Below are 55713 nucleotides of genomic sequence, written 5' to 3' on the forward strand. Positions count from 1 at the left end.
GTCGGTGCCGCGTTGGGTGCGATCGGCGCGGCGGCCGGCCCGCTGCTCCCCATCCTCGGCCAGCTGATCGCGCTGCTGGCGACCAGCCTGGCCGGCGCGCTGCAAGCGGTGCTGCCCGCCCTGGCTGGCCTGGCCGCCGCGTTCGGGCCAGCCATCACCGCGGTCCTGCCCGGCGCGGTCACGCTGCTGCAGGGATTCGCGCAAGGCATCGCCCAACTCGGTTCGGCGCTCGCCCCCGTCGGGGCTGCGCTGGGCGGCCTGATGGCCGCTGTAGCGCCTCTGCTGCCCGTCCTGGGCCAACTGGTGGCGTTGGTGGCAACCAGTCTCGCTGGCGCGGTTCAGGCGCTCACACCGGCGTTGACACCGCTCGTGGCCATGCTCGGCCAGGTCCTTGCCGCGATCTCGCCGCTGATCCCGCAGATCGCCCTGCTCGTCACCCAGGTGGCGTCCGCGCTCCTGCCGGCCATCACGCCGCTCATCGGCGCGCTCGGCCAGCTCGTCCCGATCCTGGGCGGCGCGGTCGTGCAGGCGTTCACCCAGTTGGTGACCGCGATTGCGCCGTTGCTGCCGATGATCGCCGACGTCCTCGTGCCGTACTGGGGCCAATTGGTCAACGCCATCACGCCGCTGCTGCCGATCCTCGCCCAGATGGCCGCGCTCCTGATCGGCACCTTCCTGCAAGCCTGGTCGTCGATAGCGCAGGCGTTCACGCCGCTCGTGCCGGTCATCGGGGAACTCGCCGCCACGCTTGGCAAGGTCCTGCTGCAGGCGATGCAGGCCATCGCTCCGCTGATCACAGCGCTTGCCGCCACTCTCGCCAAGCTGCTGCCCGTCTTCACGCCGCTGATCACGCTGGTCGCGCAGGTGGCCGGCCAGATCGGCGGCATCCTGGTGCAGGGCATCACGATGCTGGTCGGAGCCATCACACCGGTTCTGCCGGTGATCGTCGAGCTGGTGCAGCAGATCGGTGGCGCGCTCATCGCCGCGCTGCAGGCGGCGGCTCCGGCCCTGTTGTCGATCGTGCAGGCGGTCGTCGGGCTGATCCCGGTGCTGACGCCGCTGATCGGCATCGTCGCCCAGTTGGTGCAGCAGATCGTGCCGCTCGTCCTGCAGTTCCTGCCGCTGTGGACGCAGCTGATCCAGACGTTGGCGCCGGTCGTCGTCCAACTGGTCGGCGTGATCGGGCAGCTCCTGGCCGCGGTGATGCCGCTGGTGCCGATCCTTCTCCAGTTGGCGATGTCGATCCTGCAGCCGCTGATCGGGATCGTGCTGCAGGTCGTGCAGGCGTTCATGCCGCTGATCCAGGCGATCCTGCCGCCGCTGGTGCAGCTCATCCAAGCGGTCGCGCCGATCATCGGGCTGGTCGCGACCACGTTCGGCCAACTGCTGCAAGCCCTGTCGCCGCTGATCGACGTGCTGCTCGAACTCGTCATGTCGATCCTGGAGCCGATCCTGCCGCTCATCTCGACGCTGGCCGAGCTGCTCGCCCCGATCATCGGGATCTTCGCGCAGCTCGTGACCGCGGTGATGCCGCTTATCCAGGTGCTGCTCGACCTGATCGTGTCGGTGCTGACACCGCTCATCACCATCATCGCCGAGGTCATCGGCTGGCTCGTCGACAAACTGGCGCCAGTCTTCTCGTGGCTCGCCGACATCATCAAGGTCGCCATCGACGCCATCGGCGGCGTCTTCCAATGGCTCTACGACCTCTTGGTCGGCCACAGCATCATCCCCGACCTCATCCAGGGCATCCGCGACTGGTTCCAGAAGGGCGTCGACTGGGTCAAGGGGATCGTCCAGTGGTTCGGCGAACTCCCCGGCATGATCGCCACGTGGCTGGGCCAGGCGGTGACGTGGGTCCAAGAGAAGTGGAACCTGATCAAGAACTACGTCGCCGCGAAAATCGAAGAGATCAAAGACACGCTGTCCCGGATCTTGGCCGCCATCGGCGACCGCTGGAGCGAGTTCTGGGACGGGATCAGGCGGTTCATCGGCGAGAAGTGGGAGCAGATCAAGACCGCCGTCTCGACCGGCATCGACAACGTCCTGCAGTTCTTCCGCGACCTGCCCGGCCGCATCACCAGCGCCCTCGGCAACCTCGGCTCGACACTCTGGAACGCCGGAAGAGACCTGCTGCTCGGCCTCTGGAACGGGCTACAGAGCCTCGCCGGCTGGCTGAAAGACCAGGTCCTCGGCTTCTTCAGCTCGATCATGCCGCAGTGGGTGAAGGACGCCCTCGGCATCGCCAGCCCGTCGAAGCTGTTCGCCGCGATCGGCGAACAGCTACCGCCGGGCCTCGTCGTCGGCATCGATCACAGGTTGCCGATGGTTGAGGCAGCGTCGCAACGGATGGCGTCGGCGGCCGTCGGCGCGTTCGACGACCTTGCTTCGCCGGCACCGGCCTTCTCGGGGACGTTCGGCACGCCCAGCGGAACGGGCACCGCAGCAGCCGGCAGCGCGGTCAACGTCGAGAACCTGCATGTGCATGTCCAAGGCGTACTCGACCCCTCGCGGCCGGACACCTACAGGCGCCTGGCTGTGGAGATCCGCGACGCCATCAACGGCCTCGAGCGGGAGGTGTATCCGAGATGAACGCCCCTGTCGACGACGTGTCAGACCTGCTGATCGCCCTGGTCACAGCACACCGGACGGGCATGTCCTCGCGAGAGGTCAACGCGCTGCTCGAGGCTTCGCTGTCGGAACTCGCCCGAACGGCCAAGCAGCGGGAATGGGTGCTGACGTACCTGACGGGCTCGCTGGTCGCGCACCTGGCGGCAGCGCTCAACGAGTGGGACCGAACCGCCGGCCGCCCGGTGTCGCAGCAGTGGATAGCGGCCATCGTGGAGCTCGCCGCAGAGCAGCGGGCAAGCCCCTGAACAGCAGAAGCCCCGGCGGCCGTCACGGCAACCGGGGCTTGTAGGGCGATGCTCGGGAGCGGCGGTCAACTCCTCAGCATGCCGAGCACGGTGTCGACGTCGATGACGTCCTGTGCGCTGGCCGGTCCGCGGGCGAAGGTCTCTCGGAACATCGCGTGGCAGCCGGGGGCGGTCTTCTCGATGTGGACGGTCACGGGCCAGCTCGAGGCCATCTCGCGGATGGGCGTCATGTCGTCGGCGCGGACGGCGTCGAGTGCTCGCCAGAAGTCGGCGAAGACGGCCCGCCGCTCGTCGTCGGTGAGGGCGTCCCACAGGGCGAGCGCGTCGTCGAGCGTGACGCGCGGGATGGTGGTGTTGTCGATCATTTGCGGTTGCCTCCTGTGATGGGGGTGTTGTCGGTCGTCCTGGACGACCTGATGGGGTGAGGAGTGTCGCGTCACAGGCCCGACGTCGATGGCCCTCCCATCCACGTACCGTGCGCGACCTGGGTGTCCAGCTTGAGCCGCTGCTGCCGCGCCATCTCCTGAGGCGACAGATGCACGGTACGCCGGGGTTGGCGCAAGATCCTCTCTACGCTCTCCTCCGAGAAGTGGGTCAGCAGGTAGGAGACGATCCCCTCCAGGCCGGTGACGGTCGCGATGTCGGCCTCGGCGGCGAACACGGCATGCCAGTCCCGGTCGGGCTTGTACTCGCGCTGGTCGTAGCGTGCCCAGCGTTCCTCATCCCAGACGCAGCCTTCGGCTACCTCGGCTGCTACCTGGTGCGGCATGTGAGCCACGTCCGCCTCGGCGAGGCCCAGTTCGGCGGCGAGGGCCATCATTCGGGCGACGGAGCCGTTGCTCTGCACGCGCTCCAGATCGTAGATCAGTGGCATAAGGATCTCCCGGGAGTCAGGCGGCCAGCGCGGCGGTGGATGCGTGGTGCTCGGTGTCGATGTCGGCGGCCGGGACGGCTCGCCTGCAATTGCTGCACCGGTAGAGGACGGGGCCTTCGTCGAGCGGGGTGCTGCAGCGTGGGCAGCAAGCTCGGTTCATGATGGAGGTACCTTTCGATCTCTTGTGAAGGTTGGGAGGTGCGGGCGCGTACCGCCGTGGCCGGTCTTGGCGGATAGGTCCACGGCCTGGTGCGCGCCCGTCTTCATGACGTGGTGGCCTCTCCCTGACCGGAGTTGTGGGAGCCGGAGCCGCTGCCAGTCCGGACGATCAGATGCGCGGGCCGGGCGCCGGCCAGGCGGACGAGCCCGACGATGCCGGCGCACGCGAACCCGGTGAGCAGCAGGCCACCCAGGACGAGCAGCACGGCCATCGTGGGGGTGATGGCCAGGGCGTTTCCGCCGGCGGCGGCCAGGGCGATGAACAGGGCGAACGCCTTCACGGGACTCTCCTCGGCTTGGGCAGGCAGATCGGGTAGCTCATGGCCGCTCGACGGGTGCAGGCGGCGGCCTGGGCGGCGGTGACGGCCCGTTCGTAGGCGCGGCCCTGGTTGAGCAGGCCGACCATCAGCACAGGGCTGCCGACGGCGGGCTGCTTGACGCCCATCACGATCCCGGCCGGGTCGTTGGCCGAGGCCGGCGGCGGGACCGGCGTGGAGGTGGCACAAGCGGCGGTGGTCAGCACCGCGGCAGCGATCCAGGTGAGCACGTGCATGGTCCCTTCTTCGATGGGATGTCAGCGGGCGAGGGCGTAGAGGCCGTGCCCCACGCGGGCGACGTCGTCGCCGTCCGCGAGCTCGCTCAGGACGTTGCGGACGGAGGCGGGCTTGACCTCTCGGCCGCCGTCCTGGTTGACGACGTCGAGGACCTCCTCGACCGTCAGCGCGTCGTCCGTGGCCGTCAGGGCGGCCACGACGCGGTCTTGCAGGCGGGTCTTCTTACTGCCGCCGCTGCTGCCGCCCGAGCGGGAGTTGGTCGCCTGCGCAGCCTTGGTGTACTCCTCGCGCAGCATCTGGCACTGCGCGGCCATCGCCGACGGGTCACGGCGGGCGGCGTACGCCGGACCGGCGGCGTCCCACGATGACTTCTCCAGACGGGCGGGCTCACCCGGCCCGTACAGGGCGAGAATCTCCGGGTCGAGGCCGAGCAGCGGGGCGATGGAGCCGATCCGGAAGTGACGCATCAGCGAGCCGGGCCGCGGCCCAGACAGCAGGTAGGCCATCCCCTGGGTGTCGCAGACGTCGTCATCGTCGTCATCGACCAGGTCGAACTGCGAGCGGAGGACGCGCGGGCGCAGCGTCTTGGGGATGGGCGTGAGCCGCTCGTGGGCAGGTAGGAGACCGTCGGAGACCAGCTGCTGCATCATGGACGACGACCACCTGAGTAGCGTGACCTCGCCCTCTTTGAGCATCGCCCTCAAGGTGTCGCTGCCGCCCATCTCGTCGAGGTGGCTGGCCTGGGCGTCCAGCTCCATGCCGACGCCGACGCTGCGGCCCGTCCTGCCGAGCTCCTTGACGAGGTAGGTCATTTCCTCCCGGTAGGGGGCGCCACGCTCGAGGCCGCGGTTCGCCTCGTCGATCCGGACCGAGAGGAGCCGGTCGGGCTGGTTGAGCACGAAGGCGTTGCGGCCCAGCGCCTTGTAGCGGCTCTGGCGCTCCTGGGCGACGGCGACAGCCGCGCGCAGCATGAGCAGGACTTCCTCCTGGGAGGTCGCATCCCAGTCGACGTTGTTCTCGGCCTCTGGCGCGGACTGGCCGCCCTTGAGGCAGCCGTACCAGGAGATGATGCCGTTGCGCTTCTCGCAGGCGAGCGTGTACTGCACCGTGCGGCTCTTGCCGGCGCCGGTGGTACCGAAGACCAGCGCCCGCACCGCCGACCCGGTGACCGGGTCGAACAGCCGCCGGCGGGCTGGACGGCCGTTGTGGTGGCGGCCCACCACGATCCGGCCGTGCCGGTCCATCATCATGTCGGCCAGCGTGGGCGGCGGCATCACCGCGAGCGGGTTGGACGGGTAGACGGTGACGATCGCGCGCCGGCCGTCGGTCTCGACCACGACGCGGGTCGGGTCGTCCTCGGCGCCCAGGGCGGAGCACAGCGAGGCGTGGTCGTAGCGCAGGACCTGGCCTTGCGGCACCTCGACCATCAGCTCGACGATCTCGTTCTTGGTGACCAGAGCGGGGGCACGCATCGGTCAGTCCTCCTCGCTGGACGGGCCGGGCACCTGGCGGCCCGACCGGACGCTGGTCAGCGTGGCGCCGGGCATCGCCAGCGGGGCGATCCGCTTGGCCCACACCGCCGCCGGGTCGGTGGCCTCGTCGGGCTGGCCGACCTTCAGCAGGCGGACGCCGGCGCCGCGGCCGGGCACGGGGGCGATGTCGATGTCGTCCTCGGGGACGTCCATCAGCGCAGACAGGCGCCTCTTGGAGATGTCGGGCACCGGCTGGCCGGGGATCGTCGATCGGATGATGGCCCGGATCGACGCCTCGCCGGTGCGCTCGACGTCTTGCAGGGCGGTACCAGGAGCGGCGCCGTCCTCGACAGCCACGTGCCAGGCCCACCAGCGCGCGGCAGGGTGGCCGTCCACCACTTCCGCCGCCGGCACGAGAGCCGTGGCAGGCGCGGGCAGCGGCGGGGACAGCAGCCGGCGGGCGAGCCGCGCCGGCTGCGTCACCCACGTACCGACCGTCCACACGGTCAGCGCGAGGGCCTCGGCAGGGTTGATGCCGGGAATGACACGCTCGCCGACCAGCAGCGCGGCCAGGCTCACGCCGGGCACCAGGTACAACACGCTGGCGGTCGCCTTCTGGTGGCCATCAGGCTTCCACAGCCGCAGCGTGGCCAGCCCGGTCAGCGTGAGTGCAGCGTCAGCCACCAGCGACATGCCGGTGACGTCCCCGGTGAACATGCCGGCGGTGGCCGCGGCGGCGCCTGCGAGAGTCGCCACCCGCCCGACGGACGTGCGGAAGGCGTCGACACGCAGACGTGCCTTGCGCATCGCGAGCGATTCCGGGACCGTCACGTCCACCTGCGCCAGAGGCTGCGGGGCTGTCGAGCGGGTCACGAGCGTCTCCTTCCAGATCAGCGATTGCTGTAGAACTCGGCCTCGGCCATCGGCACCGGCATGTGAGCGGCGGCGTCGGCGACGGTGCCGTAGTCGGCCTGGTGGGCGTCGGCGGCTTGGCCGAACAGGGTGGCCAGATCCTCGGTGTCGGCGGCCATCGCCTCGGCCTCGGCCAGCACGCTGCGCATGACCGTCGCGGCGTCGCGGTGCTCCCCGACGGTGTCGCGATCCACGGTCAGGCTCGCCATCTGGTCGGCCAGCCGGTCGACCGATGTCGAGCAGCCCTCGACGTAGCGGTAGGTGGAGCGCACCTGCTGGCTCAGCCCGCGTAGCTTGATGCCGGCCATGGTGAGCTGGGTGATGACGATGCCGAAGCGGACCGCGTCGGCCAGCAGACCGCCGCCGCTGGCCGCGACGGCGCTCCCGGTGCTGTGGCTTTTCTCCAGTTCAGACACGGGTCTCTCCTACTCGTTGTGGTAGTCGCGTTCGGCCGGCCTGATGTGCCCGGCGTCGCGCACCGCGTCGGCCAGCGGCCGGTGACGGGCGGCGGCGTTGGCGCCGGCGATGGCGATGGCCTCGGAGGCGAGGGGCAGCCGGTCGGCGATGGCCAGGGCGCGGGCCCGTACGGTGGCCGTCTTGTCCATGAGCCGGACCACCATGCTTTCCAAGATGCCGGGCACCTTCAGCTCCACGATCTTGGCGTGGAGGGCTTCCAGCCGGGCGAGCAGCAGCTCGCAGCCGTCCGCGGTTCGCCTGGCCTCGACGACACCGTCGGTGATCTCCTCGGCCATGTCGGCGTCGGCGTCGATCACGTCGTAGATGGTCAGGTCGGCATCCCGGTACTGGGTGGACGCCGTCGAGGGCAGGTTCATGGATCGAGCTCCCATCGATTGCGGGGCAGATGACGGCGCCGGACCGGCGGGCAGCGCGGGCCGGCCGCCTACGGGTGCTCCGGCCAGCACGGGAACCGGCTTCGGCTCGGAGGAGCCTGGGCGCTGCTCGTCGACCCGCTCCACGGTGACGCGGGCGTCGTTGTGGTCAGTTCCGGGCGGCGGGCGCATGCCCCAGTACGAGCCGGGAGGCGGCGGAGGCGGCGGCGTGTACGGGCCGGAGGAGCCCGGCATGCCGTGGCCGGGCCGCCGGCGCGACCAGCTGGCGCGGCGCTGACCGTGGCGGTGCTTGAAGGACTTCCACGCCCACGACGTGCGCGGCGGGCGTGCCGCTGCTGCCCGGTGGCGCAGCGTCCAGCGCTTCACCCACTTCCTGCCGCGCTTCCAGGTGCGCCTCGACCACGCCTTCCGGGAGCGCTTGAACGCCAGAGTGTCCGTGCCACGCGACCAGCGCTTCCGTCCCGTGATCGCCTTACCGCCGCCCGGCCCGGGACGCCGCTTCGGCGCCTTCCACGTCAGCTTGCCAACGCGCTTCTCACCGGGCCGCTTGCCCTTCTTCGCGGCCTTGCCGACGCCCTTGGGACGCCCGGCCGTCCAGCGCTTCGAGCCTGCCGGCCCCTTGCCAGGGCGGCGCTTGGGCGCCTTCCAACGCAGCTTGCCGCCCTGCTTCTTAGGAGGCTTCGGCGCCTTGGGGCTCGGCGTGGTCGGGGCAGTGCCGCCTTTCGGCTTCTTCGGCGCCTTGCCCTTGTCATCCTTGCGCCGCTTCCGGTCGCGGTCCTTACGGCGTCCCAGCTCGTCACGCCCCCACCGCTTGCCGTCCCGGTCCGCCTTGGGCGCCTTCCCAGCCTTGTCTCTGTCGCGGCCAGGACCCTTGCGAGAGTCGCCGTGCGGCCCCTTGGGCGGCCTGTTCTTGCCACCCGGACGCGCCCCCTTCCCGCCCAGCGAGCGCAGCAGAGACGCCCCCTCGGACTGCTTGGCCCCCTTCGAGCCGTGGCCGGCCGCGGCCTTGTGCGTCGCCTTGTCAGCGCTTGCGCGAGCATGGTCTGCAAGTGCCTGGCGCCGGCGGGCACGGTGCCACAAGCCTTGCGCGGCAGCCACACCCATCGCCGTCACCAGAGCCATCGCCAGCGCGACCATGTCCCGCACGCTCGGGCTGGCCGGATCCTCCGGCTGGGGCGGGACGAACCCGTCGCCTTCCTCATCCTCGACGTCAGCCCCCGGGGCGGAGAGTGCGGGCATCATCAGGGCCAGAGGCGGCCCCATCTCGCTCACGTTCGGCAGGGTCGGCCACACCCCCGGCTGCCGATCGGACGGCTCATCCTCGACGGACGGCTCAGCATCGGGTCCAGGGGCGTCGAGAAGAGCGCTGGGCATGACAACGCGCGGGAACTGCACGAGGTCGCCGCCACGGTCCTTGTCGTCGGTGCCGCTCACGTCCGACCTCCTTCCTGAGGGTTGACAATCAGTGACCGGATCGGGCATCCTCGCGCGCCGCGCGTACGCGCGCCGCGCATTATGCGAGGGCGGCCCAGAAGCGGCACATGAACATGAACTTTGCGTGTCACGATGCGTGACGCCCGCGACGCCGTGCCTCGGCTTCCTCCTGCTGCGCCGCCCACGTCGCCAGCAGCTCCGCGAGCTCGAGCATCGCCCGCGGACTGCCGGAACGCTTCGCCTGAGCGGCAGCAGCCTTGGCCCGGTCGAAACACACCTTGGCCATCTCGGCGTCCGTCTTGGCGGCCTGCATGCGCGGGTTCCACGTCGCGGCGATGTTCTGCAGCCGCCTGCGGCCCTCCGCGGTCAACGCGCTCATGCCGACCGCCCCTCACGGCGAATCATCGCCATGAAGTCGCCGTCGGCAGCCGCGGCGGCCGGGCGGGTCTCACGGCGCTCGGCACGCCGCGGCTGCCCGGCCGGCTCACCTCCCGTGAGCGCGGGCTGCTGCCTGGCCTGCGCCGCGGCGGCCTTCCTCTCGGGGATCTCGTGGCGACCACGCCGGTAGCGGGCCTCCAGTTGGAAGGTCTTCTCCGCGGCCTTCTCCATGTGTTCCTGGATCTCGCCGAACGGGCCGGTCAGCCAACGGTGCCGCCACCACGCCTCGAAGGTGGAGTAGCCGTCAGGCGGGTTCGCCTTCCACATGGCCTCGGCATCCCGGCGGACCCTGGCGACGAACGCCGCTTGGTCCGACAGCATCCGGCGCAGCTGGGCAGCGAACGCGGCCATCATCTCCGGCGTGTCGAGCATGTCGCCGGCCCACTCAGGGCCGGACGCAGCCGATCTGGCCATCAGTTCTCTCCTCCTCGGCCATGTCCGTTCACCGATCCGGCGGCGGCCAGCGCGGGCGACGGCGCGTGCTCGACGGGCTGCCCGTGCGGCACGGCGGACGGGCCCGCGGTGTCCTCGGTGTCGCGCTCGCGCTCGACGTCAGCGATCACGTAGGACACCTGCCGCTCGCTGATCCCGTACTGATCCGCGAGCATCTTGCGGCGGGGCTTGATCCCGTTGTCGAGGAGCATCCGGACGGTGATCGCCGCCCACTGCTTGCGCTCCTCACGCTCGGCCTCGGGGTCGGCCGGGACACCCTCGACGGGGTGTTCCGGGGCGGTCTGGGATCCCATCGCGGCCTTCGCCGGGGTGGAGATGGTGCGCGCCGCGCCGTCGAGCGCCTCGGGGAATAGGTGCCGGAAGACGTGCATCAAAATGTGCGACCCGAATGCGATGGATCCGACAAGCTGGCCAGCGATGAGGCCGACCACCCGCCAGTCGAGCGGCGTGGCCAACACCCTGTCGCCGCCCACGTTGACCATGACGAACGTGCCCATGCCGTGTAGGTGGTTAATCACGTACGAGGTGATCGTGAAGAGGATGACGACCACGAGGCAGTACATTCGCGGCCCGGATTTGTGTCGCAGCACGACCGCGCCGACGAGCGCCAGCACAATCAGACCATCGGGGGCGAACGGGTACAGAACGGCACCGGTAGGGTCGAAGTGGGCGGCCGTCGCCGCGTCGGACTGGGAGGTCCAGGAGCCGCGGAACGCGACCGCGATGACGGCGGCCAGGAGGGCGGCCAGGACGAGCGCGATCCGGCGGGCGATCGAACCTTGGGACACCGCCGCAGGGGTGTCCCCGCCGTCCGTCTCCGGCGGCTCGAGGGGCTCCTCCGCGTCGGGCGTGGGCGGCTCCGGCGGGGCGTCAGCGTGGCGGCGGCCGGCCGTGAGGCGTGCCCACCAACCGGGCGCGGGGACACCCTCGGCCGGGTGGTCGGCGGGCGTGTGCGGCGCCTCCGCCGGGAGCGTCGTGTTCATCGGTATGGTCTCCGTCTCCGTTGTCGTAAGGGGCGGGGTTCTGTCGTTCTGTGAGCCGTCCGGATCGGTGCCGGACGGCCGGACAGAGCGGCAGCGGTCAGGTGAGCAGGGCGTGGCCGATCGCGATGAGGCCGATCACGGCGAGGGTCCAGACGACCGCGAACGCGATCACGTTGAAGGCGGTGGGACGCATTAGAACCCCTCCTCCGGCGCCTCGATGACGTCGGTGCCGGGCAGGAACACCACGGTGTGGAACAGGTAGTCGCCGCCCCGGTCCCGGCCGGCGACGCGGCCGTACACCTGCTCCGGATCTGCGGGCACGCCTGCCTCGTCGCACAGGCTGGGCAGCAGCAGGCGGGCGATGTCGGCGGCGTTCCCGTATGTGGCGTTGAAGGTGGTGCAGGCCAGCGGCTCGCCGTCGGAGATCTCGTCGACCTCTAGCGGGCGCAGCAGCTCCAGCCGGAACTCGTACACGTCGGAGATCTGCGGGAAGGGCAAGCTCTTGGCGAGGTTGCGCAGCTGCCACCGTCGCCGCCATTGCCACCACCGCGGCCGGTCGACTATGTCGAGGAGGTCGTGCAGCGACGTCGAGATGGCCTCTGTGGCGGCTGCGGCGGTGTCGGCGAACCCGACGCCCTGCTCGAGCGTGCGGTTCAGGTCTCGGACGGCGCTGGCCGTGTCGGCGTCATTCGCAGCCGACTGGGCCACGACGGTCGCCAGGTCGCGCACGACAGAGGCGAGCTTGGCCAAGTCCTCCCGGGGAGCGGCTGCGGCCTGGCGCAGCTCGGCACGCAACCCGGCGAGCTCGTCGCGAACAGCCAGCAGGGCGTGACCCTGGCCGACCAGGGCGTCGCGGATCGCCTCGACGCCGTCCTCGTAGTCGTGGGTGTAGCCGCCATTGCGGTTGTAGGTGCTCCTGGCGACGTGCTGGACGCCCGCCGCGCTCGCGAGCAGGTCGTTCGCCTGCTCCACACGGCTCGCCTGCTCGGCCTCGGCCGGGGTGATGAACGGGTCGGCGGTCATGCCTTCACCTCGATCCCCGCAGCCTCGGACGTACGGCGGTAGCAGGTGACGCGGACCGCGACGCCCTGGAAGGTGCCCTTCGCGCACACCAGCGTGCTGCGGCTCGTCTCGGTCTCCTCCACGTGCAGGCCCAGCACGGCGGCGTACGCGTTCAACTGCACCTCGCTGTCCGCCGACGCCGACAGCTCGCCGGCGTCCCCGTTGCTGAGGAACCAGGAGATGCGCGGCATGCCCGGGATCGTCAGCAGGTTGGCCAGGGCGCGGGCCGCGGTGACGTCCGCGATCCGGTCCAGGTCGTCGTCGGTGACGTCGCGCCAGTCGCCGAGGTCGCCGTCGTCGAGCAGCGCCTGCAGGATCGAACGCGGGTAGGCGCGCTGCACCCGCGTCAGCGTCTCGCGCACTTCGGCGAGCAGCGGGGTGGGACCCAGGAAGCCGAGCACGGTGTCGGTGTCGTCGCGCACCGCCACGCGGAAGGCGCGGGTGGACACGCTGGGCGGGAGAGCCGTCACGGCCGTCGAGGTGTTGCTCATCAGCGGGGAGCCCTTCTGTGGGGCGGTCAGGGTGGTTGCGGGGGTCGGGCGGCACCACTCGACGCCGCATCCGCAGTCGCGCAAGGCCGCGATGCCGGCCAGGCGCAGGTTGTCGAGGTAGTGCCAAGCGTCGATCTGGGAAACGCGGAGGTGCTCGGCGGCGGCAGCGGTCGTGACGCCGACAGTGAGCAGCGGAGCCAGCACGGCCTGCACGTCGACCGGGACCGCGGGAACGGTGGTGATCATGCGGTCACCTCGCCGAGCCAGCGGTTCAGCGCACGGTCAGCGATGCGGATCTCCCCGCCGAGCGGCACCACCCGGAAGGTGGCGTCGATGAACTCCTCGAGGCGGCGCCGCTCTGCGAAGAACTCGCGCGAGCCGCCGCCGAACGGCAGCGTCAAGGTGGTGTAGTCGCGGTCCACGATGTGCGGCTCGATCCGCACCACCCCGGCGCCGGCGGGCTGCTCGAGGCCGTCGATGAGCAGCGCCCGGCCGAACGAGATGAGCAGCGCGGGCGTCTCGCGGCCCGTCTCCGGCTCGTAGATGAAGATGCGGCTGCCGACCGCCAGGCGGCTGTCACGTACCGGCAGGATGATTTCGACGGCGAACGGGTCGTCGGCCCGGTACATGAGGGTGGCGTTGTACGGGCGGGCATCGTGGCAGGCGGCGTCCCAGAGGGGCAGCGTGCGGTGCGCGACCTTTCTCATGCCGACCGCCTCTTGTTGCGGTAGGCGGCGAGGTCGATGACACCCTGCGGGGCGGGCTTGGCCGGCGGCGGGGCGATCTCGACGCCCGCCTTCTGGGCGAGCCGGATGAGCTTGCAGGACAGCACCATCGCCTCATCGACGAGTGCCTTCAGCTGAGCGGCGTCGATGGCCAAGGTGTCGCGCGCCGGGGGTTCCTGATGCATGATGAATGTGTCCTTCGGCTCATGACTGGTCTGTGGGACACGCGGGCGGCCTCGGTCTTGGCGGATAGGGGCCGCTTTCCGCGTGTCAGGGGTGAGGTCGGCCATCTCAAGCCACCTCGACATGTGCGTCGGCTGCGTGGCGACTTGCCGTAGTTGGCGCGACGATGAAGAGGTCCGCGAACAGGTCCGGACCGAAGACGTCTACAACGCCAGCGATAAAGCGAGCTGACATTGCCGTCTTGCCACTCAGAACGCGGTAGACGGTTGTTGCGTTGACGCCGAGCCGTGCGGCCAGATCAACGTCGGTGGTAAGCCCTGCAAGCCGTCGGTAGGCGTCGAACTTGTCACGTCGAAGTACAAGGGTCGCCATGACCACCACTCCAGGGGTTGCCTTCATTGATGCAGTCCCTCTCCGCAAATGATTGCGTCGATGCATATGACGGTAGCTCTATGACTGCATCGATGCAACCCCCCGCAGGGCAGAGGGCTGGAATTGACTGCTTGCGCGCATATACGCTGTTGACCATGGCTGAGACCTGGTGGCAGTACCTCGAGCGGATCACCGACGGCGCCAGGCAAACCGCCATCTCGCGTGCGGCCGGCGTCGACAAGTCCACCGTCTGGCGCTGGAAGGCCGACAAGGCGACACCGAGTCCTGAAGCTGCGATCCGCCTTGCCCGTGCATACGGTCGACCAGTGGCCGAAGCGCTTGTTGCCTCGGGTGCCATCACCGCCGAGGAGGCAGGCATCACCGAAGTGACACGCGACAACACCCCCGCGGACCTCGCCGATGATGAACTGATCGAAGAGGTTCGGCGTCGCATGCAGCGCGCATCCCATAACTCTTAGTCAAGAGAAGGCTGTCGCGCCGCACAGTGCACCTGCGGTGCAGTAGAGGTGCGCCCACCGTGCAACAGCCCTCTTGGCCATCTACGATCAGGACAGCCTGTACGGCCCATGAAGGAGCCGAACGTGGACGTCATCGACTGGTGGACGGGGCATCGCGCTTCGGCGCTCCAAGCTGCTCTCCGTCTCACCTGCGACGAGTACGCCGCATATCTCGGAGTGTCTCGGCGCACCGTCATGAACTGGCGCGCAAACCCCTCGGTCGTTCCATGCAAGCTGCACCAGCGCTGCCTCGACACCGCCCACAAGCGAGCCGATGTGGACGAAGCCGCTCGATTCGCCGTGATCCTGCGCGAGGCAGGTCAATCTGCACATGCGACACCCGCAGATCAGGAGTGGACCGATGACGACATGAACCGCCGCAATCTGCTGCGACTCTTCACGGTGGCCGGCGCAGTTGTAGCAGCACCACAGACCGCCGACATGCTCGACCTCGACAGGCTCAGCCCGGCCAGGCGAAGCAACCGCATCGACCCCGAAACGATCAACCAGTACGACACGCTGAACAGCCACCTGTGGCAGGTGTTCATGCTCGCCAGCGCCAAGAACAAGATCTACCCGCTCGTGCAGGACCACCTCGCCACGCTCGTCAACAGCCTGCAGCGGTCCGCCGCCGGCGACGACCACCGCCGCCTCTGCGCGCTGGCTGGAGACGCATTCCAACTCGCGGGCGAGATCTTCTTTGACGCCAGCCGCTACACCGACGCCGCCCACTGCTACACCCTCGCCGCCAGCGCCAGCAAGGAAGCCGGCGCATACGACCTGTGGGCATGTGCGATGGTTCGGCACGCGTTCGTTGGGATCTACGACCGCCGTTACTCCGAGTCCGCGCCCATGCTCGACGTCGCGGCCCGGCTCGCCCGCCGCGGTGATAGCTCGCTGTCCACCCGGCATTGGGTCGAGGTCGTGCGCGCCGAGGCCCTCGCGGGGCTGGGCGACTTCGACGGTTGCCAGCGTGCCCTCGACGCCGCCGAAGAGGTGCGCGGCATGACAGGGCAGTTTCACAACGGCGGCTGGCTGCGCTTCGACGGTGGACGCCTCGCGGAGGAGCGGGGCACCTGCTATGTCACCCTGCGTCGCCCTCAGATGGCCGAGGCAGTCCTCAGTGAGGCGCTCACGCACACCCTCTCCACCCGCCGCCGCGGCGGAGTGCTGGTGGACCTGGCCACGCTCGGCGCCCAGCAGGGAGACAGGGACCGGGTGCTCGACTACGGCCGGGCCGCCGTCGAGCTCGCCCGCTCAACCGGCTCCGGAGTCATCGGCAGCAAGCTGCGCGGGCTCCAACGCCACATTGGAAGCCTGACCGCCGACCAGCGGATCGACGTCTTGAGCCACGACATCGACGAGCTGGCCACCACCAGCTGAGAGAAGGAGCTACCTTGCAGGAACCGGGCCGGATCTTCCGTGAGGCGTGGATCGCCGGCGTGAAGACGCACTTCCCAGGCGAACCGAAGCCGGGCTACATCACGCCGTGGGAGGAGACTCCCGAATGGGAGCGCCGGGCCGCGGCGAACACTTTCGCGATCGTCCGAGAGTTCATCGAGGACACCGGCCAGCAGGGCATCGACCGGCTCTCGCGCGAGCAGCGCGGCCGATTTGTTGCGCTCTGCTGGATCGGCCAGATCTACGCCGCGTTCGACGACCCGAAGCCGTCGTATGTGGCGGACTGGGAGGACCTGCCGGAGTGGCAGCGCGAGACCGACGCTGACATCTTCGATCGCATCTACGATCACATCGTGCCTGCTTGAACCATTGAAGAAGAGCCCTGGCGCGGTTGGCGCCAGGGCTCTTTGTGTTCGCTTGCACCCTTGTTAGCCTCTGCCTCTTTGAGGCCCCAGCAACGAGGAACCTCGCGGTGTCACCCGCCGGCGCGACGAGTCGGCTACGGCGTGAAGGTGACCACGTGGTGAGTGCCGCGAAGCCGTGTCCGCGCCCAAGCCCGCGCGCCATCGACATCGTCTTGCCGCACTTCGTCCGTGAAATGCACGGGCGGCTCGGAGCGGTCAACGATCGGATAGTCAGGCATCGGACGCAACGCCCACCCGCCAGGCTCAGGATGAAGATCCCACCGCTCCTCCGGCGCTTCCTGCCAGGCCAGCATCTGGCGAACCCGCCCGCAAACAGCGGCCCACGTCTGCGCTCCCGGGGCAGCGGGCGCGTACCCGTACCAGCCGTTACCCAGATCCCTGCCTGCATCCATCAGCAGTCCACCCTCACCGACTCGGACACCGGCTCCGCGCGGTACTCGCGCCCCTTGCCGTCCTGGCCAGTCACCAGGATACGCAGCACCCATCGGCCGGGCTCACAGTTGCCGTACGTCAGCGCAAACAGCCTGCCCTCCGGTCCAGGAACCACGTCGTAATCCTCCGACTGGCGCTTCACCCAGCCGGACGCCTGTCGCTGCTGCAGCGTCAACGTCATGTGGTGGCTGCGCGGCGGCACATCGCACCGCGCCTTCACCACCGCCTTGATCCAGACGGCGTCGCCGTCCGGGTCCGGCCGGAACGCCTTGGGTGGAGTGTCGGTAGTGAGGACGCAGCCGTAGTTGGGAAGCCCTGACGCGCTGCCCGTCTTCCCGGCCTCGCACTTCTGGGCGGCCAGAGGCAGCGTCAACACGACTAGGCTCGCCGCGATTCGACGCACGTCACGCCCCCTTACCCTCGAGCGCGACGCGCCAGGTCGAGGATCGCGTCCACGACGAGCTCCGGCTGATCGTGGTGGATGTAGTGGCTCGCATTCTCGGCCACCACGTGCTTGGAGTCCGTGGACAGTGCCGCCAGGTCCTGTTGCAGTGGGTACCAGTCTCGGAAGTGCCCGCGCTGGTGCGCGACCTCTTCCGGTGTGGTGGCATCCGGCCCGACCTCGCTGCACGTCAGCACAGTCAGCGGGATGTCTCCCAGCGCCCCAGTCCTTCGCCGAACCGCGGCGCCGAGCTGCGCGCGCAGCGCCCACTCCCACCAGGAGGTGCGCCGCCGCCGATCGGCGAGAAGCTGCGCAACGGCAGCGTCCGCGTACTCAGACGGCCACCATGCAGACCTCAGGTCCTTGAAGCCAAGCTCGACGGCGAGCCGGCGCACACCGAACCACTGCAGCCGGCGCCGGGCCCCGTATTTGACGGTGCGCCAGTGGTAGCCCGGGATGCGGACCTGGTCCGGGTGGCTGGAGTCGATGAGCACGATGCCCGATACCTCGTTCGGGTAGCTCGTGGCGAACAGGCGCACGATGAAGCCGCCGATGGAGTGGCCGACGAGTATGAAGGGCGGGTCGATGCCGGCCCGGTGTAACGCCTGATGCAGGTCGTCGGCCGCGTCCATGAGTGCCATGGGGTTCCAGACGGGGTCGCTGTAGCCGAGTCCGGCCCGGTCGAAGATGACGGCCGTCGTCTCCTGTGCGAGTTCGGGCAGCAGGGGCGCGAGGTCGTAGGTGGTCTCGCCGAGCGCGGGCACGAGCACTACCGCTGGGCCGCCCTCTCCTTCGGTCCAGAGGTGGATGCGCCGTCCGCCGATGTCGACGAGCCGGCCGGGTGGTTGATAGCGGCGGCGGTCGCGGGCCGATCCCCACGTCTGGTAGGCGGCTGACGCGAGGCCGAGCCCGGCTGCGGCGGTGGCTGCGGCGAGTGATCGTCTGATTGGCACGCCCTCCACGCAACCAACGCGGCCTGGTTGCGTCACGGCTCCGGACGGTCACAAACGGCTACCGAATCACGCTCTTGCCGTGGCCTAGCTCTGCGCCGGCGGGTGTCCCTTACGGAAGGCTGGGATGCCATGGTCATCACGAATCCGGCGGATGTAGGCGCCCTTGAAGGGTGAATCTTCCTCGGCCTCAACCGGCCGGACGCCGCCGCGCATCCCCTTGACGATGGCGGCGATCAATTCCTCGCGTGCCTGATTGTGCGCCTTCTCGGTCCGCTCATACTTGCGGGTCGCGGCTCGGATCTCCTCGCGCAGTGCTGCGATTTCGTCGTCTCCCATGCGACCCAATATAGCGCTATGCCGTTGCGCAATCCAGAGTGTTGCGCTAGCGTGTAGCGCAACGGGACAGCACAAAAACGAACAGGCCAGGTGCGCCAACACCCGGCCCGCTCTGAGTCCCAGCCCTCCGAGATCGATCTGGAGACCGAGGGAGAGACCTGTGGAGAATTCCACCACACCCCACCCGATTGCCGCGAACTGCCTGAGCTGCGGACGCAAGCTCACCGCCGCCGCCAGCATCGCCGCCGGCCGCGGACGCACCTGCCAGGCCAAGGTCAGGAAGGCCGCCATCGCCGCCGACCTCACCACCTACAAGCCCGAGCAGATCGCCAAGGCCGCCGAGCTCATCGACCAGAACGCCATCGTCCCCACCTCCCGCGACCGCCTGTACGCCGCGGTGTCGTCCGACGGCACCACCACATACCTCGTAGACCAGGCCGCCCACACCTGTACCTGCAAGGCCGGCGAGCGCGGCATCCGCTGCTACCACCTCGCCGCCGCCGACGTCCTGGCCTACGTGACCAGGCGGGCCGCGTGATGGCCGCCCCGCTCGTCGCCTCCAACGCGGGCTACCGCGAATTGCTGAAGCACCTGCACGCGGCCCCTGGCTGGCGCCACTCCCTCACCATTCTCGAGGTCGACTTCCCCGTGGCGTTCTTCCGCCGCGTCGAGGGCCCGTTCGTCGGCTTCTGGTTGGACGTGCCCGCCCACGACGACCCCGACTGGTGCGCGCAGGTCGCCGAGATCGTGAACGGTGTCGAGCAGGGCGACCTGCCCGACTGGGCGCCCGGGTGGCCTCTGCGGAAGCCAGCCCCGGGCCGGCCCGCCCGGAAGGCTCGCCGAGGCCGACTTCACCCGCGGGCCAGCCGGTGAGCCGGAATCGCAACCGGCCGGCGCACGTGCGAGGCGAAGCCGGGTACAGGCTCAGGCTCCGCCTCGCCGCCCGCGACGGCGCCCGCTGCTTCTACTGCCAGGCGCCGTTCGAGAACCTGGCCGCGGCCACCCTGGACCACTACGTGCCGTACCGGCTGTGGCGCACCCACACCAGCGCCAACCTCGTGCTCGCCTGCCGGCCGTGCAACCACGCCAAGGGGTGCGCGCTGCCGTGGCCTCTTGCCTGGCTGCTGCTCGCACACATCCCCGCCGCGTCCGTCAAGACGGCCGCTTGACCCACACCTCGAACAGGTGAGCGACGGCGTTTACGGCGCTTCCGTCCACCTTTGATCCCCTAGCCTGTGTGTTCAGGAGGACCGGAAATGGATCTCTCGACTCGGACCAGAGACCGCATCGCCATCGAACCCCCGCCTGTCGCCGTTCCCGCCCAGCGGCAGACGTGCCAGCCCTGGTGCGTCGACCACACCGACGACCTGTGCAACGCCGCCGACATCCCCATTCCCGGAGAGGTCCCCGGCGGCGGCTCTATCGACCCGTATGTCGGACTGATGAGCATCCCCGAGGATGGGCCGCGCATCATCGTCTACTGCGAGCGGGACGAGCATCTCACCCTGGACGAAGCCGAGGAGTTCGCTCACGCCCTGCTCGCCCAAGTGGCTCGAGCCCGCTCGCTGAGATGAGACCGGGTCGTCAGCCGGGAGCAGGGCCGAGCTTGTCGTCGAGCACGACGTCTGGGATGGGGGGCCCGTCCTTCGCTGCCGGATCGACAGCGTCCACCACCTCGGCGAAGGCGGCATACACGCGCCTCGCAATGGCAATGTCCGGGGTTGAGTAGTAACGCACTTGGGTCCTCATCGCCGCGAGGACAGTCACCAGGGCGGGCCCAGAGAGCGGAACTCGAACCATCACCTCGTCGCTGGTGGTCGGCGTTGGCGTGACCGCGAACCGTGTCACCTTGGTGATGTACGACCATGTGTCGATATGGCAGACGAGTCCGACTTGCGAGATGCCGGCCGCCTTCGTCATGCGGTTGTGGTGGAGCTTCCATCGCTTGGGGTGAAGGTCACGTAGTTCCATGGCGTCAGCGTGACTCCCCGTGATCAATGAGGCAAGAGTTCGTTACAGCCGCGCACAACGGAACCCCCCGAAGCGTTCAGGTACGGGGGGTTCGTTGTGTCGGGGTGGGAGACCGTAGGGAGACCGGCAGGAATGGACGTGACCGGTTTGAAGCGTATTTGTTGACACCGGTCGAACCGGTCGCATCGCCTCGACCAGCCAGAACCTTGATCCCGCGACATTTGTCGATACCGGCTGACACGATGAGCATCGGACTCATAATCCGTGGGTCGTGGGTTCAAGTCCCACCCGCCCTACCACGCCAGCCTGCGGCTTTACCCGAATCCGTAGCCGCGTCATCTGATCGTGAGTCACGGTGAGCCACGCGTGAGTCACGTCGCCTCCCGGGCCTTGCCGATCTTCCGGTTGGCCGCCCGGACCGCCTTCAGCACCAGTCTCGCCGTCGCCTTGGCGCTGTCGTGGTACAGCTGCGGCAGCACCGAGACGTAGGTGTCGGCGGTCAGCACGATGCTGGCATGCCCCAGCGTGCCCTGCACCACCTTCAACTCCGTGCCCGACGCCAAAGCCAACGTCGCAGCTCCATGGCGCAGGTCGTGCAACCGCACCGGCGGCAGCCCGCTCGCGGCCACCAGCTTGTGGAAGCGGTGGGTGAGATAGCTCGGCTGCACCGGCGCTCCGCTCCCTGCGGTGAAGATCGGGCTTGTCGGTGACCACCGCTCGCCCGGCATCCGGCGCTGCGCACGCTCGTGCCGGCGCAGCAGCCGCACGGTCTCCGGATCGAGTGCCAAGGTTCTCCGGCTGGCCGCGCTCTTCGGTTCGCACCGGAGCAGCCCCTCGTCGGTGTGCACCAGCTGATGGGTGATGGTGAGCTCGCGCCGCTCCAGGTCGACGTCCACCCAGCGCAGCCCGGCCACCTCCCCGCGCCGGAGCCCGCGCAGGGCCACCAGCCACCACAGCACGAACAACGGATCCTCATGTGCGAAGCGCAGGAAGGCGGCCAACTGCTCGACCGTCCACACCGCCACAGGCGGCTGCTCTCCCCCGCGCCGCCAGGCAGCCTCGCGACGAGCCGTCCACACCACCGGATGCATCCGCGCCGGCGCCGGCAACCGGACGCCCTGCGCCGGATTGACGACGATCAGGTCCTCACGCACCGCGTGGTTCAGCGCCGCCCGCAACGTCGCCCGGATCCGCTCCAACGTCGATGCGCTGATCGGCTGGCCGTACCGATTCCGCCGCCGCCCCAGCGCCACGAACATCCGCGTCACGTCCCGCCGCGACAACTCCACCAGCTTGACACGGCCCAGATATGGGATCAGATGCAGCCGCACATGATCCCGGTAGGCCCGGTGCGTGGTCGGCCGCAACCGCGACTCCACCACCGACAACCAGTACCGCAACCACTGCCCCACCGTGCACCCAGCGGAAAGCGGCCCGTCCGCCTCCGCCGTCAGCAGTTCACGGCCCGCTGACCGCGCTGCCTCAGAGCTCTTGAACCCACCGTGCCGAACCCGCTCCCGCCGACCCGACGCCCCCACAATTTGAACCGCGAAGTACCAGCTCCCATGCTCGGCCTCGGCCAACCGGCTGCAACGGCCACCCAGCCGCCTGCCGCTGACCTCGTCGCTGCATCCGCACCGCTTGTACACCACGCAGTGCCCGTGTTCGTTCTTCTCCATCGCCCCGCCTTTGAGTCGTCAGCAGGACAACGTATGAGCCGGGCAACAACAGAACCAAGAACGGGAAGCAATCGGGTAAGCCATAGAAGACGCCCGCCGGCATAGGCGCCAGCTTGTTGGCGGCGGACAATTCTGATCCCGTCACGAGCGTGGGAGAGGTTGAAACATCAAAGTGACGGGCTCCCGGATCCAGCTAGTAGTAGACCATGCGGAGTCGAGCATCGCCGTTGAGAAGAGCCAGCCACGCCCCAGTGGGTGATGTCGTTGTCGGCTGCGGCGGGTCTTAAGGTCGTGTTCGCCGACCATTCGGCAACCTCATCGAGCTCTTCGGATTATTGCCATAGTGAAGTCTGCCCCGTCTCGACATCGACACAGAGATCGGTAATCTCATCCGTTCCCAGTCCGCAGACGAGGCGTACACGCGGGGCAGGGATAGCCCATGGGCGAGTCCTGACCTGCTGGCAGAGAGCATTGATGCTGGCCTCTTGCCATTGGGAGTCAGCGGTTGCAAGGAGTATCTGGTCGGCGTGAAGCTGCTCAGCGAGCAGGGCTCGCTTCGCAGCCGTATGGGCAAGCTTCGATTTTCCTAGCGACCCCGGTCGTTTCGCTTCTGCGGTAATCAGTTGTCCATCGCTGAGTGCAATCAGATCGGCCTCTGCAAGCGGATTTGCGTCGGAGGTTACCAATTCGAGCTCGGCAACATCGATATAACTGCGCGCCTTGGTGCGCAAGTAGTGCGACAGAAGGAGAGGGATGTCACCGTCTTGGCTGAGATGCTCGCGGACGGTCGGGTGTAGATCGTAATACCACTGCGGCTCGGTGTCCGGCTCCCGCCAACGAGGTTGGGACAGGTTGTTCAGCGCTGAACAGCGGGAGCACCGGTTGACCTGGGCAAGGTTGTCGATCATAGTGAAGGCTGGTTTGCCGCACTGCGCGCAGCCGAGGATGAGCCCTCGCCGGAGAACGCCTCGCGCCAACATATCGTCTACCTGGCGGCGGAAGGCGACTACCTCTTCGGCTTCTGCTTTGCCGTGATCGAGGATGCCAGCAAAGGTCAAGTATCCTTCCCAGAGGTTATCACCGGCGCCGGTGGGGAGGACGACGCCATCGGTTTTCTTGAATTTGAAGTCAGACTTCTTGCCTGCGGGTCGAAACGTTCGCAAAACCGGCAGCATCGGCCCCGCGAAGTGTGCGGCCAAGGCCGTGCGATCCCCCCAGAGGTGTCGCATGACCTCCACCCGGCGTCCGGCCCCAGAGAATTCCACGCGCTTGCCGCCTCGCCTAGCCATGAGGTCGGCCCATGTGGTCAGACTCGGGACCCGGAAACGGGGCCGGGCCAGACGGGATACTGGCGGCGTACCTGCGGCGATGAAGTTGTAACGCTCCGACTCGTAGACGATGCCGTCACGCCCGCTGCGGATCCATGTCAGGTAGGAATCTTCGCCCTCCGCCAGCAGAGCATGACCGTCAAGTCCTCGGCCGTAAGGCATGATCGCCTCGGTCAGTTCGATGTCCACCTGCCATCGCAGCGCTGTGGACGCCGCAAGAGTCGGATGGTTGATGGCCGGGGGCGGACAGGGCACGACCATCTCGATGTCGCCAGCTTCGCTGCGGGTGATGGGGATGGCGTAGTCGTGATTGAACTGATCGGCTACGGCAAGAAATTGGACTCCCTCTCCAGGCCAGTCAACAGTACCGCGCGTGAGCCGCTCCTCATATTGCCGGGCGATACTCTCCTCGTCTCCGGAAGTCCAGAAGATGGGCTGACGGAGACCCGCCACGATCGAGTCGAGCGTGGAGTCGGTGGCCGAGGTGGTGGTGACGGTGATGTTGTCACCTTTCAAGACGTGACCGGAGATCGCTGTTCGGACGGCGAAGTCCATGCCCCTCTCTCCGGTGTCGTTTGCTGTCAGCCACACGGTAGGCAACCAGATCCCGCCTCCGTAAAGGCGCTGATACACATAGGCGAGAGCGAAGTCCTCCGCCGCATCGCCGACGGATAACATGATGCGACGCCGTGATCTGAACCCTCGGCCGATCAGCGTAAGGCCATGCTTGGTCCTCTCGAACGCGGTAGGTAAAGAACCGGGGTCGACGCTAGACGCCGCAGCGGGATGCCACACGATGTCAGGCGGCAGCGTGCCAAGCCCTCCATCAGGGTCCATCAGCCAGGAAACCAGACGCCGGAACACAGACTCATCCAGACCAGGCTCGGCGCCAAGTTGGGGTTCCTCAACCGCACCGCATCGAGCGGCGACCGCAACACCGAGCGTGCCGGCCCACTCCGGCGGAGCGCTGAGACATACGTCCGTAGGGTTGCCGGGGATGTCCGCGGCCTTCGACAGGTGGGGGGAGTCGCCGTTAGCGGCTATCCAGGTGACGTGTTCGTCCCACCCGGTCTCGTCACTGACATGACGGCGGCGGTGCGATGAGCAGACCTCGGCCACCCGCTTTCGCGCCTGCTCGTCTGCCTCCCATGGGATCGGCATGTCTCCGGCTTGCTCGATGAGTTGATCGCGAGCCGTACCCTCCGACCGCTTACCGTCAGAGTCCAGAAGGCTGAGTGCGCCAGGCATCGCTTGTTCAATCGTGCGGACGGTCCGCTGCAAGGTAACGACGTAGTCGGGATCGTACGCGCGTGCCGCTGCGAGCAGGGCCGGATGCACCGTGCCGTTATTGTGCGGGATGAGAATGAACCCTTCGCCGCCCCAGAATTTCGTGCAGGCATAGAGGGCGAACCGCGCCCAGAAGTGCCAGCGCTCCCCAGCGTCGAAGACCACCGCGACCCGCGGCGGGCGCAAGCACATCCGAAGAGTCGCGTATCCCGAATCATCGGCCAACGATCCCCCTAGCGAAACGACAGTTATCGGTCATGATGTGCCAGCGTCGTACATCCCATCACGCTTCCGGGGTAGCTCGCGTCGGCCGCGGGCCCACCCGAGGCCAGGTAGCCGAGCGGATACCACCCCAGGGTTACTGGTCGGCTAGACAGCGATGGCCGCTCAGGCGAGCCGCCATACGCATACGTTATCAACGTTAAGGGTGGCACTCAGGACCCAGCTGAGAGTTACAGTGATTGGCGTGGCTGGCGATGTCATGGCATCCGGCGGTTCGTCCGGCAGCGGGTTCAGCAAGAGAGTCAAAGCGCTATCGCTCACTAAGCCGTTACACGAGCTTGATGAGAGGAAGGGCCTCGTCACCTGGGCGAATGCGCGAGCGTACCCGATGGCCGAGCTGGCCTTGCACACCATTGACATCGTCGCGATCGCTCAGGACTTCGAAACGGGCGCCGGGCACGAATACGTCATCGAACGACTCGCGGGATTCGTCCGGGAGATCGCTCCGGACCGGCCAGCGAGCGAGTGGACGGCCGTGGCGCGCTGGGTGCTGAACGGTCTGCTCAACTCCCAAAATGTCGAGCGGGGCTTCACTTCGACTTATGGCATGACGGATGAAGAGGGGCGTCACCAACGGCTGCTCTTCCGTTTCCGGCTCCTGGAGGAACAGCGGGATGAGCGCGGTGGTCTGGTCCTAAGAGCGTCCAACGAAGCACTCAACGTGCTGGTTGGGGCTCTTGACACAGATGTCGAGAGTGCACAGATCGCTGCCGAGGTTCGGCTCCAGAATCTGATCAAGCGGGGAAGACTCGAAGACGCCAGACTGGTCGCGGAGCAGGCGAGAGTGCGGACGATCCAGTTGGGAGAAGATATCCGGGCGCGTCTCGACGCCACCCGTCGCGACGTGTGGTCGGTCGACTGGATGGAGGCGATGCCCGCGCTGCTCGATGAGGCATTGGAGCACATCGAGGAGCGGGTCGTCATGGAGCGCGGGATCGCATCACAGGTCACTCAGCTGCGAGACGAGGCCATCGATCCTGACCCCAAGCGAATGGCGGCCGAGCTGGTGGATATCGTCGAAGACTGTATTCGCCGACACACAGTACTGCAGCGATGGTTGATCGGGGCGCGCACGGTCTTCCGGGAGGAGCAGGACCGGCAGGAGTTCTCAGGAAGGTCTGACGGTCTCGGTATCGATTTGTACGGAAGCCTGCTCAAACCGCTGATGGGCCTCTCCATCGCCGAGGCCGCTGAACCCGTCGCGCGCTTTTTCGCCGCGTCCAGTGGGCCTGAACCGGACTGCCCGGTCCATCTGGCGACGCTCGTCCCAATGCTGCTCGATCCTCCACCCGAGCGCCCCCGTCACGCCGAGCCCGTTCCCGAGCCCGACCTCGTTGCGCCGATCGAGCGCGGTGGATTCACCGAAGAGGAGTGGCGTGCCGCCGAAAGTCTCCTCAACTTGCCGGGCCGGGTCCGCTACCTGTCGGATCTTCTCGCTGAGGCGTCGGAGTCCGATCTTGAGAATCTTCCGGAACTGGTGGCCTTGCTGGCCCTGCACTCCTTCGGGCCGGAAGCGCTCTCAAGCGTTCGCCGCGGAGACGGCATGATGCGCCTGGCCGTACTCGCGGACGCCCCGCTCGAGGTCCCCGGTTTCGGCGGTGACGACCTTCTGGTGACTTCGGCGCTTGTCGAGGGAAACAACGAAAGGACAGACGGGCAGTGAACGCGGTTCTGAATGACGAGGACGACATCGAAGCCGCCGGCCGTCTCGTCTCCTATGGCTTCCGGCCTCGATTGCGTCCGGCACGCGATCCTGACTACGCGGCCCTCATCCGGCGTTACTGCGAAGACCCCTACTTCGAGCAGGTCGTCCACCAGTATGTGGCGGGGCTTAAAGTGCGCATCGTAGGGATCACCGGCCGTGCCGGTGCCGTTCTCGCACCGTTGCCCGGCTCAGTCTTCGAGACGAAGCTTGAAGCCTATGCTCGGGTGTTCCGTCCAGCCCAACACAAGGAGACCGAACGCGTCCTCCACGGCATCGTTCATCTGGCCACGGCCGCACTCGGTTTTCCCCGGCCCGCCGATCTCGTCGATGACAGCTACGTCGGCCGGGTCTCGATCAAGGAGGTCGACCGGGTCGTCCAAGACGTCTGCAAAGAACTGGACTCGCGTGCCTCGGCGATTGGCGAGAACGGCGATCCCCCACAGGACGAACCGAAGCTAGAGCGGGTATGGCGGCTGTACGCCCGCCGCCCGGACGCCACGGAGACCCGAGATGATCGGGTAGCGCCCCACACCAACGAGGCGCTCATCTCCAGAGTCGTGAAATACCTCGTCGAAGAGGGCATGCTCACGCCTTACAGCGAAGAGGGCGAGGAGAGCGATCGGGTTTTCCGGACGACCAGCCGATACCAACTACAGGTCCGGGAGCTCGCAGCTCTCGAACTGTTCAAAGAGCTGACCAGAATCATGGACGGACCTCCCGCTGGGGGCGGCGGTTTGAGCCGGCGGCCGGATTCCTCACCACTCCTCGGAGCCGACTGAGATGTACGAGATCTCGCGGATCTACCTCCGCTCGGTCGGTCCGGCCGGGGCGCGGTATGAGAACGTCCTGCTCGACTTCAGCAAGGCGGGGCATCCGGTCACCGGGTATCAGGGCAACTTGTTCGCGAGCGTGTCGGAGGTCCTGCGCCCGTCTCCGGCGAGCATCATTTTCCTGGAGAACGGCGGGGGCAAGTCCGTCCTTCTGAAACTCGTGTTCTCCGTCCTGCTTCCCGGCGTCCGCAACACCGTCGGCAGTGCCGACGGAAGCACCTTGGCCGACTTCGTGGGCGCCAAAGACATCTCACATGTCGTCTTGGAGTGGACACACACGGTAACAGGACGACTGCTGATCACTGGGAAGACCATGGCATGGAAGGGGCAGGCGGTTTCCGCGGTCGCCGACAACTTCCTTGAGCAGTGGTATTGCTTCTTTCCAACCGAAACGCTCCACCTCGACAACCTTCCACTGGTCGAGAATGGCCGCTATCTGACCTTCCAGGCGTTCCGGTCTCAGATGAACGCGGGGTTCACCGAGGACCCCCGGCTGGATCTCTACTGGCTCAGGACCCACCGCGACTGGACGGAGCGCTTGGGGAAGCTTGGTATCGACACTGAACTCTTTCGCTACCAGCGACATATGAACGCGGGAGAGGGCGAAGCGGTCCGGGCGTTCGCTCTCGAGACAGACGATCGGTTCGTCGACTTCCTTTTGGAAGCGGTCCTTCACGAAAAGGAGCTGATGCCACTCGCCGACCTCGTCGCCGAGCACGTCGACAAGTTGGCCAGGCGCGCGACCACCCTGCTGGAGCGGGACTTCGTTGACGGAACCTTGGCGTTGCTCGAACCGCTGCGAAGAGACGCAGAACGCGCTGCGGTCTCTCAGAAGAGGTCGGAGCAGGCGCAGGCGTTCATAAGTGCTTTCGCTGGCCGCATCGCCGCTCGGCGGGATCGGGAGAAGTCCTCGCTGGTAGATCTAGTGGAGAAGGTGAAAGCAGCCGAGAGCGACTTCAAGGCCGCCGACACTGCGGTCGCCGACCTACGACGACGCGAAGATGCGCTACGCCTTCAGAAGGCCTCACTGGAACTCCATGAGGCGGAGCGGCACGCGAACGAGGCAGCTGGTAAAGCCCTCCGAGCCGATACCGAGGTCAAGGCCTGGGAGAGCACTGACAAGGTGCTCGAGCATCTAAAGAACTCGGCCGAGGCGGAACGGCTCCGCATACTCGTTCAGCTACACGATGTACAGGCACGCCCCGTCCTCGAAGCTCGTACGATCGCTGCCAAGCGCCTCGCCCGCGCTCTTCTCGGTCTCGCGCAGGAGGCAGCCGAGGCCGCGTCTGGCTGGGATGAAAGAGCTGAGGATCATGAGAAGCAAGCAATTTCCGCACGCAAGACCCAGCAGGAGGCGATAGCGGCAGCCGCCACGGCCGAGGCGAACGCGGCTCAGTTCTCCAAGATGATCGCCGGCGTAGACGGGCAACTCAGCGAAGCCGTAAGGGACAACTTCATCGACTCGGTTGAAGAACTCCCGATCGCGCTCTCGGCCGCCCAGCAGAAACTGGAGGACTCCGTGAAGGAAGTTCTCAGCATCCAGAAGCGGATCAATGAGCTCATTGATAACGGACCAATCCTTGATGCGGATCTGCGCACTGCGGATTCTCAAGCAAAGGATGCCGAGCAGCGAGACAGGACGGCGAGAGCCGCGGTCGAGGCGGCCTATCAGCGGCGCGGTCTTCTTGAGTCCGAGGAACGTCTCGCGGCACTCCTCGACACCGAGGATGTCCGCCTCGAACAAGACGCTCCAGCTCTTGTGAAGCTCCTGACCCAGGCAATCGCGGACTGCACTCGCGACAGTGTGGGTCTCATGGTCGAAGAGGCCCGGGATGAACGCGACCGTCTAGCTCTAGCCGAAGGCGACCTACTGCCTCCGCCAATCGAGGTAGAGGAGGCGTGCGCAGCACTCGGTGCTGAGGGCGTCCAAGCCTGGCCAGGGTGGGAATATGCCGCCGGGATTCCCGATCCGGACCGCCGACACGAGTTCATCCGCGTCCACCCTCATCTGGTGGCCGGCATCCTGCTGAACTCGAAAGACGACATCGACAGTGCCAGGCGGATCCTCTCCGGGGACCGGCACCAGTCGGCATGGGCTGTGACTATCGCCGCAACAGAGGCGCTGGAACAGCCCAGTCCGAGCGCACCGGCCTTGGTTCTACCTTTCAAACCTGCGCTCTACGACCCGGCGGAGGCTGACCAGGAGCATCAGCGGATCGAGACGCGGCACCAGGAGCGGACCGCAAACCTCGCTTTGCTCGCAAAGTCCCGCCAGAGGGACATTGATCTATCGAGGAGGGTCGGCGACTGGTTGCGAGACTATCCTGCGGGTCGCGTCGCCGAGCTCGAAGAGCAGCGGGACAGAGCTGCTGAGCAGTACGCCGCAGCTCTGTCCACCGTCACGGAAGCCGAACAGGCGAAGGAACGGAATGACGCCCTCCTCACCCGAGCGCGCACAAAGCAACTGGTCGCGACGGAAGAGAAGATCGAGCTAGAGAAGCGAGCCCGAGCACTCGAGGCTCTGACCGAGCAGGCAGCGAAGATGCTTGGCTGGCGGAACGAGCAGAAAGCACTAGTAGAGCTCGCACGGATGAACCGCGATGCCGCCGAGGCTCACGGACGACGAGCACAGGACGAGAGCAACAAGGCCACGCAGGCGGTGCTGGCCGCCGATCAGCAGCGCAGAGCGGAGCAAGACCTCCATGGGGAGAGAGCCGCGCTACCGGGCTGTGAAGGAGTAACGGTCGGGGATGAGCGACCGTCCGAGCCCGTCCCGGTACTGCGCGACCTCTACGAGACTGCCGCCGAGCGCTACCGAACTACCGGCAGCGTCCAGGATTTGCGAGATCGGCTCGCGGGCGCAGAGAAGGCGGCTACGACGACGGCGACTGCCTACGAGACGCTATCCGCCAATGTCCGGGAACGTGCCAAGGAGCTTCTCGGCACGCCGGAAGGCGCTAGCGCTACCAGCCGAACGTCGGCGTTGGGACTAGCCTCACGAGTGAAGACCGCCGCGGACCAAGAGCACCAGAACGCGCTCGTACTCTGCGGAGAGCGACGCAACGAGGTTCAGCGACAACAGGAAGCTTGGAACGACAGCAACGTCGGACCTGCCGATGAGCTCCACGATTTTCTGCCAACAGACGTCGTGATCTGCGATCAAGGCATCCAGGAAACACATGACGCGCTAGCAAAGGCCATTCCTCTGGCCATCGATCGAGAAAAAGCACTCCTCAGCCGGCGACGGGAACACTCGGACGCGAAAGAAGCAGCCCAGTCCTTCGAGACAATGGCTGACATTCTCCGGGAGGACCTGCCCGAAACCGTCAGCGTGCCTTATGAGGGCGACTACCTGGCCGCCAAAAGCGAACACGCCATTCTGATTACCGCGAGGAAATCCGCACGATCCATGGCAACAGAAGGCGCAGACTTGGTCAAAATGTCGGCACGTGCCCTACATGCCTTCAGCAGGGAGGAGCGATTCGCACAGCTGAGCGCTGCGGTCCAGCGTGAGATCAACGGGACAGAGGCTGAACGGCTCGCCGAGAGCGCTCCGCATTGGGAAGAACGGCTCCGTCCTCGGCTCCGGTCCCTCAACGACGATCTGGAGCACACCGAGCGGCATCGCCGGACCATCGTGACCCTTCTTAAAGGGGAAGTCGGCAAGGCACTCAACATCCTGCGCTCCGCTCAACGAGTCTCCCGGCTCCCGAGTCACCTCGGTGATTGGCGAAACGAGGAATTTCTACGCTTCCAGTACGACCGCCTAAGCGATGAAGTGCTCATCGACCGTCTCGGTGAGGTCATCGACGAAGCGGCCGCTGGCAGAACTTCCGACAACCGCAAAGTCCAGCGCACCGGCCTCGCCTTAGTGCTTAGGGCCATCCACGCCGCCGTACCCAGAGGGTTCAAGGTCCTCGTCCTCAAACCCGACACAACTCTGCGCGTTGAACGCGAGCGAGTGTCACGAGTGAAGAAGGTCTTCTCCGGCGGCCAGCAACTCACCGCCGCCATCCTCCTCTATTGCACCATGGCGGCGCTTCGGGCCAACGACCGGGGGCGGCGACTGGACCACCGCGCCGGCTTGCTGTTTCTCGACAACCCGATCGGTCGGGCCAACGCCGACTACCTCCTTGATCTTCAACGGTCTGTCGCACACGCGCTCGGCGTTCAGCTCATCTACACGACGGGGCTCTTCGATGACAAGGCGCTCCGCCAGTTCCCTTTGATCATCAGGCTTCGCAACGACGCCGACCTCCGATCTGCCCGGAAATACCTGTCCCTTGAGGCACGCATCAAGGGACAGCTCGACCACCTACCCCCTGCCGACGGCACAGGACTGATCACTGCTGCGAGAATCTACGACCATGGCAGAGACCCCGGAGAACCTTCTTCCCAGGCGAGAACGTGAGCTCGCCGCCGGGCTCCGTCAGTGGGCCACCGACCGTGGCCTCGGTAAAGGCTCCAAGACCCGCATACCGATCCAAGACGTCTTCGATATCTTCCGCCGTATCAACAACCGCAACCCCGACGACGTCTACGAACCGGAAGTGCTCGCTCATCTCCTCCAGCAGCTCGAGCTTCATCACATCATCAAATCGCTCCGAGAGCTGACTCCCGAGAAAATCCCACTTCCTGTCGGGATCTGGCTGCTGCCTAAGCCTGTATCGCAACCGTCCCCTACCCCCATGCCGCCTTGGCATCCTGAACTCAGCTTCCTCGCCCCTGGTTGGAAAACAGCGGGTCGACGTCAACGGGCTGCCTACGCTGCCATAAACACGTGGCTGAAAAGCTCTCCTGATCTGACACCGCTTCCCCTTCGCGAGCGCACGTTGGAGATCTTCGGTACCCATGGCTCCGATGATGACTTTCCTGTCCCTGAAAAGGCCCTCGACAACCTCAAGAGTGGCATCCTCTTCTCTGAACCCTCACGCCTCGACCGCATAATCCGCACTTTCCGACCACCGCTTCCTCTCCTCACCGAAACCTTCCCTGGCGAAGACGAAAGCGGCCGGTTCCATCGGGTAGGTGGAGGTGACATGCTATTGGTGATCGAGAACTCCACAACTTGGTGGTCCATCGTTGACAGCCTGCCGCCAATACATCGGCTCGGATATGTGGCCTGGGGAGTCGGAAACTCATTCCGTGCATCGATTCGATCGATTGCCGCCAAACACCGGATCACCGAAATCCGCTATTTCGGAGACCTTGACCCAAGCGGCCTAACCATCCCCCTCACAGCATCACGGGCCGCTATTGCGACTGGCCTCCCACCCGTTCTTCCGGCCAACGCTCTCTACGACCTGCTCCTGCGCGTTGGTCGACCTCGCCGCGGAACCGAGGCAGCCATCAACCCATCCGCTGCGGCTTCCCTCACCTCTTGGCTGCATTCTGCTCATCTCCAAGCCGTTACCGCCCTTCTCACCAACGGTCAGAGAATCGCCCAAGAATGGGCCAACCACCGTCATCTGACTCGTGAATCAGCGTGGCACCTGGACGTTATATGAAGGCACAATTGTCGTTGTTGATCGATCAGCCTTTTCCAGCCTCCAATAGTGCTCCTGCCAACGATCTTGTCCGCGAAGTTCAAGCGACATGCGAGTATTCAAGAAAGAGCTCGGCCGAGAGGTTCAGACCAGCGCTTCGCTCTCGATCCGTACGCGGCTTCGGAATTGCAACGCAGCGAGACCGTCGGGTCAGGGCTTGACGAACTTAGCGCAGGGTGTAGAACCACTGTACTCACAGATGAGAAGCCGCACCCTGCTGGGCTCCGCATCGATGGCCCCATGGTTGCTCAATGGTTGCTCGTGTACGTTCAGCCGGCGAGGAGACCCGGCCCTGCGCAAGGTGATGCCCTCAACGCGAAGGGGACAAATACCACATAATGCCGATGGTAAGAAATGCATGGTTGCTCGACGGTTGCTCGCGTGCACACGATACAACCCGGCACACATGGTCACGACCCGGCACCACGCGGGCGATAATTCCGACTGAAGCGATTCAAAGCGACACTTCGCGGCACCCAGCCACATCAACCAATGATTCTCATAATCCGTGGGTCGTGGGTTCAAGTCCCACCCGCCCTACTCTTCAATACCGCGTTCGACCTGGGGTTTCTCGGTTTTCGCCGGCCTCGGATCTCGTTTTTGATCATGGTTGGTTGCTCGGTGGTTGCTCTCGTGTACGGACCGTGTAATACGGTAGATCATTTAGACCGCCATCGTCAGCTCAGACCCCAGCGACAGTCACCAGAAGATCGCGCTGATGTCGACCGCCAAGGACGCCGGATTCTCCGCCTACGAGCAGGGCGCCGGTCGCGTCGACGTGGCCAGGGCCGTCTCCCAGGCCGTCACCTCCACCACACCGAACCTGGACTACGGCATCGTCCCGGTAGACGTGAACGACACCGCGGACAAGACGCTCACCTACGCCAACGACGGCACCGCCGAGGTGACGCTGACCCTCGCCGCCACCCTGGGCGAGAACAAGGACACGCTGACGCTGAGCACCCCGTCGGTGACCGTCCCGGCGGGCGGCACCGCGTCCGTCACCGTCACCCTGCACCCGGACGGCCTGCCCAAGGGCGGCCACACCGGCGCCGTGGTGGCCACGGGGCCGTCCGGCACGCGCGTCACGACCCCGGTGGGGCTGCGCCGAGGGCCCAAGCTGGTGCCGCTGACCGTGCACCTCATCGACAGGTACGGCAATCCGCCGTCGCCGATGTTGACCTGGGTGGCGGCGAGCGCGGTCGACGTCGTCGACAGCTTCAGCCCCGCCCAGGGCACGTTCGTCGCCGACGGCGTCTACCGCTACATGCTCGAACCGGGCACCTACAGCGTCCAGGCCGGCATCCAGCACAACACGGTCGACAGCGGGCCGCCCCCGGTCGCCCAGCTGTACGACCCCGAGGTGGTCGTGCCGGAGAAGGGCGCCGAGATCACCCTCGACGCCCGCGAAGCCGAACTGCTGCGCTTCACGACGCCCAAGCCGATCGACTGGCGGCACGCCCGAGGCAGCTTCTCCCTCGTGCGCACGGCCTGGGACGGCACCCCCATCACCTCCGGGAACATGGGGGCCCTCGGCATGAACGACTGGTACATCAGCCCCACCAAGAAGGTCACCAAGGGCAAGCTGCTGTTCTCGATGAGCGCCACGGCCGCCAACCCGCAACTGGCCGTACGCGCCGTGGCCCCGCAGCGGTACGCGATCGACGCCAGAACCTACGAGTACTTCGACGGTGGGCTGGGCTTCGACCTCGGCTGGGAGATGCCGTTCCCGGCCGGCACCCACCGCTACGACCTCGCGTACGTCGGCGGCGGCGCGAACCCGCAGGGTGACCTGCGCGGCAAGCTCGCGCTGATGACGATCGACCCCAGTGACACATGCCTCACCGACCTCGATCGGGTGCGGGCGCTGAAGGCCGCGGGCGCCGCCGGGATCGTGCTGTTCGCCAACGTCGTGGCCCCCGGCTGCTCGATCCCCACCTGGCCCAGCGGGGACGAGAAGCCGGAACTGCCGGTGATCCAGGTCTTCAAGGCCGTCGGCGACAAGCTCCGCGCCCGGCTCGCGGACGGCCCGGTGACGCTGGAGATCACCAACAACCCGAGCGTCGACTACACCTACCAGCTCCAGGACTACGAGGACGGCAGGGTCCCCGAGCCCGTCTACCGCTTCACCGACGGCCGGCTGCGGGCCGTGGACACCTCGTTCCACGCGCCGACGAGCCTCGACAGCCAGATGGAGATCTGGCACAGCCTCAAGCCGTTGCAGCGGGTGTCGTTCGCGACGGCCTTCCACTTCGCCGCCCCCTCCAGGCGGATCGAGTACTTCAGCGTGTCGGGCGCGGACACCCTGCGCAAGGGGAGCGTCATCGGCACCAGCACCAGGCCCTGGGGGCTGGACACGACGATCGAGAAGCCCGGCAGTGCCACCATGCGCTGGGGCACCGGTCCGGCCACCCCGGGCGGCATGGTGATCCCGGAGGTCCCCGGCGTCCTGAACAAGGTGTTGTGCGCGATGTGCCGGCTCGGCGACACGTTCCTGCCCGCCTACACGTACGTGACCGGCGACGGGCGGCTGGCCGGGCCCGGCGGGCTCTACAACGCCGACGTGAAGCTGTCCAGGGACGGCAAGGAGCTCCCGCGCATCGCAGGCGCGGCGGTCCCGATGTTCACGCTGCCCAAGGAGGAAGGCGTCTACCGGCTCGAACAGAGCGGCTCGGGCAACGCCAACGTCTGGACCTTCCACTCCAAGGCCCGCGACAAGGACACCGTCCCGCCGACGACCGACTGCCACCCGATCATGGGAACGTCCGGCTCGTGCAACCCGCAACCGCTGGTGTTCGTCGGGTACGACCTGGGTGACACCCAGGCCCTGGACAACACCGTACGCGCCGGTGGGCGGCACACGTTCCAGATCGACGTGACCCATTCCCCGTCGGCCGAGCGCATGCCCGCGGTCGCGGGGCTGAAGCTGGCCTACAGCACCGACGACGGCCGGACCTGGAAGGACGCCAAGGTCCGCAGGGTACGCACCGGCGTCTACACCACCACGCTCACCTACCCCGCCCTCGCCGACACCAAGAGGGCCGTCACCCTCAAGGCCGAAGCCTGGGACACCGGAGGCAACAGGATCGAACAGACCACCACCCGCGCCTTCCCCCTTCGCTGACCCCCGCAGCCGACCCGTACCCGCCGCCTGGCCAAGGGCGGCGGGTTCCGGCTTGTCATGCCGTCACGCCGGCCAGGCTCCCGGGCCCTCCCCCTCCACCGTGCCTGCCCCCCTTCCCCGACCTCCCATCCCCGCCCCTGTCATCTCGTCACTCCCCGTCCGCAGCCGCTCCGCCGGCCGGTGGAGCGCGGACGGCATGTGAGGTGCAACGCGACGGCGTCCGCCTTGAACTCCGGCGGGCATGACCTCATCGCCCCGTGGAACTCCTCGTCTCCGGCTCTCCGTCATCCGGTGCTCAAGGTGTCCACGCTTCGGGGAGAGGCCCCGCCTTCCTCGGCGGCGTACGCAGCCGCTCCGGTTCGGAACGACGCTACGGCGGCTGCGACCTTGTTCGGCCTGCTGATGGTGCTGGTCCGCTCCGATCTGTTCAAGGATGTCGAGGTGCTGGTGGCCGTCTGGACCGAGTAGGTTCCGCGTCCTCATCGCCGGACCGTGCGGGCGTCCTGCGCGGAGCGGGCGACGCGGAGCCTGGCGAGGGTGATGAGCAGCATCGCGACCGAGCACCAGGCGGCCCAGTCGCCCAGGCCGGTGTAGAGGGTCGAGGCGCCCTGCTGCGGCAGCGCCGCGAACACCGTGGTCACGCCGGGCTTGCCGCTGCGGCCTTCGGCCAGCACCCGTCCCCGGGTGTCGCTCACCGTGAGAAGTCCCTGGCGGGCCGCGCGCGCCACCGACAACCCGCTCTCCACCCCGCGGACCATCGCCATGCGGCTGTGCAGCCAGGCGTCGTCGTCGAAGTCCCAGGCGGGGGCGAGCAGCGTCGTCGCGCCGGCCTGGCGGTACTGCCGAACCAGCCAGGGGAAGTCCAGGTCCTTGCAGACGATCAAGCCCGTCCTGGTCGGGCCGAGCAGGGTCAGCGCGCTTCCGGGCGTGAACTCCGACTCCAGCCCGGGAATCATGTGGTGCTTGTCGTAGCGGGCCCCGGACGGGTAGGCCAGCGCGCTGTTGGTCCGCGTCGCGCCGGCGCCGAGCGCGACGCCGGCGACGACCGCGACTCCCGGCCCGGCCAGCGGCAGGCGGGCGGTGGCCGCACGGCCGGCGAGGTCGAACGTCTTCTCCGGCAGCAGCGCGATCTCGGCGCCGCGGGCGGCGGCCGCGTCGACGGCCCGGCGGTAGCGCCGGAGCAGGTCGCGTCCCTGCGGGGAGTCCAGATCCGCGGTGTCGCGCGGGTCGTCGGTGGAGATCAGCGCGACCTCGCGGTGCTGCCCGCCGTCCTGGGCGGTGCCGAGCCGCGCGAAGCCGTACGACAGGGCCAGCGCCACCGTCGCGCCCGCCGTCACCGCGACAGGGAGCCGGCGGGTCGCGCCCGGCGCGAGCAGCGCGGCCACGGCGGCGGGCACGAGCAGGAGCAGGAAGGTGATCCCCCAGACGCCGGCGACGGAGGCCGTCTGCAGGACGGGCAGCACGTCGGCCTGCGTGTAGGCCAGGCTCCACCAGGCGCCGTGCGGTCCGGCCAGCGCCATCAGGTATTCGACGCCCACCCATGACGCCGGTACGGCGAGCGCGGCCGACAGCGTCCGCCGCCTGGCCAGCAGCGAACGGTGGAGCAGCACGCCGAGTCCGTACAGCAGCGCGGGCCCGGCGAGCAGGCCGGCCGCCACCGGGACGGGCATCTCCAGCGTCCCGGTGAAGTACGGCCACCACTGGAGTTGCCCGGCGAGCCAGGCGAGGGCGCCCGCGGCGAAGGCCGGGCCTGCCCCCACCCGGGGGGCGGCGAGCAGCACGGGCAAGGGGGCGAGCCACGTCAGCCAGGCCACGGGATGCAGGCCGGTGCCGAAGTGCAGCAGGACGGCCGAGGCGAGGGCCGCGGCGAGCGCGGTCAGGACACGTTTCATGGCGACGATGCTGCTCGCGGCCACCCCGGTGGCGCGTCAGTCGTGAGTGTGATCTCCGATGTCACTCTCACCGGCGACCACGAGGCCGCATTCGTAGGCGAACACCGCCGCCTGCACCCGATCCCGCAGGTCCAGCTTGGTCAGGATGCGGCTGACGTGGGTCTTGACCGTGTGCTCGGTGACCACGAGCGCGGCGGCGATCTCGGCGTTGGACAGTCCGCGGGCGACCAGCCTGAGCGTTTCGCGTTCCCGCTCGGTGAGCGCCGCCAGCCGTCCCGCCAGCCGCGGCATCGGGCCGTGAGCCGGCCGTCTGACCAGGTTCTCCAGCAGCCTGCGGGTGGCGGCGGGCGCGAGCAGCGCCTCGCCGGCGGCCACGGTGCGCACCGCGTGCGCCAGCTCGTCGCGGCGGATGTCCTTGAGCAGGAAGCCGCTGGCGCCGGCGCGGACGGCGTCGTAGACGTACTCGTCCAGGTCGAACATGGTCAGGACGAGCACCTTGGCGGCGGTGGTGGCGCAGATCTCCCTGGTGGCCTCGATGCCGTTCGTGCCGGGCATCCGCACGTCCATCAGGACGACGTCCGGACGCAGCCGCCCGGCCAGCGCGATCGCCTCGTCACCGTCCGCCGCCTCGCCCACCACCAGCATGTCCGGCTGGGCGCCGAGGATCAGGCCGAACCCGGCGCGGAAGAGATCCTGGTCGTCGGCGATGAGCACGCGCAGCATGCGCGTTATTCAAGCGGAAAGACGACTCTGACGAGGAATCCGCCGTGTTGACCCGGTCCGGCGGTGAGCGTCCCGCCGTACGCGGTCGCCCGTTCGCGCATGCCGATCAGGCCGTAGCCGCCGCCGTCGCGACGGGACCCGGCGCCCTCGTCGGCGATCTCGACGAGCAGTTCCCGCGCGGTCCAGCGCAGGCGCAGCCGTACGTCGCGCACCCCGGCGTGTTTGCGCACGTTGGTGAGGGCTTCCTGGACGATCCGGTGGACGGCGGCCTCCAGGCTGCCCGAGGTCCGCCGCCGTTCGCCCTCCACGGTCATGACCACGTCCAGGCCGCTGCGTCCGGCCAGCGCGGCGAGTCCGTCCAGGCTCGGCTGGGCGGGCCCGAGGTTCTCCCCCGCCGGGACGTCCGACGCGCGCAGCGCGGTGAGCAGGCCGCGCAGCTCGGTGAGCGCTCCCCTGCCGGTGTCGGCGATCGCGTCGAAGACGGCCTCGGCCCTGGGCGCGTCGCTCCGCACGACCACGGGCCCGGCCTCGGCCTGGACGACCATCAGCCCGACGGCGTGCGTGATGATGTCGTGCATGTCGCGAGCGATCCGCGCGCGTTCCTCCGCCACCGCGGCGATGTGCTCCTGTTCGCGGCGACGGGCCCGTTCGGCCAGTTCCGCGGTACGTGACCGGTTCGCGCGGGCGCTGGTGCCCAGCGCGTAGGCGGCCACGAAGGCGGTGCCGATCAGGCGGAAGATCTCGCTGTCCTCCCCGGGCAGCGCCAGGGAGAAGCCGACGATGACGGCGATCGCCGGGATCGCGGCCAGGCGCTTCCACGTGGGACTGACGTCGGCGACGGTGTAGACGGCGACCAGGGGGCCGAACGGGAGGAACGGCTTCTCCCAGAAGACCATGACGGTCATCGCGGCGCCGACGAACAGCGCCACGGTCATGGGCGCGCGCCTGCGCCAGTAGACGGGCGCGGAGGCGAGCGCGCCCAGGGCGAGGATCCACCACGCCTTCGGACCGGGCACCAGCAGCGGGCCGAGGGTGGCCGCGGTGGTGGCCGCCGCGATGGCGACGTCGCCTCTCCGGCCGGAGAACCAGGCGGTCGAGAGCGTCATGACCCCGGCGGCGCGCCCCACGCCGGTCACCCCTTCCGTGCTTCTGGGCGGCCGGGTCAGCCGCGTTTGGTGCGCCAGCGGGAGGTGCGGAAGCCGTCGGAGCGCTCCAGCAGGTAGGTCAGCCTGGCGGCCGTCTGGCGTACGCCGTCGTCGTGGCGGTGGCGCTTGCCGGGGGCGAGGCGGGAGCGGAGGTCGAGGATGTGGGCCAGCTCGCCGGCGACCTCCGAGACCAGCCGGTAGCGGATGCCGAAGGAGTGCAGGTCGCCGTGCACGTCGTCGACCAGGTCCTCGTCCACGTGCCGTTGCAGCGGTTTGAGCTTGGTGAGCAGTTGGGCGTCCATGCCGGCCACGGGCGCCCTGCGGCGGGCGTCGTCGGCCGGCACGGCCAGCAGGGCGCGGATGCGGACGAATGCCAGCGCCCGCTCGGCGTCCGGGGTGGAGGGGTGTTCGGCGAGGTCCAGCAGGCGCCGCAGGGTCTCCTGGGTTTTGTCGTCGAACATGACGACAAGTCTATTCACTCGTGCTCAGGCGCTCTTCCGCCGGCGACGTCACGTGGCGGCCGGGCGCGACGTCGTCCGGGAGAAGGCCCCGTCATCGACCGTGCCCGATCGACGACGGGGCCGACAACTACTTCAGCACGTCCGCGGCGACCGGCGACTGGTTGCCCTGCGCGTCGACCGCGACGACCTCCGCGCGGTACCGCGCGCCGTCGCGCTGGACCGGGAGCGGAATGTCCAGGGAGGCGGCGGCGGGCACCACGTCGAAGCGGTTGGCGACCTTGGTGCTGAGCACCTCGGCGCCGTTGTCGGCGCGGGTGACGCGCACCTTGTAGTGGTACACCAGCTCGTCGTCCGCGGCCTGCTCGATGCGCAGCGCCAGGCGGCCGTCCTTGCCGGTCTGGGCCGTCAGCGGGTGCTGGGACGTCCAGGCCGGGGCCGTGCGGTTGCGGTTGGCGTCGGTGTAGGTGAAGTTCTGCACGACCTGGGCGTCGGCGCCGGCCGTCCTGATCTCCCAGGACCTGCCGGCCAGCGTCCCGTCGCTCTGGAACGGGGGCTTCCAGTTCGCCGACCACTTGCCGCCGGTGTAGATGTCGTGCAGGTCGGCGTTCAGGTTGATGCGGTTGACGACGGTACGTCCCCGGTAGACCTCGACGGCCAGCCCCTGGGCGGTGGGGGTCTCGAAGCGATTGGCCAGCTGTCCTTCGGCGTCGAGCATCTGGTATCCGTGGTCGATCTCGATGTAGGACGAGCTGCCGTCGTTGACCGCGGTGAAGTTCTTCTGGTGGATCGAGCGCGGGTCGTTCACGTTCAGGTGGGAGTGGCCCGAGAAGTAGACGGCGCGCGGGAACTTCGACAGGTCCTCGGTGAGGCGCGGGTTGCTGGTCTGCTGGCCGTCCATGACGGTTCCAGGCGCCGGCCGGTGCCCCTGGACGATGATCGGCAGGTCGCGGTAGGCGGGGTCCGCGGAGATCTGGCCGAGCTGGTCACGCAGCCAGGCGGCCTGGGCCGCGGAGTAGTTCTCCGTGTTGACCGTGATCATCGGGACGCCCTTGACGTCCGTGCGGTAGTACCCGTCGCCGGAGTCGGGGAACCACTCCTCGGGGTAGCCCGCACGGAGCTCGGCCAGGGTCGCGTCGTGGTTTCCGTACGACATGAACACCTGGGTCGCGTTCATGCCCTTGCGGGCCAGGTTCTCCTTGAAGATGCGGGCGGTCAGCTGGTGGTCCTTGCCGCGTCCGTCCCAGTTGTCGTTGATCATGTCGCCGTTGGAGAGGATGGCGTCCGGGGTGCCCAGAACCGACGCGATGGTGTCGAAGTAGGACGACCAGCGATGGCGGTCGGCCTCGTAGTCGCCGATGTGCACGTCCGAGACGATCATCATCCGGGCGATCGGCTGCTCCCCCTCGCGGATGAGGTACCCCTCGGACTTGACGGCGCCGGCCTGGTTGCCCTTGAAGGCGCGGGCCGTCAGGTTCGTGTCCTCGGTGATGCGGATGGGCTTGCCGACGAAGGCCGGGCTGCTCTTCGTGGGAATGCTGCCGTCGGTGGTGTACCGGATCGTCTCGCCCCGCCCGGCCCGCAGCTCGACGGACACCGCCTGCTCGTGACGACCGCCGTCGACGCTGAAGGCCGGGGCCTGCGGCGTCCCGTGCGGGGCGGCCGACGCGCTCTGTGCCAGCGGGAAGAGCCCCAGCCCGATGCCGACCGAGACTGCCGCGAGGTGGCGCCAGGCGGCCGGCTCCCGGCGGACAGTGACGTGGGCATGTCGCATGTGGTGCTCCCCGATCTTGTCGCGGCGCGATCGACGCCACGACACGTGCTTCAAAAGTGAACGACTTGAACCTGGAGCACCAACATGTACGGAAACGGCGACCTGCATGAAATTCGCGCGACCTGAAAGGTAAGAAGTGACCATCCCGCCCCGCCGAGCTGATGACGATCCTCGGACCCCCGCGCGTCCTGCCTGGTCAGGGTCGGTTCCCGGGCGGTAACTCGGTGCCTTCGAAGTGCCGTCTTCCGCGGTGTCCTCGCTGCGGCGCAAGATGCCCTGGTCACCGAAGACGTACCGAGTCCTGAGGAGTGCCGTCGATGACCACGTCATTCGCCGAGATCGAGAGCGAGTTCAACGCCTACGTCGGCGCCATCCGGTACGCCACGATGGTCACCGTCGACGCCAGGAACCGTCCCCGCACCCGCATCCTCATCCCCGTCTGGGAGACCGTGGACGGCCGGCCGCGCGGCTGGCTGGCCACCTACCGGACGCCGGTCAAGGCGGCCCACCTCGCGGGCAATCCGCACACCTCCTTCTCGTACTGGAAGCCCGGCAACAGCTCGGTCGCCATCGAGGCCACGGCCGCCTGGGTCGAGGATGCGGAGACCAAGCGCCACGTCTGGGACCTCTACCGGACGATCAGCCCGCGCGGGGCCGGTTACGACCTCGGGGCCTTCTGGCGGTCGCCCACAGACCCCGCGCTGCACGTCCTCCGCCTGGAGCCCTGGCGCGTCCAGGTGATCCGCGGCACCGATCTCCGCAGCCGCATCTGGACGCCTCCGGCATGACCGCCCGCGGAAGGCCGCGGGCGGGGCCTCGCAGCAGCCCTCAGCGCGGGTCGGCGGCGTGGGCGAAGGCCGCCGCACGGTCCCGGAGCAGGGCGGCGAGCTCGGGAGAGTCGACCACCTCGAAGGGCCATCGCACCCAGAGCAGGCCGCCGGCGAGGACCTCAAGGCGTACGTCCGCGATGCGCCAGTGCGTCGCCGCCTGGCCGGTGGCGGTGGTCGCCGGGGCGAAGTCCGTGGCGAAGCCGCCCATGTACGCCTGCACCTGCTCGATCGGGGCGTGGATGAGGATCGTCGCCGAGTGCCTGCGCGGCGGGGCGCCGAGCCGGCCGGCGACGAACGCGGCCGGATCGCCCCCGGGCACCTCCTCCGGCTCGAAGCGCACGCCCGTCGCCGACGCCCCCGTGATCCGGTCGACGCGCAGCACCCGCCAGCCGCGGTCGCGGTCGAGGTCGCGGTCGAGGTCGCGGTCGAGGTCGCGGCAGACGAGGAACCACCGGGTCTGCCGGGGCACCAGGGCGGCGGGCTCGACGTGGCACGGGGTCTCCCGTCCGGTGTCGGCCCCCTCGGTGCTCATCACGCGCAGCCGGACCCGCTCGGCGTCCCGGCAGGCCAGCGCCAGGACCGCCAGCACGCCGGCGTCCAGGGGCGCCGGGTAGGCGCCGGCCACGGCGTTCGGCGTGCCGCCGAAGGCGACCGAGGAGCGCAGCGCCCGCACCCGCCCGCGCACCGCCGGGGGCATCACCTGCTCCATCTTGGCCAGGGCGGTGAGCGCCACCTCGCCGCCGCCGGCCGCGCCGCCGGCGGCCGACGAGGCGAGGGCGGCGGCCACGGCGAGCGCCTCGTCCGGGGTGAACACCAGCGGCGGCAGGTCGCTGCCGGTGGACAGCCGGTAGCCGCCGTCGGGGCCGCGACGCGCCTCGACGTGGTAGCCGAGGCGGCGCAGCCGATCGACGTCCCGCCGGAGGGTGCGGCCGTCGACGCCGAGGCGGCCGGCGAGCTCGCCGCCGCTCCAGGACCGGCGGGCCTGGAGCAGTTCCAGCAGGCGCAGCGCCCGCCCGGTCGTGGTCTCGTCCGGCATACCCGCCGAGCCTAATAGAAGTGGACAGAAACTGCCCTGAATGGTTTCTAGGTTGGAGTTCGGGCCGGATGGACCGGCCCCACTTTCCTGAGGCGGGTCCTCTTGAGCATCCTTGTCACCGGCGCGACCGGCGCCGTCGGCCGTCACCTCGTCACGACCCTGCTGGCCCGCGGCGCCGCCGTGCGCGCGCTGACCCGAAAGCCGGACGACGCGGGCCTGCCGGCCGGGGCCGAGGTCGTGGCCGGCGACCTGGCCGACGCCGCCACGCTCGGGCCGGAGGTGTTCGCCGGCGTCGATCGGGCCTTCGTCTTCCCCGCCGAGGGCGTGGCGTCGTTCGTCGCCGCGGCCGCCGCCCGCGGCGTCCACCGCTTCACCGTGTTGTCCTCGCTCGCCGCCGCGAAGGAGTTCCGGCGCGACCACGGGTCGGCGAGCCAGGTCCACCACGCGGCGGTCGAGTCCGCCGTGACCTCCCGCGCCCAGGCCTGGACGATCCTGCGTCCCGGCACGTTCGCCGGCAACCTGCTCTCCTGGGCCTGGCAGATCCGCTCCGGCGCGCCGATCCGGGCGCCCTACCTCGCCTCGGCGCAGGCCCCGATCCACGAGTACGACGTCGCCGAGGCCGCCGCCGAGACCCTGCTCCGCGACGATCACCTGGCGACGGCGATCCCGCTCACCGGCCCGCAGGCCCTGACCCGCGCCGAACAGGTGGCGATCATCGGCGAGACCCTGGGCGTGGAGATCCCGCTGGTGGAGATCACGCCGGCGGAGTTCCGTGCCGAGGCCGGGCGGTTCGTCCCCGAGCCGGTCATGAAGATGCTGCTCGACTACTGGCACGACACCCTCACCGTCCCTGACGTCCCGCGTCCGGTGACCGCGGTGACCGGACGGCCGGGCCGCACGCTCGCCGAGTGGGTCGCCGACCACCGCGCGGACTTCACGGCCGGCTGACCCTCACCCCGGCGGCGCGGGATCGTCGAAGATCATGGTGTGGCCGAGCGGCCAGCCGGGGTCGCCGGTGCGGGCGAAGCGCACCCAGGCGGCGTGCATCGCGTCGGCCAGCGCCTGCGGCGCGCCCGGTCCGGCCGTGCGGGCGACGCCGGGCGCGTCCAGCACGTCGAAGACGAAGGGCAGGTCCAGGTTGTGCACCGCGCCCACGCGTCCGCCGCCGGCCGGGCTCTCGACCGGCGACTCCCAGCGGAACTCGTAGCCGTAGGCGGGCCTGGCCTCGCGGATCCAGCGGGTCTCGCGGGTGAACAGGTGCCGGGTGACGGCGCGTGCGACGCGCTCGGCGGGCGTGAGGCCGGGCTCGTCCACCTGGACGCCGAGGTGGTCGAGCGCCGCCCGCGCGGCGGCCTCGTCGAGCCCGGCGGCCATGCCCCGGACGAACACGTCGGCCTCCTGGGACGTGCAGCCCACCAGCAGCGGAAGGCGCCCGCCCGCGCCCGCCCGCAGGGCGTCCAGCGGGACGGCCGGGATCAGGTCGCCGTCCACGACCGGCTTGACCGGCACCGAGTCGTTCAGCCCGCCGGAGCCGCCGGTCAGCGGCGGCGGCTGCGCGGCGACGAGCTCCTCGGGGGGCAGCGCGGCGAAGGACGCCCTGGTCGGGGCGATGCCGAGGCGGGCGGCGAGCGCCCTGGCGTGGTCGCGGGCCTCCTGCTCGCCGGCGACCAGGGTGGCCGAGCCGCTCATCACGATCGCGCGCCGGAACAGCCCTTCGGCGCGGGGCATGGTGAGCAGGGTCGCGACGGCCGCGGCGCCCGCCGACTGCCCGGCGACCGTCACGTTGCCGGGGTCGCCGCCGAAGGCCGCGATGTTGTCGCGCACCCACTCCAGCGCGGCCAGCCAGTCGAGCACGCCCCGGTTGAGCGGGGCGTCGTCCAGGGCGAGGAAGCCCTCGAAGCCGAGCCGGTAGTTGACGGCCACGCAGACCACGCCGTCGCGGGCGAAGCGGTGGCCCTGGTGCCAGGCCGCCCCGTTGCCGCCGATGGAGAACGCGCCGCCGTGGATCCAGACCAGGACGGGCAGCCCCGTCTCGCCGCCGCCGGGGGTGCGCACGTCGAGGTTGAGGCAGTCCTCGCCGGTTTCGAAGACGTCGGGCGCGTACAGGCCGATGTCCGTGCCGGCCGCCTGCGGGGCGGCGGGGCCGCGCGTGACGGCGGGCCGCACGCCGTCCCACGGCGGTGGCGGGACGGGCGCGCCGAAGCGGTGCTCGCCGAAGGGCGGGGCGGCGTACGGCACGCCGAGGAAGGCGAGCCCGCCCTCCTCCGCCCTGCCCTCGATCAGCCCCGACGTGGTACGGACGATCATGCGCGACGCCATCCGGCCGTCCCTTCGACGATTCTGACGGCCGCCCGGGTGAGCGGTTCGAGGCCGTCCTCGTACACCTTGTCGAGGGTGTCGGCCGAGTCGAACAGGTACATGGGGGCCGACAGGAAGTGCACCAGCGGCACCCCTTCGGGGTGGAAGAAGGCTCCGTCGGTGGGCGGCATCGGGGAGAAGGCGTCCGGCGGCAGCACGAACGAGCGTCTCAGGTCCTCCGCGACGAGGGCCGCCGCCACCAGGCTCTCCAGCTCCGGCTTGCGGGTGGTGAACCACCAGCCGGGTTCGGGGTCGCCGGTGGGGACCAGCTCGCCGTCCACGGCCACGCACCGCCGGGCGGCGTGCTCCAGGTGGAGCTGGAGCACGACGTCGCCGAGCAGGCCGCGGTGCTGCTCGATGAAGGCCCGGGTGCCGGCGGCGTGCGCCATGTGCCCCGCGGTGAGCAGGAAGAGCAGGTTGTGCGGCCGGTCCCGCTCGGGCACGGCCGCCCAGTACCGGGCGGCGGCCAGCACCAGCGCGATCCCCGAGGCGTCCTCGACGGCCGAGGCCCAGGGCGCGTCGTGGTGCGAGCCGATGATCACCCACTGGCCGGAGCGGCCGGGCAGCGTGCCGATCACGTTGTGCGAGACGGCCGGGCCGGTCTCCGACTCGACGGTGAGCGTGCCCGTGCAGGGGCCGGCGTCGACCAGGTCGAGCACCCGCCGCGAGTCGCCGCCCGACAACCAGACGGCCGGCAGGTCGCGGTGCACGGCGTCGTAGGGCACGTAGTAGTCGCGGGTCTCCCACGGCACCCCGGTCAGCGCGCCCGCGAACGCGGCGGCGCCGCCGTCGATCACGCCCTGGAGCACGTCGAGGTAGTCGAGCTGGAACGGCAGCGTCTGGACCAGGTCGTCGAAGACGCCCTCGGGGTCGTGCACGGCCGTCGCCAGGTCCCTGACGTAGGACTGCGGCAGCTCGGTGAAGGCGTACTCGGGCACGACGATCGCGCCCGGCACGACCTCGCGGCTGACCGGCGCGGTCACGCTCGCCTTGGGCGTGGTGTACGGCAGCGCGGACGCCGCCACCCGCACCACCCTGGACGGGTCGGCGTCCAGGCGCACCACCAGGGACGCCGTACCCGGCCGCCAGACGGGCAGCTCGACCGGCGCGAGCCGGACGTCGCGCAGCCCGAACTCGGTGAACCGCCCGGCGGCCCACGCGGCGGTCCAGTCGTCGGCCGGATAACCGGGACGCCGGACGCCGCGCGCGGTGACCGTCTCGATCCACTCCATCATCAGGGCGGCGCCGGGGATCAGGTCAGGGATCATCGTTTCACCCCTCCGAAGGTGAGCCCGGCCACGTAGTAGCGCTGCAGCGCGACCATGAGGACGAACGGCGGCACGGCGGTGACCAGCGCCGCGGTGGTGGTCAGGTGGTAGGTGACGCCGACCTCGCTCTGGAAGTTGGCCAGCCCCACCGGCAGCGGCCACAGCTCCTGCTCGTTGGCCACGATCAGCGGCCACAGCAGGTTGTCCCACTGCGCCAGGAAGTGCACCAGGAACAGGGTGATGAGGGCGGGCCGCAGCAGCGGCACGGCGATGCGCGCGAAGATGCGGAACTCCCCCGCGCCGTCGACCCGCGCGGCCAGCAGCAGCTCCTTCGGGATGCCGAGGGCGAACTGGCGCACCAGGAAGACGCCGAACGCGCTGATCATGCCCGGCACCATCATGCCCTGGAACGTGTTGACCCAGCCGAGCTCCTTCACGATGAGGAAGACCGGGATGACCATGACCATCGGGGTGAGCGCGAGCGTGCCGACCACCAGCGCGAACAGCACGCGGCGGCCGGGGAAGGACAGGTGGGCCATCGCGTGCCCGGCGGCGGCCGAGAAGATCACGTCCAGCACGCCGGTGCCGACGCACAGGATCAGGCTGTTGCGCAGGTACGTGGGCAGGTTGCCCGCGCCGAACAGCACCCCGATGTTCTCGGGCAGGTGGAAGCCGTTGAAGACCAGCCCGCGCAGGTCGGTGTCGTCGGGCGCCGAGGCGACGACGACCATGGCGTAGACCGGCAGCAGCATGAACCCGACCGCGACGATCAGCCAGGCGGCGCGCAGCACCCTCATTCGTCGCCGCCCTTCAGGAACGCGAACTGCAGCGCCGAGACGATCACCATGGCGACGAGCAGCACCATGCCCATGGCGGCGGCGTAGCCCATGTGCTCGTAGGGGAAGGCGTTGGCCCAGATGTAGTACGGCAGCACCTGGGTGGCGTCGGCGGGCCCGCCGCCGGTGAGCAGGAAGGCGGGCACGAACGCCTGCATCGATCCGGCGACCGAGATGACCAGGACGAACAGCAGCGTCCTGCGCAGCAGCGGGAGCGTGATGCGGGTGAACGTGGTCACCGGCCCCGAGCCGTCGATGGCGGCGGCCTCGTACACCTCGCCGGGCAGCGCCTGCAGCCCGGCGGTCAGGATGATCACGAACAGCCCCATGCTCTTCCAGACGACCATCACGACCAGGGCCCAGATGGCCAGGCCGGAGCTGGTCAGCCAGGACTGCGCGGGAATCCCGGCCAGGCCGAGGAGGGTGTTGGCCAGGCCGCGGTCGGAGTAGATGATCACCCAGACCATGGACGTGGCGGCCAGCGGCATCACGGCCGGGATCATGACGAGCGCCCTGAGCCAGCGGTTGAGCCGTCCGGGCCTGCTCAGCGGCACGGCCACCAGCAGGGCCAGCACGATCGTCGGGACGACCGTGCAGACCGTGTAGACGACGGTGATCCACGCCGAGTTGAGGAAGCCGGGGTCGGCGAACATGCGCTCGTAGTTGGCCAGGCCGATCCAGTTGGGCGTCCCGGCCATCTCGTAGTCGGTGAAGCTGAGATAGATCGCCGACAGGAACGGGACCAGCCAGAACACCACGAAGAAGACGGCCACCGGAAGGGTCAGCGCCACGCCCGCCGTGGCCTGCGGCCGGGCCCTGACCCTGCCCAGCACGCTCACCGGGCCGTGCGGACGGGCCCCGACTCCGCCGAGCACGCTCACAGGACCGGTCGCACGGTGGCGTCGAAGGTCGCCGCGGCCTGGGCCGGGGTCGCCTTGCCGTGGGCGACGGAGTCCACGGCGCCGGACGCGGCCTTGGCCAGTTCCAGCGCGCCGGGGATGATCGGGCCGAAGTCGACGTGCGGCAGGCTGCCGGCGACGATCTCCATGATCTCCGACTTGCCGCGCGGCCCGGCCTCGCGCCAGCCCTTGGTCGGGATGATGATGCCGTTGTCGAGGTTGGCGGCCACCGACGGGGCGCCCTGGAGGTAGTTGACCAGGTGCCAGGCGGTGAACTGGTTGGGCGAGTCCTTGGCCACCCCCCAGCCCCACGTGTAGGCGGGGACGACGGACGGCCCGCCGTCCCAGGTGGGCATGGGGGCGACGCCGTACTGCTTGCCGAAGGTGAGCTTGTCCTTGCCCAGCTTCTCCAGCGCGGGGCCGAGGAAGGCGCCGCTGACGACCATGGCCGCCTGGCCGGAGTAGAACAGGCCGAGCGCGCCCAGCGGGTTGGAGAGCTTGGGGTTGCCGAGGCCCGACATGTACGTCAGGGCGGCGATGCCCTGCTCGGTGGCCAGCGACGCCTTGCCGCCGCCGTCCGTGACGAGCTCGCCGCCCTTGCCGCGGACGAGGGCGGTCAGCGTCATGAGGGCCCACTGGGGGTCGCCGTAGAGCCATTGCAGGCCGACCCGCGCCCGGTCGGGCGAGGTCAGCTTGGCGCTGTACTCGGCGACCTCCTCCCAGGTCGCCGGGGGCTTGTCGGGGTCGAGCCCGGCCTGCTCGAACCGGTCCTTGCGGTAGTAGAGCAGGCAGGGGTTGAAGTCGATGGGCACGCCGTAGGGCACGTCCCGGTAGGTCAGCGGGGCGGTCGTGCCCGGCTCGTAGTTCCCCAGCGGGAGGGCCTTGGTGTCGACGGGGGCGAGCCGCTGCTTCTTGGCGTGGGCGGGGAAGCTCCAGTGGCCGATCTTGAAGACGTCGGGCGGGGCGCCGCCGCTGAAGGCGGTCAGCAGTTTGGCGTCGAGCTGGCCCACGGGCAGGTAGAGCAGCTTGACGTCCACCTTGAACTCGGCGATGTAGCGGTGCACGAGCTCCTGGAACTGCTGGCCGGTGTCCTGCGAGCCGTGCAGCCAGACGGTGACCTCGCCGTGCGGCCCGGCGGCCGCGGCCTGCTGCCGGGGCTGGTCCTTGCCGCATCCGGCGAGCAGGGTGAGCGCGCCGGCGGCGAGGAGCCCACGCCGCGTCAGATCCGCCATGGTGGTTCTCCTAGGTGAGGTTCTTGAGCGCCTGGTTCTGCCAGGCGGTGTTGGTGGGGAGCTCGGGGGCGCTGCCGGCGAACGCCCCGCGGGCCTGGGCGTCGGCCTGGAGCCGGTACCTCAGCCAGGCGGTCACGTAGCCGAGGAAGGCCCCGCCGGTGTTCTGGATGTCGTTGTGCCCCGCGCCCTTGAGCAGCGCCCGGCCCGCTCCGGCGGTGGCCTGGTCGTAGTAGCCCTGCACGGTCGCGGCCGAGGAGATCAGCCAGTCGTCCGCGCCGCTGAGGAACAGCACCGGGCAGGTCAGGGCGGCCACCGAGAACTCGTCCCCGGGGCTGGCCATCCACTGCGCGGGCACGGCGATCGGCACCACGGTCTTGATCAGCCCGGCGGAGTGGTTGGCCGCGTTGACGACCCCGCCCGCGCCCTGGGAGTGGCCGACGGCGCCGATCTGGGCGGTGTTCAGCTTGCCGTGGAAGACGCTGGCGGGGTCGGCGTCCAGACCGGCCAGGTGCTGGGCGGCGGCGAGGATCTCGGCGCCGGTGCCCGTGGTGGTGTCGGTGGAGGCGACCACCGCGAAGCCCCAGGAGGCCAGGTGGTTGAGCAGCCCCGGATAGTTGTCGGGGGTGGCCCACGAGCCGTTGCCCCACGTGACGATCGGGTGGGTGACGCCGCCCGCGCCGAGGTTCGAGGGGTAGTAGAGCCGGTGGCCGCCCGAGGTGCCGGTGGCGACCGGCCACGGACCCGTCGCCTTGTAGATGGTCTCGATGGTGGAGGCGGCGTCGGCCGCGGTGGTCCGCGACAGGAATCCGGCCGACACGAGGCCGAGCGCCCCGGCCCGCAACGCCTGCCGACGAGTGAAGTTCTCCATGGTCACCTCGTGGGATATTTGGAGACGTGAACGTCTCCTAAGAGAGGGAAGTACGATCGGTGAGCGATGTCAAGAGATGAACAGAAGGAAGTTCCGGCGGTCCGGCCGCTGCCTCGGGGGCGGCACGGGCTCTCCCCCGACACGGTGCGCGAGTCGCAGCGCGACCGCCTCGTGGAGGCCATGCTGCGGCTGGTCGCCAGGCGCGGCTACGCCGCCACGACCGTGCCCGACGTGATCGCCGCCGCGCGGGTCTCGCGCAACGCCTTCTACGCCCAGTTCGCCGACAAGGAGGCGTGCTTCCTCGCCGGATGCGAGCGCGACCTGCCCGAGATGATCGACTCGATCCGGACGGCGGCGTCGGGGGCGGCCGACCGCTGGCGCGTGGCGCTGCGGCTGGGCCTGGCCGCCTACCTGCGGTGGTGGCAGGAGCGCCCGGAGTACGCGCAGGCGTACTTCGTGGAGTTGCCGAGGGCGGGCGAGCGGGCCGTCGAGCAGCGTGACACCGCCTACCGGCCCTTCCTGGACATGCTGGCGGCGCTGGCCGCGCGGGCCAGGCTGGAGGACCCGTCGCTGCCGCCGCTGCGCGCCGCGATCCCCCGGCTGATCGTCTACGGCACCACCGAGTTCATCGCCTCGGAGGTGCGCGCGGGCCGCGCCGCCACGCTGACGTCGTCGGCGGGCGACCTCTACCACTACACCGTCGCCCTGCTCGCCGGCCCTGATCACGGCCTCGATCAGGGCTCTGATCACAGCATCGCGACCACCCCTTCGGCCTGAACCCGCCAGCCCTCGGGGAAGCAGCCCGACGCCGCCATGTGGGCGACGGCGGCCAGCAGGCCGCCGTTGCCCGGCAGGTAGAGGGGCAGCAGGCCGGGCCACTGGTGGTTGTGGCCGCTGGGCAGGTACGTGTTCTTCGGGGCGTCCATCAGCAGCGCGTCCACGGCGGTGCCGGGCTCGCCGAGCCGGGCCGCGCACATGGCGAGCATCGGGAAGTCCCACCCCCACGCGCTGTCCCAGTCCCAGTCGGCGAGCACGTCGTGCAGGGTGGCCCGCATGATCTCGGGGTCGATCAGCGGGGTGGGCGGCACGAACCCGAGCGCGCCGGTCATCGAGGGATGGTCGGTCCTGACCGTGTACGGCTCCACGCCGATGGCCGCGTACACGCCGTCGCGCACCAGCGGCCGGGCCAGGCCGTCCAGCACCCGCGCCCACTCCGGGTCGGGGTCGAGGCCGAGCAGGCCCCGCCAGCGCTGGGCCGTCGCCAGCCCCCACCACCAGTAGGCCAGCTCGAAGGCGGGGTCCCGCACCGACCTCCTGGACTCGTGGTAGGACTCCTGCGCCGGCACCAGCGGCGGCCCCAGGTGCCCGCCGGCCGCGAAGGAGGCCATGAACTCGGCCGTCTCGAACACCAGGTCCCGGTACTCCTCCAGCGCCGCCGGGCGGATCCGGCGGAGCAGCTCGGCGAAGGAGATCAGGTGCGGCTGCTGCCAGACGATGAAGGCGCCGATCTCGCTCGGGCTCTCCCTGCCCTCCGGCCCCACCTGCTTGGGCCAGCGGGCGCCGCGGAACCCCTGCCGCGCGGCCGTGTCCCTGGCCCGCGGCAGGATCGAGCGATACCACGGCAGGCTGCGCTCCAGCAGCTCCGGCCGGCCCCACAGGGCGAAGTGGGCGGCGTGCCACCAGTGCATCTCCAGGTGGAACTTGCCGCTCCAGGAGTTGACGGCCAGCCCGGTCTCCTGCGGCGGGGTGGTGCCCGCGCAGTTGACCGCGGTGAGGTACTGCGAGAGCACGACCCGGCGTTCGAGCTCGGGCGCCCGCGGGTCGGCGCTGCCCTCGAAGCCGACCGCGCCGCCGCGCGTCCAGAACCGCTCCCAGTGGGCGGCGGCGGCCGTACGGACCTCGGAGAAGGACGGCAGGTCGCCGCCGACGGGGTGGCGGGCGAACTCGACGACGAGCTCCAGCTCCTCGCCCTGGATCAGGTACACGTGGGGGGCGGGCGAGGTGAACCGCGCCGCTCCCGTCCACTCGGCGGCCACGTGGTAGCCGTCCTGGTCCAGGACGCGGGTGAAGTCGCAGCGCGAGCCGCGCCGCGCGCACGTGGTGGTGTGCCGGTCGGGGCTGTCCCAGTCGGCGGTGGTGTGCCAGCCGTCGCTGGCGTAGGGGAAGGCGATCCTGACGCCCGTGCCGCCGGCGACGCGTACGGCCAGCAGGTCGCGCTCGGGATGACAGACCGTCTCCACCTCGTGCGGCCGGCCGCCCAGCTCGAAGGAGCTGGACAGCGTGCCGGTCCACAGGTCGAGGGTCTGCGCCGGCCGGCCGAGCGGGGTGTCCTCGCCGGTGTCGAGGCCGATCCGGCCGAGGTGCAGGCGGTGCGGGTTCACGTGCAGCCAGCCGCCCGCCTCGGTGGCCGGGTAGAGGTCGGGGTAGCCGACGCCGTCGTAGTCGGTGAGCGCGTCCTCCAGCACGTGGCCCTTGGGGTTGGGCATCGTGTGCCAGCCCCACTGCGCCTGCGTGCCGAGCGGCGCGAACGTCTGGAGCCCGGTGGCGTCGGCGGTGAAGGCGAACTCGCCGTTGCCGACGGTGAGCGGGCACCCGGCGTCGGCGACGTTGTGCCGGCGCACGAGTGCCCTTCGGTCCATGCTCACGCACACCCCGGCGTGCCGGAGGCGCGCTGCTGGCGCATGGTCGTCACGTCGCCCGCGACGGCCGACTGGGCCATCGGGCCGAGGTCGAGCACGACGTCGGTGAAGGCGAGCGACGCCTTGCGCATCACCGGCAGGTCGATCGCCTCGGCGCCGAACTGCGGCGAGAACAGCGTCTTGGGCGCGGCGATGGGCGCGATGACGGGCAGCAGGTGCTGGTTGTACGGCGTGCCCTCGCCGCCGAAGCTGCAGTGGTGCGGCACGGTGGCGAGGTCGGCCGCCGACAGGCCCTTGAGGATCGCGGTGCGGCGCACGTCCCAGTACTCGATGTGGCCCTTGACCAGCTCGCGCAGCGGCGTGCTCTCGCTGACGGGGACCCACAGCAGCTCGGTGAGGGTGGGGCTGGCGACGAGCTGCTTGCCCGGCAGGCCGTTCGGCCTGGCGACGGCGTCGTAGCGCTTGGCGCCGAGGTGTTCGAGGACGACGACGGAGGAGACCTTGCCCTGGTCGTACTCGGCGTCGAGCTGGGCGGCGAGCTGGCCGGCGCCGCCCTCGCGGACGTCGGGGCCGGTCAGGTGCTGGTAGAGGTGGCCGGTCACGAACGCGAACTGCACGGTCCGCGGACGGCACTCCACCGGCAGCGTCGACAGGTAGCGGGCCATCTCGATCATGGTGAGCGGGCCGTTGTCCCACACCGGGCTCATGCCGTCGGTGTGGCTCTCCACGACGATCTTCTGGGCGCTCCCGCCGGGGAGCGTGGCGAGCAGGGTGCGGGTCGTCGTCGGCGTCCAGGCGGCGTTCACCTTCAGCGACGCCTGGACCGGCTGCCCGGCGGCCAGCGCGTCCTTGATCTGCTTGCCCTGGTCGGCGCCGACGTACGCGCCGGGCACGCCGTACGGCAGGCCCTCGTAGGGGGCGTACATGTCCTTGATCTGGGCGTGCGGGAGCTGGCTGACCTCGATCACGCCCAGCGCGCCCGCGGCGGCGGCCGCCTTGAGGTCGGCGTCGGCCGCGGCCGGGGCCTCCATCGACTCCGAGCCGAGAAGGTTGATCGTCATGCCCGGGTCGTACATGGAGTAGCCGAGCGTGGGCGGATAGAACAGCAGGTTGGGCACGCTGGTCCAGGGCAGGTCCCGGACGACGATCTTCCCGGCGGCGTTGGCGGCGGTGATGTTCGTCCCCGCGGCCAGGTGGACGAGCGGCGCCGAGACGCCGCCCGCGCCGGTGGAGGAGGAGAACGGCACGGGCGCCGCGACCTGCACGGACGTGCCGCCGACGGTCAGCCCGGTGCCGAGGTTGTCCCAGCGGTCGATGGCGTAGGGCAGGGAGGAGAGCTGGAGGCCGGGGATGGCCGACATCTCCTCCTCCAGCCAGTCGACGTAGCCGGCGTGCGCGGCCGAGCCGGTCGGCCTGGGGCCGAACGTCCCCTGCCGGGTGGCCAGGGCGCTCAGGCGGGCCTCGGAGGCGAAGGCGGCCGGGTCCACCCTGACCGGGCAGGTCGTGGCGGACGCCTGGGCCAGGGCCGGTTGCGCGGGCGCGACCAGCGGGAGGAGAAGGGCGAGGAGAGCGAGTCGTCTCACGTGGGGGGTCCTTC

Annotated in this window: 55 protein-coding genes; 18 read left to right on the forward strand and 37 right to left on the reverse strand. The window is 69.1% G+C overall.

Annotated features, from left to right (window positions below; all coding sequences use genetic code 11):
* Nucleotides 1-2592, forward strand: a 2592-nt coding sequence (locus tag ACIBQ8_RS42130) for a hypothetical protein (RefSeq protein WP_397194885.1), incomplete at its 5' end; no start/stop codon positions are given.
* The gene (locus ACIBQ8_RS42135; RefSeq protein ID WP_397194886.1) at nucleotides 2589-2876 is read left to right on the forward strand and encodes a hypothetical protein; all 288 of its coding nucleotides are present in this window, start codon (nucleotides 2589-2591) and stop codon (nucleotides 2874-2876) included. The genes ACIBQ8_RS42130 and ACIBQ8_RS42135, both read left to right, overlap by 4 nt.
* Nucleotides 2877-2941: 65 nt before the next feature.
* On the opposite strand, the gene ACIBQ8_RS42140 is transcribed toward ACIBQ8_RS42135, so the two are convergent.
* The 17 genes from ACIBQ8_RS42140 to ACIBQ8_RS42220 form a co-directional block, all read right to left on the reverse strand.
* The gene (locus ACIBQ8_RS42140; RefSeq protein WP_397194887.1) at nucleotides 2942-3241 is read right to left on the reverse strand and encodes a hypothetical protein; all 300 of its coding nucleotides are present in this window, start codon (nucleotides 3239-3241) and stop codon (nucleotides 2942-2944) included.
* Between the two features lie 71 nt (nucleotides 3242-3312).
* Entirely contained in the window at nucleotides 3313-3750 is a 438-nt protein-coding gene (locus tag ACIBQ8_RS42145; protein ID WP_397194888.1) for a hypothetical protein, read from the reverse strand.
* Between the two features lie 16 nt (nucleotides 3751-3766).
* Entirely contained in the window at nucleotides 3767-3910 is a 144-nt protein-coding gene (locus tag ACIBQ8_RS42150) for a hypothetical protein (RefSeq protein ID WP_397194889.1), read from the reverse strand.
* Between the two features lie 103 nt (nucleotides 3911-4013).
* The gene (locus tag ACIBQ8_RS42155) at nucleotides 4014-4250 is read right to left on the reverse strand and encodes a hypothetical protein (protein WP_397194890.1); all 237 of its coding nucleotides are present in this window, start codon (nucleotides 4248-4250) and stop codon (nucleotides 4014-4016) included.
* Complete coding sequence (locus ACIBQ8_RS42160) at nucleotides 4247-4522, reverse strand: hypothetical protein (RefSeq protein ID WP_397194891.1); 276 nt, start codon at nucleotides 4520-4522, stop codon at nucleotides 4247-4249. Before ACIBQ8_RS42160 ends, ACIBQ8_RS42155 begins: the two co-directional genes overlap by 4 nt.
* Nucleotides 4523-4543: 21 nt before the next feature.
* Nucleotides 4544-5995, reverse strand: a complete 1452-nt coding sequence (locus tag ACIBQ8_RS42165; RefSeq protein ID WP_397194892.1) for a hypothetical protein — start codon at nucleotides 5993-5995, stop codon at nucleotides 4544-4546.
* Nucleotides 5996-5998: 3 nt separating this feature from the next.
* The gene (locus ACIBQ8_RS42170) at nucleotides 5999-6868 is read right to left on the reverse strand and encodes a hypothetical protein (protein ID WP_397194893.1); all 870 of its coding nucleotides are present in this window, start codon (nucleotides 6866-6868) and stop codon (nucleotides 5999-6001) included.
* A gap of 17 nt (nucleotides 6869-6885) precedes the next feature.
* Nucleotides 6886-7323, reverse strand: coding sequence for a hypothetical protein (locus ACIBQ8_RS42175; RefSeq protein ID WP_397194894.1), 438 nt, complete (start codon nucleotides 7321-7323; stop codon nucleotides 6886-6888).
* 9 nt (nucleotides 7324-7332) lie between these two features.
* Nucleotides 7333-9192 carry a hypothetical protein gene (locus tag ACIBQ8_RS42180; protein WP_397194895.1) on the reverse strand — a complete coding sequence of 620 codons (1860 nt, stop codon included), beginning with the start codon at nucleotides 9190-9192 and terminating at the stop codon, nucleotides 7333-7335.
* A gap of 127 nt (nucleotides 9193-9319) precedes the next feature.
* Nucleotides 9320-9571: a hypothetical protein gene (locus ACIBQ8_RS42185; protein WP_397194896.1), complete on the reverse strand. Its 252-nt coding sequence runs from the start codon at nucleotides 9569-9571 to the stop codon at nucleotides 9320-9322.
* The gene (locus ACIBQ8_RS42190; protein WP_397194897.1) at nucleotides 9568-10002 is read right to left on the reverse strand and encodes a hypothetical protein; all 435 of its coding nucleotides are present in this window, start codon (nucleotides 10000-10002) and stop codon (nucleotides 9568-9570) included. Before ACIBQ8_RS42190 ends, ACIBQ8_RS42185 begins: the two co-directional genes overlap by 4 nt.
* A 41-nt stretch (nucleotides 10003-10043) precedes the next feature.
* Nucleotides 10044-11066: a hypothetical protein gene (locus tag ACIBQ8_RS42195; protein ID WP_397194898.1), complete on the reverse strand. Its 1023-nt coding sequence runs from the start codon at nucleotides 11064-11066 to the stop codon at nucleotides 10044-10046.
* A 192-nt stretch (nucleotides 11067-11258) separates the two neighbouring features.
* Nucleotides 11259-12089, reverse strand: a complete 831-nt coding sequence (locus tag ACIBQ8_RS42200; RefSeq protein ID WP_397194899.1) for a hypothetical protein — start codon at nucleotides 12087-12089, stop codon at nucleotides 11259-11261.
* On the reverse strand, nucleotides 12086-12865 hold the full coding sequence (locus ACIBQ8_RS42205; protein ID WP_397194900.1) for a hypothetical protein: 780 nt from the start codon (nucleotides 12863-12865) through the stop codon (nucleotides 12086-12088). The genes ACIBQ8_RS42200 and ACIBQ8_RS42205 overlap by 4 nt, the downstream gene beginning before the upstream one ends.
* Nucleotides 12862-13326, reverse strand: a complete 465-nt coding sequence (locus ACIBQ8_RS42210; protein WP_397194901.1) for an SsgA family sporulation/cell division regulator — start codon at nucleotides 13324-13326, stop codon at nucleotides 12862-12864. Before ACIBQ8_RS42210 ends, ACIBQ8_RS42205 begins: the two co-directional genes overlap by 4 nt.
* On the reverse strand, nucleotides 13323-13529 hold the full coding sequence (locus ACIBQ8_RS42215) for a hypothetical protein (protein ID WP_397194902.1): 207 nt from the start codon (nucleotides 13527-13529) through the stop codon (nucleotides 13323-13325). Before ACIBQ8_RS42215 ends, ACIBQ8_RS42210 begins: the two co-directional genes overlap by 4 nt.
* 106 nt (nucleotides 13530-13635) lie before the next feature.
* Nucleotides 13636-13899, reverse strand: coding sequence for a helix-turn-helix domain-containing protein (locus ACIBQ8_RS42220; protein WP_397194903.1), 264 nt, complete (start codon nucleotides 13897-13899; stop codon nucleotides 13636-13638).
* A 155-nt stretch (nucleotides 13900-14054) separates the two neighbouring features.
* Between ACIBQ8_RS42220 and ACIBQ8_RS42225 the strand changes: the two genes are divergently transcribed.
* From ACIBQ8_RS42225 to ACIBQ8_RS42235, 3 genes are all read left to right on the forward strand, one after another.
* Nucleotides 14055-14378, forward strand: coding sequence for a helix-turn-helix domain-containing protein (locus ACIBQ8_RS42225; RefSeq protein ID WP_397194904.1), 324 nt, complete (start codon nucleotides 14055-14057; stop codon nucleotides 14376-14378).
* A 123-nt stretch (nucleotides 14379-14501) separates the two neighbouring features.
* Entirely contained in the window at nucleotides 14502-15800 is a 1299-nt protein-coding gene (locus ACIBQ8_RS42230; protein WP_397194905.1) for a transcriptional regulator, read from the forward strand.
* 14 nt (nucleotides 15801-15814) lie between these two features.
* Complete coding sequence (locus tag ACIBQ8_RS42235) at nucleotides 15815-16183, forward strand: hypothetical protein (RefSeq protein WP_397194906.1); 369 nt, start codon at nucleotides 15815-15817, stop codon at nucleotides 16181-16183.
* Between the two features lie 451 nt (nucleotides 16184-16634).
* On the opposite strand, the gene ACIBQ8_RS42240 is transcribed toward ACIBQ8_RS42235, so the two are convergent.
* The 3 genes from ACIBQ8_RS42240 to ACIBQ8_RS42250 all read right to left on the reverse strand — a co-directional run bounded on the left by ACIBQ8_RS42240 (nucleotide 16635) and on the right by ACIBQ8_RS42250 (nucleotide 18406).
* Entirely contained in the window at nucleotides 16635-17078 is a 444-nt protein-coding gene (locus ACIBQ8_RS42240; RefSeq protein ID WP_397194907.1) for a hypothetical protein, read from the reverse strand.
* An 11-nt stretch (nucleotides 17079-17089) separates the two neighbouring features.
* Nucleotides 17090-18070, reverse strand: a complete 981-nt coding sequence (locus ACIBQ8_RS42245; protein ID WP_397194908.1) for an alpha/beta fold hydrolase — start codon at nucleotides 18068-18070, stop codon at nucleotides 17090-17092.
* A gap of 84 nt (nucleotides 18071-18154) precedes the next feature.
* Entirely contained in the window at nucleotides 18155-18406 is a 252-nt protein-coding gene (locus tag ACIBQ8_RS42250) for a hypothetical protein (protein WP_397194909.1), read from the reverse strand.
* A 160-nt stretch (nucleotides 18407-18566) separates the two neighbouring features.
* Here ACIBQ8_RS42250 and ACIBQ8_RS42255 point away from each other — a divergent pair, with 160 nt between their 5' ends.
* The 4 genes from ACIBQ8_RS42255 to ACIBQ8_RS42270 all read left to right on the forward strand — a co-directional run bounded on the left by ACIBQ8_RS42255 (nucleotide 18567) and on the right by ACIBQ8_RS42270 (nucleotide 19980).
* Nucleotides 18567-18944: a DUF6011 domain-containing protein gene (locus ACIBQ8_RS42255; RefSeq protein WP_397194910.1), complete on the forward strand. Its 378-nt coding sequence runs from the start codon at nucleotides 18567-18569 to the stop codon at nucleotides 18942-18944.
* On the forward strand, nucleotides 18944-19279 hold the full coding sequence (locus tag ACIBQ8_RS42260) for a hypothetical protein (RefSeq protein WP_397194911.1): 336 nt from the start codon (nucleotides 18944-18946) through the stop codon (nucleotides 19277-19279). The genes ACIBQ8_RS42255 and ACIBQ8_RS42260 overlap by 1 nt, the downstream gene beginning before the upstream one ends.
* 26 nt (nucleotides 19280-19305) lie before the next feature.
* Nucleotides 19306-19575: an HNH endonuclease gene (locus ACIBQ8_RS42265; RefSeq protein WP_397194912.1), complete on the forward strand. Its 270-nt coding sequence runs from the start codon at nucleotides 19306-19308 to the stop codon at nucleotides 19573-19575.
* 87 nt (nucleotides 19576-19662) lie between these two features.
* Nucleotides 19663-19980: a hypothetical protein gene (locus ACIBQ8_RS42270; protein WP_397194913.1), complete on the forward strand. Its 318-nt coding sequence runs from the start codon at nucleotides 19663-19665 to the stop codon at nucleotides 19978-19980.
* A gap of 10 nt (nucleotides 19981-19990) precedes the next feature.
* Here ACIBQ8_RS42270 and ACIBQ8_RS42275 read toward each other — a convergent pair whose 3' ends face one another.
* The 3 genes from ACIBQ8_RS42275 to ACIBQ8_RS42285 form a co-directional block, all read right to left on the reverse strand.
* Nucleotides 19991-20377 carry a hypothetical protein gene (locus ACIBQ8_RS42275; RefSeq protein WP_397194914.1) on the reverse strand — a complete coding sequence of 129 codons (387 nt, stop codon included), beginning with the start codon at nucleotides 20375-20377 and terminating at the stop codon, nucleotides 19991-19993.
* Nucleotides 20378-20748: 371 nt separating this feature from the next.
* On the reverse strand, nucleotides 20749-22056 hold the full coding sequence (gene xerC, locus ACIBQ8_RS42280; protein WP_397194915.1) for a tyrosine recombinase XerC: 1308 nt from the start codon (nucleotides 22054-22056) through the stop codon (nucleotides 20749-20751).
* A gap of 332 nt (nucleotides 22057-22388) precedes the next feature.
* Nucleotides 22389-24896 carry a hypothetical protein gene (locus ACIBQ8_RS42285; RefSeq protein ID WP_397194916.1) on the reverse strand — a complete coding sequence of 836 codons (2508 nt, stop codon included), beginning with the start codon at nucleotides 24894-24896 and terminating at the stop codon, nucleotides 22389-22391.
* Between the two features lie 241 nt (nucleotides 24897-25137).
* On the opposite strand from ACIBQ8_RS42285, the gene ACIBQ8_RS42290 reads away from it, so the two are divergent.
* The 6 genes from ACIBQ8_RS42290 to ACIBQ8_RS42315 all read left to right on the forward strand — a co-directional run bounded on the left by ACIBQ8_RS42290 (nucleotide 25138) and on the right by ACIBQ8_RS42315 (nucleotide 36626).
* Nucleotides 25138-26616: a hypothetical protein gene (locus ACIBQ8_RS42290; RefSeq protein ID WP_397194917.1), complete on the forward strand. Its 1479-nt coding sequence runs from the start codon at nucleotides 25138-25140 to the stop codon at nucleotides 26614-26616.
* Entirely contained in the window at nucleotides 26613-27437 is an 825-nt protein-coding gene (locus ACIBQ8_RS42295; protein ID WP_397194918.1) for a hypothetical protein, read from the forward strand. The genes ACIBQ8_RS42290 and ACIBQ8_RS42295 overlap by 4 nt, the downstream gene beginning before the upstream one ends.
* A gap of 1 nt (nucleotide 27438) precedes the next feature.
* Nucleotides 27439-31899 carry a hypothetical protein gene (locus ACIBQ8_RS42300; RefSeq protein ID WP_397194919.1) on the forward strand — a complete coding sequence of 1487 codons (4461 nt, stop codon included), beginning with the start codon at nucleotides 27439-27441 and terminating at the stop codon, nucleotides 31897-31899.
* On the forward strand, nucleotides 31856-32995 hold the full coding sequence (locus ACIBQ8_RS42305; RefSeq protein WP_397194920.1) for a Wadjet anti-phage system protein JetD domain-containing protein: 1140 nt from the start codon (nucleotides 31856-31858) through the stop codon (nucleotides 32993-32995). Before ACIBQ8_RS42300 ends, ACIBQ8_RS42305 begins: the two co-directional genes overlap by 44 nt.
* Before the next feature lie 757 nt (nucleotides 32996-33752).
* The gene (locus tag ACIBQ8_RS42310) at nucleotides 33753-36158 is read left to right on the forward strand and encodes a PA domain-containing protein (RefSeq protein WP_397194921.1); all 2406 of its coding nucleotides are present in this window, start codon (nucleotides 33753-33755) and stop codon (nucleotides 36156-36158) included.
* A 291-nt stretch (nucleotides 36159-36449) separates the two neighbouring features.
* Nucleotides 36450-36626, forward strand: coding sequence for a hypothetical protein (locus ACIBQ8_RS42315; RefSeq protein ID WP_397194922.1), 177 nt, complete (start codon nucleotides 36450-36452; stop codon nucleotides 36624-36626).
* Between the two features lie 11 nt (nucleotides 36627-36637).
* On the opposite strand, the gene ACIBQ8_RS42320 is transcribed toward ACIBQ8_RS42315, so the two are convergent.
* The 5 genes from ACIBQ8_RS42320 to ACIBQ8_RS42340 form a co-directional block, all read right to left on the reverse strand.
* Nucleotides 36638-38050, reverse strand: a complete 1413-nt coding sequence (locus tag ACIBQ8_RS42320; RefSeq protein ID WP_397194923.1) for a hypothetical protein — start codon at nucleotides 38048-38050, stop codon at nucleotides 36638-36640.
* A 36-nt stretch (nucleotides 38051-38086) separates the two neighbouring features.
* Nucleotides 38087-38773, reverse strand: a complete 687-nt coding sequence (locus ACIBQ8_RS42325; RefSeq protein WP_397194924.1) for a response regulator — start codon at nucleotides 38771-38773, stop codon at nucleotides 38087-38089.
* A gap of 5 nt (nucleotides 38774-38778) precedes the next feature.
* Complete coding sequence (locus ACIBQ8_RS42330; RefSeq protein WP_397194925.1) at nucleotides 38779-39909, reverse strand: sensor histidine kinase; 1131 nt, start codon at nucleotides 39907-39909, stop codon at nucleotides 38779-38781.
* Between the two features lie 26 nt (nucleotides 39910-39935).
* Complete coding sequence (locus ACIBQ8_RS42335) at nucleotides 39936-40379, reverse strand: hypothetical protein (protein ID WP_397170882.1); 444 nt, start codon at nucleotides 40377-40379, stop codon at nucleotides 39936-39938.
* Between the two features lie 127 nt (nucleotides 40380-40506).
* Nucleotides 40507-42150: a metallophosphoesterase gene (locus tag ACIBQ8_RS42340; protein WP_397194926.1), complete on the reverse strand. Its 1644-nt coding sequence runs from the start codon at nucleotides 42148-42150 to the stop codon at nucleotides 40507-40509.
* A 317-nt stretch (nucleotides 42151-42467) separates the two neighbouring features.
* Between ACIBQ8_RS42340 and ACIBQ8_RS42345 the strand changes: the two genes are divergently transcribed.
* Complete coding sequence (locus tag ACIBQ8_RS42345) at nucleotides 42468-42938, forward strand: pyridoxamine 5'-phosphate oxidase family protein (RefSeq protein WP_397194927.1); 471 nt, start codon at nucleotides 42468-42470, stop codon at nucleotides 42936-42938.
* 40 nt (nucleotides 42939-42978) lie between these two features.
* Here the strand turns inward: ACIBQ8_RS42345 and ACIBQ8_RS42350 are convergent, their stop codons facing one another.
* Nucleotides 42979-44016: a helix-turn-helix transcriptional regulator gene (locus ACIBQ8_RS42350; protein WP_397194928.1), complete on the reverse strand. Its 1038-nt coding sequence runs from the start codon at nucleotides 44014-44016 to the stop codon at nucleotides 42979-42981.
* Nucleotides 44017-44118: 102 nt separating this feature from the next.
* On the opposite strand from ACIBQ8_RS42350, the gene ACIBQ8_RS42355 reads away from it, so the two are divergent.
* Nucleotides 44119-44964: an SDR family oxidoreductase gene (locus tag ACIBQ8_RS42355; RefSeq protein ID WP_397194929.1), complete on the forward strand. Its 846-nt coding sequence runs from the start codon at nucleotides 44119-44121 to the stop codon at nucleotides 44962-44964.
* Between the two features lie 3 nt (nucleotides 44965-44967).
* On the opposite strand, the gene ACIBQ8_RS42360 is transcribed toward ACIBQ8_RS42355, so the two are convergent.
* The 6 genes from ACIBQ8_RS42360 to ACIBQ8_RS42385 are packed head-to-tail and all read right to left on the reverse strand — an operon-like array spanning nucleotide 44968 to nucleotide 51477.
* Entirely contained in the window at nucleotides 44968-46323 is a 1356-nt protein-coding gene (locus tag ACIBQ8_RS42360; RefSeq protein ID WP_397194930.1) for a carboxylesterase/lipase family protein, read from the reverse strand.
* Nucleotides 46320-47642 carry a M28 family metallopeptidase gene (locus ACIBQ8_RS42365; RefSeq protein ID WP_397194931.1) on the reverse strand — a complete coding sequence of 441 codons (1323 nt, stop codon included), beginning with the start codon at nucleotides 47640-47642 and terminating at the stop codon, nucleotides 46320-46322. Before ACIBQ8_RS42365 ends, ACIBQ8_RS42360 begins: the two co-directional genes overlap by 4 nt.
* On the reverse strand, nucleotides 47639-48439 hold the full coding sequence (locus ACIBQ8_RS42370; RefSeq protein WP_397170872.1) for a carbohydrate ABC transporter permease: 801 nt from the start codon (nucleotides 48437-48439) through the stop codon (nucleotides 47639-47641). The genes ACIBQ8_RS42365 and ACIBQ8_RS42370 overlap by 4 nt, the downstream gene beginning before the upstream one ends.
* Nucleotides 48436-49353, reverse strand: coding sequence for a carbohydrate ABC transporter permease (locus ACIBQ8_RS42375; RefSeq protein WP_397194932.1), 918 nt, complete (start codon nucleotides 49351-49353; stop codon nucleotides 48436-48438). Before ACIBQ8_RS42375 ends, ACIBQ8_RS42370 begins: the two co-directional genes overlap by 4 nt.
* A 2-nt stretch (nucleotides 49354-49355) precedes the next feature.
* A complete protein-coding gene (locus ACIBQ8_RS42380) occupies nucleotides 49356-50609 on the reverse strand; it encodes an ABC transporter substrate-binding protein (RefSeq protein WP_397170868.1) in 1254 nt (417 codons plus the stop codon).
* Between the two features lie 10 nt (nucleotides 50610-50619).
* A complete protein-coding gene (locus tag ACIBQ8_RS42385) occupies nucleotides 50620-51477 on the reverse strand; it encodes an alpha/beta hydrolase (RefSeq protein ID WP_397170866.1) in 858 nt (285 codons plus the stop codon).
* Between the two features lie 66 nt (nucleotides 51478-51543).
* Between ACIBQ8_RS42385 and ACIBQ8_RS42390 the strand changes: the two genes are divergently transcribed.
* A complete protein-coding gene (locus tag ACIBQ8_RS42390; RefSeq protein WP_397170864.1) occupies nucleotides 51544-52254 on the forward strand; it encodes a TetR/AcrR family transcriptional regulator in 711 nt (236 codons plus the stop codon).
* On the opposite strand, the gene ACIBQ8_RS42395 is transcribed toward ACIBQ8_RS42390, so the two are convergent.
* Nucleotides 52224-54116: a hypothetical protein gene (locus ACIBQ8_RS42395; protein WP_397194933.1), complete on the reverse strand. Its 1893-nt coding sequence runs from the start codon at nucleotides 54114-54116 to the stop codon at nucleotides 52224-52226. The two genes, ACIBQ8_RS42390 and ACIBQ8_RS42395, sit on opposite strands and share 31 nt — an antisense overlap.
* A 2-nt stretch (nucleotides 54117-54118) precedes the next feature.
* Nucleotides 54119-55699, reverse strand: coding sequence for a hypothetical protein (locus ACIBQ8_RS42400; RefSeq protein WP_397170862.1), 1581 nt, complete (start codon nucleotides 55697-55699; stop codon nucleotides 54119-54121).
* Nucleotides 55700-55713: the final 14 nt, after the last annotated feature.

The sequence above is a fragment of the Nonomuraea sp. NPDC049646 genome, assembly GCF_044465525.1.
Taxonomy (GTDB): Bacteria; Actinomycetota; Actinomycetes; order Streptosporangiales; family Streptosporangiaceae; genus Nonomuraea.

Bases quoted from the DNA above. Each gene is read 5' to 3' on its own strand.
- ACIBQ8_RS42135 (WP_397194886.1), top strand. From the start codon at position 2,589: ATGAACGCCCCTGTCGACGACGTGTCAGACCTGCTGATCGCCCTGGTC.
- ACIBQ8_RS42140 (WP_397194887.1), bottom strand. From the start codon at position 3,241: ATGATCGACAACACCACCATCCCGCGCGTCACGCTCGACGACGCGCTC.
- ACIBQ8_RS42145 (WP_397194888.1), bottom strand. From the start codon at position 3,750: ATGCCACTGATCTACGATCTGGAGCGCGTGCAGAGCAACGGCTCCGTC.
- ACIBQ8_RS42150 (WP_397194889.1), bottom strand. From the start codon at position 3,910: ATGAACCGAGCTTGCTGCCCACGCTGCAGCACCCCGCTCGACGAAGGC.
- ACIBQ8_RS42160 (WP_397194891.1), bottom strand. From the start codon at position 4,522: ATGCACGTGCTCACCTGGATCGCTGCCGCGGTGCTGACCACCGCCGCT.
- ACIBQ8_RS42165 (WP_397194892.1), bottom strand. From the start codon at position 5,995: ATGCGTGCCCCCGCTCTGGTCACCAAGAACGAGATCGTCGAGCTGATG.
- ACIBQ8_RS42185 (WP_397194896.1), bottom strand. From the start codon at position 9,571: ATGAGCGCGTTGACCGCGGAGGGCCGCAGGCGGCTGCAGAACATCGCC.
- ACIBQ8_RS42190 (WP_397194897.1), bottom strand. From the start codon at position 10,002: ATGCTCGACACGCCGGAGATGATGGCCGCGTTCGCTGCCCAGCTGCGC.
- ACIBQ8_RS42195 (WP_397194898.1), bottom strand. From the start codon at position 11,066: ATGAACACGACGCTCCCGGCGGAGGCGCCGCACACGCCCGCCGACCAC.
- ACIBQ8_RS42200 (WP_397194899.1), bottom strand. From the start codon at position 12,089: ATGACCGCCGACCCGTTCATCACCCCGGCCGAGGCCGAGCAGGCGAGC.
- ACIBQ8_RS42205 (WP_397194900.1), bottom strand. From the start codon at position 12,865: ATGATCACCACCGTTCCCGCGGTCCCGGTCGACGTGCAGGCCGTGCTG.
- ACIBQ8_RS42210 (WP_397194901.1), bottom strand. From the start codon at position 13,326: ATGAGAAAGGTCGCGCACCGCACGCTGCCCCTCTGGGACGCCGCCTGC.
- ACIBQ8_RS42215 (WP_397194902.1), bottom strand. From the start codon at position 13,529: ATGCATCAGGAACCCCCGGCGCGCGACACCTTGGCCATCGACGCCGCT.
- ACIBQ8_RS42220 (WP_397194903.1), bottom strand. From the start codon at position 13,899: ATGGCGACCCTTGTACTTCGACGTGACAAGTTCGACGCCTACCGACGG.
- ACIBQ8_RS42225 (WP_397194904.1), top strand. From the start codon at position 14,055: ATGGCTGAGACCTGGTGGCAGTACCTCGAGCGGATCACCGACGGCGCC.
- ACIBQ8_RS42250 (WP_397194909.1), bottom strand. From the start codon at position 18,406: ATGGGAGACGACGAAATCGCAGCACTGCGCGAGGAGATCCGAGCCGCG.
- ACIBQ8_RS42260 (WP_397194911.1), top strand. From the start codon at position 18,944: ATGGCCGCCCCGCTCGTCGCCTCCAACGCGGGCTACCGCGAATTGCTG.
- ACIBQ8_RS42270 (WP_397194913.1), top strand. From the start codon at position 19,663: ATGGATCTCTCGACTCGGACCAGAGACCGCATCGCCATCGAACCCCCG.
- ACIBQ8_RS42275 (WP_397194914.1), bottom strand. From the start codon at position 20,377: ATGGAACTACGTGACCTTCACCCCAAGCGATGGAAGCTCCACCACAAC.
- xerC (WP_397194915.1), bottom strand. From the start codon at position 22,056: ATGGAGAAGAACGAACACGGGCACTGCGTGGTGTACAAGCGGTGCGGA.
- ACIBQ8_RS42300 (WP_397194919.1), top strand. From the start codon at position 27,439: ATGTACGAGATCTCGCGGATCTACCTCCGCTCGGTCGGTCCGGCCGGG.
- ACIBQ8_RS42305 (WP_397194920.1), top strand. From the start codon at position 31,856: ATGGCAGAGACCCCGGAGAACCTTCTTCCCAGGCGAGAACGTGAGCTC.
- ACIBQ8_RS42310 (WP_397194921.1), top strand. From the start codon at position 33,753: ATGTCGACCGCCAAGGACGCCGGATTCTCCGCCTACGAGCAGGGCGCC.
- ACIBQ8_RS42320 (WP_397194923.1), bottom strand. From the start codon at position 38,050: ATGAAACGTGTCCTGACCGCGCTCGCCGCGGCCCTCGCCTCGGCCGTC.
- ACIBQ8_RS42325 (WP_397194924.1), bottom strand. From the start codon at position 38,773: ATGCTGCGCGTGCTCATCGCCGACGACCAGGATCTCTTCCGCGCCGGG.
- ACIBQ8_RS42335 (WP_397170882.1), bottom strand. From the start codon at position 40,379: ATGTTCGACGACAAAACCCAGGAGACCCTGCGGCGCCTGCTGGACCTC.
- ACIBQ8_RS42340 (WP_397194926.1), bottom strand. From the start codon at position 42,150: ATGCGACATGCCCACGTCACTGTCCGCCGGGAGCCGGCCGCCTGGCGC.
- ACIBQ8_RS42345 (WP_397194927.1), top strand. From the start codon at position 42,468: ATGACCACGTCATTCGCCGAGATCGAGAGCGAGTTCAACGCCTACGTC.
- ACIBQ8_RS42350 (WP_397194928.1), bottom strand. From the start codon at position 44,016: ATGCCGGACGAGACCACGACCGGGCGGGCGCTGCGCCTGCTGGAACTG.
- ACIBQ8_RS42360 (WP_397194930.1), bottom strand. From the start codon at position 46,323: ATGATCGTCCGTACCACGTCGGGGCTGATCGAGGGCAGGGCGGAGGAG.
- ACIBQ8_RS42365 (WP_397194931.1), bottom strand. From the start codon at position 47,642: ATGATCCCTGACCTGATCCCCGGCGCCGCCCTGATGATGGAGTGGATC.
- ACIBQ8_RS42370 (WP_397170872.1), bottom strand. From the start codon at position 48,439: ATGAGGGTGCTGCGCGCCGCCTGGCTGATCGTCGCGGTCGGGTTCATG.
- ACIBQ8_RS42380 (WP_397170868.1), bottom strand. From the start codon at position 50,609: ATGGCGGATCTGACGCGGCGTGGGCTCCTCGCCGCCGGCGCGCTCACC.
- ACIBQ8_RS42385 (WP_397170866.1), bottom strand. From the start codon at position 51,477: ATGGAGAACTTCACTCGTCGGCAGGCGTTGCGGGCCGGGGCGCTCGGC.
- ACIBQ8_RS42390 (WP_397170864.1), top strand. From the start codon at position 51,544: ATGTCAAGAGATGAACAGAAGGAAGTTCCGGCGGTCCGGCCGCTGCCT.
- ACIBQ8_RS42395 (WP_397194933.1), bottom strand. From the start codon at position 54,116: ATGGACCGAAGGGCACTCGTGCGCCGGCACAACGTCGCCGACGCCGGG.